The organism is Ruegeria faecimaris, from assembly GCF_900182615.1.
Taxonomy (GTDB): domain Bacteria; phylum Pseudomonadota; class Alphaproteobacteria; order Rhodobacterales; family Rhodobacteraceae; genus Ruegeria; species Ruegeria faecimaris.
Map to the genome: position 1 here is coordinate 969,206 of NZ_FXTE01000001.1, position 54,903 is coordinate 1,024,108.

The window sequence follows — 54,903 nt, forward strand, 5'->3', positions numbered from 1 at the left end:
CGCGCAGACCACGGTCAGGAACACGTAGATCAGGGAAATCTGGCCTGCGATTTCTTGCGCCCGCGGCAGGATCTTACCCATGGTTTCGAAACCTTCCGAACGGAAGATCTGCATTCCTCCGACCCGAAGCTCGGGCAGAAAAACCATTGCAACAACGATGATCCCGATACCGCCCAGCCATTGCAGCACACCGCGCCACAAAAGCAACCCCTGCGGCAGCCCGTCGAGCCCGGAAATCACGGTCGATCCCGTGGTCGTAAGGCCAGACATGGCCTCGAAATAGGCATCTACAAAGCGCAACTCGGTTTCCCCGAACAGGAAAGGAATTGCCCCAAATAAAGGCAAAGCCACCCAAACGCCGGTCGTGAGCAGAAAGGTCTGACGGATCGTCAACCCTTCGCCAACGCCATTTGAGCAGCTCATAGAAAGGACAGCGCCGGTCAGAATGGTGATAACGCTGCTTTCAAGGAATACATGCCATTCGCCGCGGCCCTCGATAAGGTCCGCAAGCATGGGCAACATCATGGTCGCCCCAAGAATGGCGACCAACAGGCCAATCACATATCCTACCGGGCGCATGTCCGTCATGAGGCGCAGCGTTGGCGCGCCTGCACGACTGTGTCAAGCGGATGTCCCGATTACTTTTCGGTTTTGCCGCTCGAGACGGGCATCACGGGCGGTTTCGAAGGCGCGCGTGACCGGCGTGCAGCTGCCGCCTGTCCCGCCTGAGCCTTCGACGCGGCCGGATTTGCAGGTGCAGGTTTGGCGGTTGCAACCCGATCTGCCTTCACCTGGGACGCTGCCGGTTTAACAGCTGCGGTTTTTGCAACAGCAGCGTCGATCGCAGCGGCGGGAGCAGCAGTTTTTGCCACTGCAGGTCTGACTGCAGCAGGTTTAGCGGCTTCTACTTTGGGCGTTTCAGATTTGGCAGTTACGGTTTTGGTAACAGCAGGCTTTGCCGTAGCGGCTTTGGGGGCAGCGGGCCTAGCTGCGACTTTTGGGGCTGCGGCTTTTGCCACTGCAGGTTTTGCCGCGGACTTGGTCTGTGCCTTTTTCGCACCCCCCGACGCTCTGGCTTTTGTCACAGGTTTCGCCAGGGCGGGCTTGGGCGATTCGGCCTTTGCCTTGACTTCTGCCTTTTTCTGGACGGCCACTTTGACCTTTGCCGCAGGTTGCGGATCAGCATTGACCACAGGCATCGCCTGAGATTTGAACTCAGGTGCCTTCACGTCAGCAACAGTCTTTTCGGAGGCGACACGCAGGGCCTGAACCTGGGCGAAGGGCAGTTCAATCGCAGAGTTGGTCAGAATTTGCATGATTTTCAAATGGTTGGTCATTGCCTCACCGGCAAATCGAATTGCTGCTGCCTGAAATTCAAATGGCTGGGTAAACGGGTTCATGAGGTTGTTCTCCTGTGAAAGTGATGCAACCCGCGAATGAGTAAAGAACCCTGCCCGCCCTGACTAAACGGGCGGATTACGTTGCCTTGCAGTCCTTGGCGTCGCACGTGCCGGCTTCCTGATTGAGTGAAATGATCACCAGAACAGTGACCACGAGATGGCTGCATTCAAGGATAGTTTACAGCAAGAACTTCGCGCTTGCAGCATTTATCGCTGCAATGCGGCGAAATTTCACCGCACCGGTACTTAATCAAGGTTTTACAAAAGTTTAGCGCCTATCCGACGTGAAACAATGTCGTAAACAGCCTCGGATCCAGGCTGGAGGACACAAAGGTCGGGCCCTCAGTCAGAACAGAAACGGCATCATGGCTGTGCAGGCTTTCTTGATGGCTGGCGATCACGCGGAAATCGCCGATATGATGGTCGGCCAAAAGTTCGGCACAAAACAGGCGTGCCGCGTCTTCGACAAAAATCGGGTTTGCGGCGTTCAGCTCGGCAAATGCCTGCTCATCTTCACGTTTGACCATGACCTGCGTCTCGGTCGGCACCGCCCTGCGACACAGCGCAATCAGATCTTCGAACCAGAGGCAATCGGCATCGCAATCGACCGCAACCGATATCCGCGCAACCGAGCGCTGCGAATGCGGCGTCGCCAGTTGCCCTCGTGTAGACCGCGCATGCTCGCTGAGCTCCAGAGAACATGGGCACGTCGAGGAATACACATAATCCAGATGCATGATCTTTTGACGCACGCCATTCTGTTCGACCAGTTCCAGCGCGATATCGTAATATTGATAGCCTTCCAGACCCGAACGCAGGCTTTGTGTCCTGTCCGGGTAAGAGAACCGCATCTGGATACGTGCGTCAAAGCTGTCCAGATCGGTCATATAGTCGTTCAGCGCAGCCTCGATCACCTCAAAGCTGAACGTGCGCTCAGCATGTTTGTAGAACGAACGCATGATACGGGACATGTTGATGCCCTTCTTTTCCGCATCAAGGCTGACAGTGCCAGTCACTGAGGTCTCCAGCGTCAGGTCGTCGCCCTGCTTGCGGTGAAACCGGATCGGCAAGCGGAAATTCGATATACCAACATGTTGAATCTGTTGCTTCGCCCCACGGATCAGGCTGGAAGGTCCATTCTGAAGGTCAGGCAACGAGGCGCGGTAGGCCTCATCCACAGCAAACCCCTCGGGGTAATGCCGCGACAGGGATGGGTAGTTGACCGGCAGGAGCCCCGGCACAAGCCGCGCGACAGCAGGATCAAGTTGACCGATTTCAGCCTCGGTCGCGTTCTCGGCCCATTTCCGCAGGGTTTTCAACGCTGCCGCGGCCTCATCATTGTTGGGGGCGTCATCAATGTCACGGGGATACACGTTCATCGATCAGGGCTCCTCGGGTTGGTCGCCGGACTATATATATGTTCGACGCGATTTCCAGTCTAATGGTATACGCGCCGAAACACAGCCCGGATCGAAACTTCGTGATGGGCGCATCATGCGCACAAGTCACAAACCGCTTTCGAACTATGCCTAACAGTCCAGATGACGCCCCTATTGCTGAGAAACGTCCAATGCGCGCTTGATATCGGCAAGAAGATCATCGGCGTCTTCCAAACCGACCGAGAACCGGATGAGGCCCGGAGCAATGCCCAGCTCAACTTTTTGGTCGTCACTCAATCTTTGATGTGTGGTGGTTGCCGGGTGGGTGGCAATCGACTTGGCATCGCCCAGATTGTTCGAAATCACCGGAATCGTCAGGGCGTTAAGGAAGGAAAATGCCGCCTCTTTTCCGCCCTTGATATCCAACGAAAGCACTGTCCCGCCTTTGCCGCCAAGCTGCGTTTGTATCAGATCATTCTGCGCATGAGATTTCAGACCGGGGTAAAGCGTCCGCTCCAACGCCGGATGGCCCTCTAGCGCCTCGGCAATCCTCTGGGCGGTTTCGGCCTGTGCGTTGACCCGCAAGGCCATGGTCTCAAGCCCTTTCAACATGATCCACGCGTTGAAGGGGCTAAGCGCGCCTCCGGTGTGTTTCATATAGGGCTCGACCGTACCACGGACGAACTCTTTGGTGCCGATGATGACACCACCCAGGGCGCGGCCCTGCCCATCAATATGCTTGGTCGCCGAGTAGACAACCACGTCGGCCCCCTGAGCGATCGCGCGTGAGAAAACTGGGGTCGAGAACACATTGTCCACGATGACCGTAGCACCAACCGCATGGGCCAGAAGGGAAACGGCTGAGATGTCGATGACCTCAAGCGTCGGGTTGGACATGGATTCGAAGAAAACCGCTTTGGTGTCCGGGCGGATCGCAGCCTCCCATGCGTCAAGATCGGTACCGTCCACAAAGGTCACTTCAACCCCGAACCGGGTCAGCACGTTTTCCAGAATATACAGGCACGACCCGAACAGAGCCTTGGCAGAAACAACGTGGTCACCGGCTTGCAACATCGAAGTCAGTGCCGCATTCACCGCAGCCATTCCAGAGGCGGTGGCAAAAGCGTCTTCGCCCCCTTCCAGAGCCGCGATACGCTGTTCAAACATCGAAACTGTCGGGTTGCCATAACGAGCGTAAATGAACTCATCAGGGCCGGTTTCGATGAACCGCGCCTCGGCCTGCTCGGCCGTATCATAGACAAATCCCTGGGTCAGAAAGATCGCCTCGCTCACTTCGTTGTATTGGCTGCGGCGGGTGCCGCCATGGACGGCTTGTGTGCGCTTGTTCCAGCTCTCGCTCATGTCATTCCTTTCAGCCCCTTGAGGGACGTAAACAAAAAACCCCAGACGCGGCCAAGCGAAAGGGGTCTTTCATCCTGACCTTTTAGCGGTGTTGTTTAACGTGGCCCGCAATCCGGTAACAAATCGCCACTTGATGAGGATGCATTTACGCCCCGTCCCAGATCACGTCAAGACCGGCTGCACCAAGGTCACGCTTTCGTAACACACCTGCGCGCCCTCTTGCCGAACGCGCTGAAACCTCCATGATCGCGTCCAGTTTGAGGAGATGACATGATCGATCTATATTTCTGGCCCACGCCCAACGGCTGGAAAGTGTCCATCGCTTTGGAAGAGATGGAGCTGCCCTATAAAACCCACCTGATCAACATCGGCCAAGGCGACCAGTTCGACCCCGAGTTCCTTAAGATCGCCCCCAATAACCGGATGCCCGCGATCGTCGATCCGAACGGACCCGGAGGGACGCCGGTATCTGTATTCGAAAGCGGCGCGATCCTGATGTATCTCGCCCGAAAAACCGGACGCTTCTATGGTGAAACTGAACGTGACCGGATCGCTGTCGAAGAATGGCTGATGTGGCAGATGGGCGGCATCGGCCCGATGGCGGGACAAGCACACCATTTCCTGAAATACGCACCTCAGCTGGACCCGCCGCAAGACCTGCCCTACCCCAAGGATCGCTACCGTGCCGAAGTCGGACGTCTTTACGGCGTTCTGGATCGCAGGCTGGCCGAGAACGAATATGTGGCCGGCAATTTCTATTCCATCGCCGACATGTCGATCTGGGGCTGGGCGAGCTTGTGGGAAGGGCAACAACAGGTGTTGGAAAACAAGCCTCACTTTACCCGCTGGTTGGAAACCGTAAGCTCTCGCCGCGGTGTGCATGCGGGCCGCGCCTTGCATGCCGAGTTGCGCGGAGATCACCGTGACAGGCAATCGCAGGGCGTTTTGTTTAAACGATAAGCGAGGGTATTGTTTACACGGTATGTCGCATTTTCTGGATGCCAGAATCAGGAGTGAATTTTGACCGTCCTAGTACAACCGGCCTCCAAATCTGTTCCACCCGAGGCTCTCGCCGATCTTCTATGGAGCACAGATCCAAAACTAAACGGTTACATATTTGGAAAAATGGATGTCTTGCTTAAGATCATCGGAACAGAATGGCCCGCGCAACTAGGTTTGTATTCGTTCAAACATGCCTTCACGGCCATGCACCGTGGCAAAGTCGCCGGCCTCCTTATTGGGCAAACAGAAGAAGAATATGCTGCGAATTTCGATTTTTCCGTCGATCATCAAGCTAATGCTCTTGGCGAAGATGAAGCCCGTCATCTAAAATCTGCCTTGCATTGGATGGATCGGTTGTTTCCCGCCCCGCGTCAAAACTCTTACTACATTCTCGAATTCGCTGTGAACCCAGACATGCAGGGTACAGGCATTGCCAGCCAACTCTTTGCAATAGCAACGAAACGGGCTTTGGCGGGTGGGTGCAATCAAATATGCCTTGATGTAGCTGCCAACAATGAAGCCGTTAGTTTTTATGAACATATTGGATTTAGCGTCGAAATTGAATCGCGCGTGCCCGTTTTGGACGACGAGCATGGAATAGGAATGCACCTGCACATGGTTCTAGAGATCGGTCAAAGCGACTGACATCGGTGCAGGCTCGATTGCAATATTGTCGATAAGAATATTCAGCCGCGACCGTTCATGTCGCAATTCCCACTGGAAACAGGCAACGCCCTTCACTAAGGAAGAAATCGACAATCGAAAAAGGAAGACGCACGCAATGGCAAAGATCACCTATGTCGAGCATGGCGGTACTGAGCACACTGTCGAGGTCGCCAACGGACTAACCGTCATGGAAGGAGCCCGTGACAACAACATTCCCGGCATCGAAGCGGATTGCGGCGGCGCCTGTGCCTGTTCGACCTGCCATGTCTATATCCACCCCGACTGGGTTGAGAAAATTCCCGGCAAGGATGACATGGAAGAAGACATGCTGGACTTTGCCTATGAGCCCGACCCTGCCCGTTCGCGCCTGACCTGCCAGATCAAAGTCACAGACGAGATGGATGGCCTGATCGTTCAGATGCCGGAAAAACAGATCTGATGCCCTGCAAAGCGCCGCGCCTACCCTACCGAACTTGGCAGGGTCAGGCCCGCGGCGCAGCGCTGACGTTGTGCTTCTGGCTGACGGGCCATGCCCCGTTGGCACTGGCGGAGACCGTCTCAGCCGCTCGTTTCACCGAGCCGACAACACGTTACGCCCACGGAGTTCTGGGTGATAACATCGAATATGGCGCGTTAGAGCTGACTACCCAAAGCGGAAACGTGACCATCCGTCTTCCATCTGATCGCGTATTTGAAGATCTCGCTCCACGGCTTGTGGACGTGGATCAGGACGGGACCCCCGAGGTCATTGTCATTGAATCTCAGGGTCAAACGGGCGCTCAGTTGGCCATCTATGATGCCAGAGGCGATAAAATCGCCGCAACTCCGCATATCGGTACCCGCTTTCGATGGCTTGCTCCGGTCGGGGCGGCGGATCTGGATGGGGATGGCAATATCGAAATCGCCTATGTCGACCGCCCTCATCTGGCCAAGACATTGCTCATTTGGCGCTTTGTCGACGGCGAATTAATCCAGATTGCCGCTCTACCAGGGCTGACAAATCATCGGATCGGCGAAGGTTTCATCACAGGGGGTCTGCGCGACTGTGGCAATGGCCCGGAACTGGTTGTCGCGTCTGCGGACTGGCGCGAAATTGTCAGCATCCGCTTTGACAATGGCTGGGTGCAGCATCTGGTCGCCCCCTTTAGCCCGAAAGCAATGACCTCTGCGCTTAACTGCGTACCCTCGCCCTGACTGCAGCCCGCGTCAGAGGGCTGCCCGGCCCAAGCCCATTGACGCTGCATCTCTGATGCAGTGGCTGGGCGCGGGAGCCCTCGCGATTACAGCGCCCGCCATCCGATATCCCGGCGAAAGAACCCCTCTGGCCAGTTGATCCCGTCGATCAGCTCATAGGCGCGGTCACGCGCTTCCTGCAGGTTCTGGCCGCGTGCGGTGACATTCAATACCCGGCCACCACTAGAGACGATCTGACCGTCGGATTCTTTGGTTCCTGCGTGAAACACCATATTACCGCTATCTTCAGATACGTCATCCAGCCCTTTGATCACGCTGCCTTTTTGGTAGGCGCCCGGATAACCATTTGCGGCCATGACTACCGTCAAGGCGTGATCATCCGCCCAGTTTACACGCGCCTCGGCCAACCGGCCTTCTGCTGCGGCGTGCATCAGGTCCATCGCCTGCGCGCCCAGGCGCATCATCAGCACCTGACATTCCGGGTCGCCGAAACGCACGTTATATTCAACCAACCGTGGCTGGCCGTCTTTGATCATCAAACCAACATAAAGAACGCCCTGAAACGGCGTTCCGCGCCGCTTCATCTCTGCCATGGTGGGGCGCACAATCTCGTTCATCGCGCGCTCTTCGATTACAGCGCTTAACACAGGAGCCGGAGAATACGCGCCCATGCCGCCGGTGTTCAGACCGGTATCGCCCTCGCCTACCCGTTTATGGTCTTGCGCCGTGCCAATGGACAGGATGCTTTCCCCGTCGCACAGCACGAACAGAGATGCCTCTTCACCTTCCATGAACTCTTCGACCACAACTTCGGCACCGGCACCACCAAAGGCTCCGCCAAACATGTCATCGATCGCATCCAAGGCCGTCGCTTCGTCCATCGCAACGATCACACCCTTGCCCGCGGCCAAGCCATCAGCCTTGACGACGATAGGTGCGCCCTGCTTTTTGATATAGGCTTTGGCTGGCTCGGCCTCGATAAACCGGGCGTATCCTGCGGTTGGAGCATTGGCGGCGTCGCAGATCTCTTTAGTAAAGCTCTTGGACGCCTCGAGACGTGCAGCCGCGGCCGAGGGGCCAAAAACCAGGACACCAGCCTCGCGCAAACGATCCGCAACGCCCGCAGCCAATGGCGCCTCGGGGCCGACGATCACAAAGTCGATCGCGTTCTCATCTGCAAATCTGACCACCTCACCGCCATTTTCGATGTCCAGTGCCGCACATTCGGCGATCTGGGCAATGCCAGCATTGCCCGGAGCAACGATCAGGCGGTCACATTTCGGGTTTTGCATCACCGCCCAGGCCAGGCTGTGTTCGCGCCCACCACTGCCGAGAATGAGGATGTTCATGACTGCTCTCCGATCTGCTTGGCCTCGCCTTCCGCGCGTTCTAAGCTGGCCGAGCATTTGACACAAGGCGCTGAAATGTCCGACCTGCTTGACGACCCCATTCCCGGCCAAAATACCCCAGAATACACTGTTTCCGACATCTCGGGCGAGGTGAAGCGGACGCTGGAAGGCAGTTTCGGCCGAATCCGTGTTCGGGGTGAGGTCGGTCGCGTGTTCAAAGCCAGATCTGGTCATCTGTACTATGACATCAAGGACGACAAGAACGTACTGGCCTGCACCACTTGGAAAGGCCAGGTTGCTGCCCTGTCCGTGGTTCCCGAGGAAGGTCTGGAAGTGGTCGTCACAGGCCGTCTGACCGCTTTTGGAGCGCAGTCCAAATACAATCTGAACGTGGATGAGGTTTCGGTGGCCGGACAGGGTGCCCTGATGGCCCTGCTTGAAAAGCGAAAGAAACAGTTGGAATCCGAGGGCCTGTTCGCACCCGAGCGTAAAAAGCCTCTGCCCTATCTTCCTCAGATCATCGGCGTGGTGACTTCACCCTCGGGCGCGGTGATCCGCGATATCCTGCACCGGTTGCGTGACCGGTTTCCGCGCAAAGTGCTGATCTGGCCTGTCGCCGTGCAAGGTTCGAATTGCGCGCCTGAGGTGGCGAACGCGATTACTGGTTTCAATCAACTGACCCCTGGCGGTGCGCTGCCACGCCCGGACCTGATCATCGTCGCCCGTGGTGGCGGGTCAATCGAGGACCTCTGGGGGTTCAACGAAGAGATCGTGGCCCGTGCTACGGCGGCATCAGAGATCCCGGTGATCTCGGCCGTTGGGCACGAGACCGACACGACCCTGATTGATTTTGTGTCGGACCGCAGGGCCCCAACCCCCACAGCCGCAGCCGAACTTGCGGTGCCTGTCCGCATGGAACTTCTGGCCTGGACCGGAGAGCAAAGCGCCCGCCTGTCCCGTGCAGCCACGGACGCTGTGCAAAGACGGTCGCAACGGTTGCGGGATTTATCCCGCGCATTACCACGCCCGGATAGCTTGTTGAACAACCCGCGACAACGCCTTGATTTAATTGCGGACCGACTGACACCAGCACTTGAGCGCGGCGTACAAAACCGCCGCCTTCAAGTTGTGAAACTGTCCGCCCATCTGCGCCCGTCCATATTACGCTCACTGGTCGGAACCCGACAGGAAACACTGCGCAGCCTTTCGTCGCGCCTGTCTGTCCGGCCGATCCAGCGCGAAATCGACAGCCAACGGCAAAACATCAACCGCCTAGCCGAACGCTTGAGTACAGCGCAAACCGCGCGTCTGGACCGGATGCGTCAATCCCTGGAAACCGCAGACCGGCTGCGGGAAACGCTCAGCTACAAGGCAACGCTGCAACGTGGATATGCGGTCGTACGCGCCGAAGGACAGGTACTGACAACCCGTAAACAGGCGGCAAAACACCAATCCTTTGACATTGAATTTGCAGATGGCGAATTGAAGACCGGCCCGTCTACCCCGTCACCGTCAACTTCGAAAAAGCCGCCGAAAAAGGATGCGCCGGATCAGGGGTCGTTGTTCTGACCCCTGCACAGGCTAGACACCGACTTCGGGACCGTAACAGACCATCTCGGCGTCTGTGTCTTCGTTCTCATATAGTTCGGTCATCTCAGGATTTCCCTCGAACTGAGCGATTAGACCGCCGCCAGATTCGGTGAATACCCAACATTGCGGGTCATGCCGGTCTTCATAGACGAAACAGATCTGTCCTTCTTGCTCGTACCAGAGCCCTTCTTTGCAGTTCCCGTCCAGAAAAGACCAAATCACGCGGCGATCCGGCAGATAACGCTCGACCCCATAAATCCTGCCTTCAAAGCCATAGAACAGGGTTTTTCCCAGCGTATAGCGGTCAAATTCGGCGCCGGACAGGGATGTGTCGGCACAAACCGCCGGGGCAGCCATCGACAACAGAATCGCAATTCGTTTCAGCATGGGTTCATTCTGTCAGATGGCAGGCCGCTAGGCCAATTCCCTTTTCATTCCAACCGGGTGCCTTCACGTCACCGATTGAGTTTTGCGGTTATGCGCTGCGAAAGTGTTCAGTACATGCTGCGGAGATAACTCTATGACCAATGCCCTCTTTCTGATTGCGACAGCTTGCGCTCTGGCTTACCTGCCATTGACCTCGCGTGGCGCTGGCGCTGTTCGGTCAATCCTAAAGACCCTATCCGTCGCAGTTCTGGCGGTCATTGCCGCCCAAAGTGGCGCTCCATTTCTGTTGATCCTTGCGCTGGCATTCTGTGCGCTGGGGGACGCCCTTCTGTCCCGGGAAAGTGATGCCACCTTCATGGCCGGGATCGGTGCCTTTGCAACTGGTCATCTGGCCTATATCGGGCTGTTCTTGTCCCATCCGGCCAGCAACGCCGCGCTTATTCTGGAGAAGCCCGGATATTTCTGGTCTTTGATCCTCCTCGGTATTGTCGTAGTCACCCTATTACCGCCGCGTGCCGGAGACCTGAAATGGCCCGTTCTCGGGTATATTCCGATCATTCTGGGTATGGGTATCACGGTCCTGGCCCTGCCCGAAACAGGCGCGCTGCGTTGGGCTTTACCTGCGGCTTTGTCCTTTATCGCGTCCGACCTGATCCTGGCGACTGAGAAGTTTCTTCTGCCAGCGGACCATCCCAGCCGCCGTTTCACCTCCTATCTGGTTTGGGTATTGTATTGGGGGGCGCAAGCCGGTCTTCTGATCGCCTTCCTCTGACCCTTTGCAACTGCTGCAATTCCGCATTAGGTGAGAGGAACACCTGCGGAGACCAAAAATGGCGCTATTCTCAAAGCTCAAGGACAAGCTGTTCAAATCCTCATCCCGCCTTGAACAAGGGTTGGATGCCATCGTTGAAGATGGGGGCGAGGAAACAACTGCACCGGATCCAATCCCGCCAGCGCCAGCGCCGCATTCCGAACCGGCACCCGAAGTCGCGCAACCGGACATGGCACCGGAACAGGCAGTTGCCAAACCGGTGTCCACTACAGCCGAGTCTGCGCCGTCCAAATCCATGCTCGGGCGGCTTTTCGGGCGCGCCGAAACCGAGACAACAGTTCGCCGCACGCTGGATGACGACATGCTGGAACAGCTTGAAGAGCTGTTGATTGCATCCGACATGGGTGTGGACACAGCGCTGCGCGTCACCGCCAATATGGCCGAGGGCCGTTATGGCCGCAAACTTTCGACACAAGAGATCAAGCAGCTTCTGGCGCAGGAAGTCGCCCGGGTTATGGAACCCGTTGCAAAGCCCATGCCGCTCTATTCCAAACGCCCACAGGTGGTACTGGTCGTTGGCGTCAACGGATCGGGCAAGACCACCACGATCGGCAAACTAGCAAGCCAGTTCAGGGCGGCCGGCAAGAACGTAGTGATCGCAGCTGGAGACACCTTCCGCGCAGCCGCCGTAGAACAGCTGCAGGTCTGGGGCGACCGCGCAGGCGTTCCGGTCCTGACAGCCCCCGAAGGCTCAGACCCCGCCTCCCTGGCCTTCGATGCGTTGACCCGCGCACAAGAGGATGGCGCCGATCTGTTGATGATCGACACCGCCGGTCGTCTGCAAAATCGTGCCGACCTGATGGAGGAATTGGCCAAGATCGTCCGGGTGATCCGCAAAGTCGACGAAACCGCACCGCACAATACCCTTTTGGTTCTGGACGCCACCACCGGTCAGAATGCACTCAGTCAGGTCGATACCTTTCAGAAACTGGCCGATGTCTCCGGCCTGGTGATGACCAAGCTGGACGGCACCGCAAAAGGCGGCGTGCTGGTGGCTCTGGCTGACAAGTTCGGCCTGCCCATTCACGCAATCGGCGTCGGAGAGCAGATCGACGATCTTTCCCCCTTCGATCCCGAAGAATTCGCAGCCGCCCTAACAGGCCTGGAAAAAGGCTAATCCCTACTTCATCTGGCTAAAAATATCTTCGGGGGTGTGGGGGGCAGACAGCCCCCCACCCTCTCCACCCGCGAAAGGTCGATGTCTTGAGCGACTGGCTCATCTCTCTGGAAGGCACGCCCAAGGGCCATGACCTTGCCCTTGGGCTCGCGCTGATGGCCGCCTTCTTGCACGCGGTGTTCGGAGCATTACAAAAGGGCCGCCACGACCCGTGGCTGTCCCGCGGGGCTATAGACGCCAGCTACTGTCTTCTGGCTGCACCTTTCGCGTTTTTTGTAGTGCCCTGGCCCGAGCCCTATATGTGGCCAATCTTCGCCACCGTCTGGCTGATCCACATCGCTTACAAGATACTGCAGGCAATGGCCTATACCAAAGGCTCTTATACAGTGGTCTATCCTGTTGTGCGCGGCACCGGACCCCTGTTCACAGTATTCGGTGCCTACCTGTTGTTTGGCGAGACCTTCTCTGCCACGCAATGGTTTGGTGTCGCGGTCTTGCTGGCCGGGATATTCGGGCTTGCGGCCTATAATCTGCGGTTTCTCGAAACCAACCGCGAAACGCTTGGGATCGCCCTAGCCTTGGCCCTCGCAACCGGCCTGTTTGTGGCGTTATATACCACCTATGACGCCTATGGCATTCGTGCGACGGCCGATCCGTTCACCTTTCTGGCCTGGTTTTTCATGATCGACGGGGCCGCCATGCCGATCTATGCGTTTTTTCGCTGGCGCGCGATGGCCCATCGCCCGGCCTTGGGACCCTTGGCGCTGCGCGGCATCGCCGGCGGGATCATCGCCCCTCTATCTTTCGGAGCCATCATGCTGGCCACGCGGTTGGACAAGGTCGGCGAAGCCGCCGTTCTGCGGGAAACCTCCACCGTCTTTGCCGCCCTGATCGGCTGGCTGGTTCTGAAAGAAACCGTCGGCCCAAGGCGGATCGCGCTGATGGCATTGATTGCACTCGGCGCCGTAATAGTTGAAATGGGCGGGTAAGCAGCAGGACAAAAGACATGACAGGCAAGACCGACATAAATCCATTTCTGAAACAGGTGCTGGAACTGGGTCCTCCGCTGGCCTTTTTCTTCATCTACCTGCGCTTGCGCGATGACAGCTTTATGATCGGCGGCATCGAGTATTCCGGCTTTATCATTGCCACGATCATTTTTGTGCCGCTGATGCTGGGGGCAATGGGCATCTTGTGGTACCTGACCGGCAAGCTAAGCCGGATGCAGATATTTACAGCTTTCATGGTCATTTTCTTCGGCGGCCTGACCGCCTGGTTCAATGACGAGCGGTTCTTCAAGATGAAAACCACGCTTGTTTATGGCCTGTTTGCTCTGATCCTGGGGATCGGGCTGCTGCAAAAGAAATCCTATCTTGCCTATGTTCTGGACGAGATGCTGCCCATGAAACACGAAGGCTGGATGATCCTGACCCGTCGTCTGTGTGCGTGTTTTGCTGTTCTGGCCGTCGCAAATGAATTCGTGTGGCGCACGATGTCGACCGACCTGTGGGTCAAGATTGAGACCTTCGGATTCCCCATTGCCCTTATGGCGTTCCTCATGCTGCAGTTCAGCCTGTTGCAAAGCTATATGGATGATCCCGATCATCAATGACGGCTAAATCCTCAACCGCCCTTCGGATGACTTTTCCGTGAAGCGCGGGAGGCCATAAAACCTAACAAAATCCTTGGCTAAACGCTTGGGCTATGAAAAGTTGTGTCACCACTCACCTTTTCCCGCCGGAGCACCACACCAAATGACGGCTTTCCCAAATAGTGGCTTTCTATCCGAAGCTTCAGACCGGCTGAGATCAATGCTCTCGGCACAGGCGACAGAGATTTCTCTCGAACCTGGTGATATCCTTTTCGAACAAGGGGATGAAGGGGATGCCCTCTATGCCATTCTTGCCGGCACGCTAGAGGTGTCCTTCTTGGCGATGAGCGGTCGAAAACTCTCGTTGACATTGATGAAGCCTGGCGAGGTCTTTGGTGAAATCGGCTTGTTCGACAATGGCCCCCGCACCGCAACCGTGGCCGCGGCCGAGGCCTCTCGGGTGCTGCGTGTGCGTAGGTCCGATGTCATGAACCAGATCCGCCAACATCCTGACCTTGCAGTGGATATGATCCGACTGGCCGGTTTGCGCATGCGGTGGATGGGGTCGCAACTGAATGAACAGGTCTTTTTGCCGATGCCTATCCGGCTTGCGCGCAAACTGCTGCATCTGTCCAACCTTCAAGACGATCCAACCACTCGCATTACCCTGTCCCAAAGCGAGCTGGCCGAATTCGTTGGTGCCACGCGCGAAGCTGTCTCAAAGACAATTTCAACCTGGAAACGCGACAAGGTTGTCGAAGCTTCGCGGGGCGGCCTGATGATCCATGATTTTGAGGCACTGCGGGAACTGGCGGATTCCGACCTCATTTGACCTGTTGTGACCTGCTTCACATACGACGGATCGCATTAAGATTACGTTAGGAACTGTTACCGTAGGAGGTCAGAGAATCATCCCCGATATCTGTCCACTGACCTCTCCCTGTACCAGAGCCATACGCCTTCCCCGGCGTGTGGCTCATCTTTTTTCAGCACAGAAAAAAGGCCAGAGCAGGTGCCCTGGCGTTTCTGTTTGTTCAACCTAAGAGATCACTCTTCAAGGCTCAGCGCCACAAAGCGTGGATCTCCACCGCGCCGCACCAAAAGCAGCAGTGACTTCCGCCCGGCCGTGCGGGCTTCTTCCATCCGGTCCTCCAGATCAGAAATCGCAGTGACCTTCTGCTGGCCAGCCTCGGTGATCAGATCACCGGCGCGCAAACCCTTGGCATAGGCTTCTGACGCCTCGTCCACTTCGGTCACAACCAGCCCCTCGGTATCCGGCTCCAGCCCCAGATCAGCACGCAGGGCTTCAGTCACGGGCGATATCGTCAGCCCCAGAATATCGGCATTTTCCTCAACCGGGGCTTCTTCGGCCTCACCCTCTTCGCTTTCGGCCCGCTCGGCATCTTCGCGGCGGCCCAGAGTCACAAGCACTGTCTGCGTGCTGCCATCCCGATGCACCACCACACGGACCGACTTGCCAACCGTTGTCTCACCAACCTGACGTACCAATCCACGGGTGTCATCGACCTCGACACCATCAAAGCTGAGGATCACATCGCCCGCCAACAGGCCTGCCTCTTTGGCCGGGCCCTCGGGTACATCGCTGATCAGCGCGCCACCCGGCTTGTCCAGGCCCATCGCCTCGGCCATATCCTCGGTCACATCCTGAATGCGGACACCCAGCCAACCGCGGCGGGTCTCGCCGAACTCGCGCAGTTGGTCGACAACCTTGACCACCACATTCGAGGCCATCGAGAAGCCAATCCCGATCGAACCGCCATTCGGCGACAGGATCGCCGTATTCACGCCGATCACCTCGCCATCCATATTGAACAGCGGCCCGCCCGAGTTCCCCCGGTTAATCGCAGCATCGGTCTGGATATAGTCGTCATAAGATCCGCTGAGCGCGCGGTTCCGCGCCGAGACGATCCCCGCCGAAACCGAAAACCCTTGCCCCAGCGGGTTGCCCATCGCAATCACCCAGTCGCCAACGCGCGCAATGTCACTATCGCCGAACTTGACATATTTCAGCGGCCCGGTGGCTTCGACCTTCAAAAGCGCGATATCGGTTTTTTCATCTGTACCGATCACTTTCGCAGGCAGTTCTTTCTTCGGTTGACCGTCGCCCGGGAAGAATTCGACCAGTATCTCATCAGCCTCGGCAATAACGTGGTTGTTAGTAACGATGAAACCATCCTCGGATATCACAAACCCCGAGCCCAGCGAATTGCTGCGGCGGGGGCGGTTATCTTCATCCCCGTTACGGTCTTGAAACTCGCGAAAGAAATCTTCGAACGGAGAGCCCTCGGGAACGATCCCCTGCGGGCCGGTCTGTCCCTCGATCAGTGTCGAAGTGGTGATGTTGACCACCGCTGGGCTGATCTTATCGGCCAGCGGAGCCAGGCTTTCGCCCCGCGCCTGGGCGGCCACTGACTGCGCCAATACAAGCAGCATCCCGGCAAAGGCCAGCCACATCAACCGCATGAAACCAACAACGTCGTCCCGCCGGACGGATATAATGCGCGCTTGTGACTGCACGTGGGAACTCCTTGTCGTCAACACTATCTGGATCGCCCGCAGGCGGCCCTTCTTGATATCCAATGTAGCTGGTTTGTCCTTGCCCGCAACTGAGGATCGCGGGGAAATCACCATGAAGTGTAGCCGTTGTTCAAAACCCGACCTGATATGCACCCCATAGCAACACGAGACCTCCCACCATACATAACAATCCTGCAAGTCGACGTGCCTGCTCTGGCATCGACCGCAGCGCCTCTAGCATACGTTCAATAAGCGAAGGGGCCAGCGCATAGGCCAGCCCCTCGACAATCAACACCAGCCCAAAGGCCAGAAGGATCATACCCATTATTCAGACGCCTGCCCCGCCGATTGGCCCCGGCCGGTGGGTGATTTGAGATAGTTGAAGAACTCGGAATCCGGGCTCAATACCATCGAGCTGTTACCGCCCTGCAATGCATTCTGGTAGGCGGTCAGCGAACGATAGAATTCAAAGAATTCCGGGTCCGCACCGTAAGCTTCGGCAAAGATCGCATTGCGTTCGGCGTCAGCCTCACCGCGAATGATCTCAGCCTCACGCCGCGCATCCGACACCAGTTCGACAACGGTCCTGTCGGCCTGGGCACGTACGCGCTGTGCCGCCTCATTACCACGGGCACGTTCGTCCGTTGCTTCGCGCTCCCGCTCGGCCTTCATCCGGTCAAACGTCGCTTCGAGGTTGGCCTGCGGCAGATCGGTCGCTTTCAGGCGCACGTCAATGACGGTCACACCCAGCGCACGTGCCTCGGCAATCGCACTATTGCGGATACGCAGCATCAGCGCAGCCCGGTCCGAGCTCAGGATGTCACGAGACGAAACTGAACCCAGAACTTCGCGGGTTTCAGCGCGCAAGATGCGGTCCAGACGATCCTCGGCAACCGGGATACCACCGACACCAACCGCCTGGCGGAACTGGTTCAGATCGGAAATCCGGTAGCGGGCGAAGGCATCGACGACCAGACGCCGATCATCCAACGGCGTCACTTCAAGCGGTTGAACGTCGATGGACAGGATACGGTCGTCATAACGGACAACTTCCTGAATAAGTGGAATTTTGAACGCCAGACCGGGATCTTCTTTCACCGCGACCACACGGCCGAATTGCAGAACCAGCGCACGCTCGCGTTCATCAACGATAAAGATCGAAGACAGCCCAGCGACGCCAAGGATCACCACAAGGATGAGGATAATGGGTGACTTACGCATCAGTTGCTCTCCCCGGATTGATTGCGGCGCAGTTCGTTCAGCGGCAGATACGGCACAATGCCCTGTCCCTGACCGGCCGAGTTTTCGTCCAGTATGATCTTGTCGACATCACCCAGAATCTGCTCCATCCGCTCCAGATACAAACGTTTGCGCGTTACATCCGGCGCTTTGGAGTATTCTTCCAGAACCGCGCTAAAGCGGCTGGCTTCACCTTGTGCGCTGTTGATCTGCTGGGCGCGATATCCTTCGGCCTCTTCCACAACTTGCGCGGCTTCACCACGTGCTTCGGCCAGTACCTTATTGGCATAGGCGTCGGCGACGTTCTGCAGACGGTCACGTTCTTGTGCGGCGGCCTGAACATCGCGGAAGGCCGCGATTACGTCCTGTGGCGGGTCGGCTTTGTCAAAGTTGACACGCACAATGTTCACGCCGGAATCATAGCTGTCCATCGTCGACTGAATCAATTCCTGCAAGCGATCAGCAATCACACCCCGATCTCGGTTCAGGATCGGTGCCAGCTCGCTTTGTGCAATGATCTCGCGCATGGCCGATTCCGACACGGCGCGGATCGTCTGGCGCGGGTCGCGCAAATTGAACAGATACTTGGCCGGGTCATTGATGTTCCAGACCACCTGATAGTCGATATCGACAACATTTTCGTCGCCGGTCAGCATCAAGCCATCATCGCTACCACGGGCTCCGCCCATGTCTTCGTTCTGCTCGCGGGTCACAGGAATGACCTCGGCAGTTACAAATGGCCAAGGCGCAAAGTTCAGACCGGGATTTCCAACGTTTGAAAATTCACCCAAAAACAGCTCTACTGACTGTTCTTCCGGCTTTACCGTATAAAAGCTGGCCGCCCCCCAAAGGACTGCACCCACCACCAACCCAATGGCAACGGTCCCTTTGGTAAAGATGGGACCACCACCGCCGCCACTGCCCGAACCATTGGTGCCACGACCACCGCCGCCGCCCATCAGGACGCGCAACTGTTCCTGGCCTTTTTTCATCAGCTCGTCGATCTCGGGAATCTGCGGGCCTTCATTTTCGGGAGGCTTGCGCCCGTCCCCGTTGTCACCCCGATTTCCTCCGCCGCCAGAAGAGCCTCCGCCCCCCCAGGGGCCGCCGCTGTTGCCCGCCATTTTTATCTATTCCCTTGTGTTGAACCGTGTGATCACGGGTTCCCTTGTAACTTGTGTGCGCGCGGTTGCAAATCAAGCCGTACGCACAGGATGACGCATTGTTACCAGTTCTTCCGCCATGACCGGATGAACTGCAACGGTGCGGTCGAAATCTTCCTTGGTTGCACCCATTTTGACGGCAATGCCAGCCAGTTGAATCATCTCGCCGGCGCCCGGTGCCACAATGTGACAGCCCAGTACCTTACGCGTGGCCTGAGAGACGATCAGTTTCATCAAAACCCGCTGCGTGCCACCTGCGAATGCCTTTTGCATCGGCTTGAACGAGGTTGCATAGATCTCGACCGGCTCTTGGGCTGCAGCGTCTTCTTCACTCAACCCGACCGTGCCGAATTCCGGCTGCGTGAAAATCGCAGTTGGAATCAGGTCGTGATCCACAGGTGTCGGGTTGCCTTTGAATACGGTTTCGACAAAAGCCATCCCCTCGCGGATCGCAACCGGAGTCAGGTTTACCCGATCCGTCACGTCGCCAATCGCATAGATCGAGGGCACGCCGGTCTGGCTGTAATCATCCACGATGATCTCACCCTTGCGGCCGCGTTCAACACCGATCCCCTCAAGCCCCAGATTGTCGGCATTGGGCGCGCGACCAGTGGCATACATGACCACGTCAAACAGCTGTTCCGTGCCATTGGTGGCCTTTACGCGAATCTTGTCACCGTCTTTGGCCATCTCAAGCACATTGGTGCCCAGATGCAGATCAATCCCGTTCTGGCACATCTCTTCGCTGATCAGACCGCGCGCTTCTTCGTCAAAACCCCGAAGGATTTGCGCACCGCGGTAGAACTGGGTGGTTTTCACGCCCATGCCGTTCATGATTCCTGCAAACTCGCTGGCGATATAACCGCCACCAACGATCAGGATGCTTTCGGGCAGTTTTTCCAGATGGAAAATCTCGTTCGAGGTGATCGCCAGGTCCGAGCCCGGAAACTCGGGCACAACAGGGCGTCCGCCTGTGGCGACCAGAATATGCTTGGCCGTCATGCGGGTGCCATCGGCCAGCTCGACGGTATGTGCTTCCACCACGTGTGCACGCTGATCAAAGCTTTCGACGCCGTTGTTTTTCAGGATGTTGCGATAGATGCCTTCCAGCCGGTCCAGCTCGGCATGGAGTTTGCCGCGGAAGATATCCCAGTCAAATGCACCGGGTTTGACGTCCCAGCCATAGGCCTGCGCATCTTCGACCATGCCAGAGAATTCGCTGGCAAAAACCATCAGCTTTTTGGGGACACATCCGCGGATCACGCAGGTCCCGCCATAGCGATCCTCTTCCGCCAACGCCACTTTGGCCCCGTTTTCGCCAGCCGCCACACGCGCCGCCCGGACCCCGCCCGAGCCGCCTCCGATGACGAAAAGATCATAGTCAAAGCTCATTTACAGTGCCTCTTTCAGTTTTCTGACAACGCTATCGAGCCATCATCAATGATGTACCCGGTCACTCATGACGGCCCAGACTGGACCACTGGGACAGTTGATCTTGCCAAGACGCATACAGATTTGGTCGATAATGCTCAATCGTCTCTACGAAACACTCAGATATGGGTTTCGGCATGGATTGCAACGGAAGGGGTAAACACTCATGCCCGCCATCTGACTTGTTGAAGCTAACAAAAAAAATAGAGCGTCGTTTTTGCTCGGTTTCGTCCAACGCATCAATGTAGCGTACATCAGGCCAAACAATGTCTTGGATCGTTCCTCTACGCGTGCGGAGCTTCAATCCACCAGAGTCCACTAGGGCCACAAGCGACGGCACCTTGAGTGAACCTAGATAGTTCATGAACAACACGACGGAAGTAAGGACAACGAGCACCACTGTGAAAAGCGTGCCACCTGTCCACCCCGCGGAAACAAAACCCCACGCCGCCACCACAGCCGCAACCCCGATCTTTATCAGGTTGCGTTTTAGCGTCCTGGCTCGCGCAGCCAAATCTGCTTCGGTTTCGCGGTATTCAGCAACCGGAGAGGTGCTCATTCCTTAATCCGCCAAATCCGTGAACAGGTTGTCTTTGCCGCCATCGAACAACTCGTCCAGTTCCACCGTTCCCTCGTTGATGTCGCGCAGTTCGACCCGGCCATCTCCATAACCGATCACGACCTTATCGCAAATGTCGATGAACAACCCGTTCTCGACCACGCCGGGTACCTGGTTCAGCACCAGCGCCATCTGCCTTGGGTTTCCGATCCGTTGCAAATGCAGGTCCAGCACGTGATTGCCTTCATCCGTGACAAACGGCGCTTCTCCGTTCATGCGAAGCGCCGAGCGGGTACCGAGAACATCCATGGTATCCAGCACCTCTTCGATCAGGGTGCGTGTGGTCTGCCAGCCAAAGGGGATCACCTCGACCGGCAATGGGAAGGCACCCAGAGTCTCGACCTCTTTGCCGGCATCGGCGATGACCACCATCTGGTCGCTGGCCGTGGCTACGATCTTTTCCTGCAGGTGCGCGCCGCCGCCGCCCTTGATCAGATTAAGCTCTCTGTCGAATTCGTCAGCACCGTCGATGGTTATGTCCAGCCATCCCGCCTGATCCAGGGAAACAACCTCAATGCCCAGTTCACGGGCCAGTTGGGCCGTCCGGGTCGATGTCGGAACACCCTTGATCGCCAGACCTTCTTCTCTGACCCGTTCCCCCAACCGACGCACCATCCATGCAGCGGTCGATCCGGTTCCCAGGCCGACTCGCATCCCATTCTGCACCATGTCAGCCGCACGGCGTGCTGCGACGTATTTTGCAGTGTCGATGAGCGACAGATCACCGGCCATTTCAGCATCCCCCTAATTTGCTGCGGAACTTATACGGAATGCCTACGACAACTGCGAGAGAGAATTGTCCGGATCGGTAGACCAACATGTCGCGAAACTACGCGTTTCCTATGGGAAACGTCGCAATCAGGTCTGTTGAAAACATACGTGAGGTATACATAGTTCGCATGAACACGCCTTACCGCCTGCACTATGCTCCGGACAATGCTTCGCTGGTCATCCGGCTGGCGCTGGAAGAGATGTGCCTGCCCTATGAAACCGTTCTGGTAGACCGCCGCCAAAGCGCACAGGACAGCCCGGAATATCGCGCGCTGAACCCCAATGGGCTGATCCCGGTATTGGAAACACCACAGGGGCCGATCTTCGAAACCGCTGCTATCTTGTTGTGGCTGGCGGATACGCATGGCCGGCTGGCCCCTACCCCCATGGACAGCAACCGCGCCGCGTTTCTGAAGTGGCTGTTCTTTGCCTCCAATACGCTGCACGCTGATCTGCGTATTCTGTTTTATGCCGAAAAATATATAGACGCAGCGCAGGTCAATCCTTTGCGCGCCGGTATCCGCCCTCGTTTGCGCCAGCACTTGCGCCTGCTTGACGATGTTGCGAAAAGCGCGCCTTCCTGGCTGAGCCCGGACATACCATCGGTCCTGAGTTATTATCTGGCCTGTCAGATGCGCTGGATGGCGCTCTATCCTGCGAAGGCTGATCGCAGCTGGTTTCAGATCGCTGACACGCCGCATCTGCAGCGAATGCTGATGCAGTTGGAGACGCGCCCCGCCACACGTGCCGCAATCGCGGCCGAGGGTTTAGGGGTTACACCCTTTACCTCACCAACCTATGCTAACCCACCGGAAGGCTTTGCTACCTGATATGTTTCTGTCTGTCTTCGATATGTTCAAAGTGGGCATTGGCCCGTCCTCGTCCCATACGATGGGACCAATGGTTGCTGCCGCGCGGTTTCTGGACATGATGCGCGCCTCTCCGTTCGAATTTTCAGGGCTGCGCGGGTCGTTGCACGGGTCGCTGGCCTTTACCGGTGTCGGCCACGCAACCGATCGCGCCACGATCCTGGGCCTGGCCGGATTTGTGCCCGACACATATGATCACGAACGGGCCGAGGCCGCACTGGCTGGCATAAGTGAGACCCACAGCGTGACCCCCGAAGGATTGCCCACGCTGCAGTTTGATCCCAAGGCCGATCTGGTTTTCGACTATGAAAACAATCTGCCGGGCCATGCTAACGGTATGGTCCTGATGGCCACGGACGCACAGGGCGACGTGATCCTGCGGCAGGTCTATTACTCGATCGGTGGCGGCTTTGTTCTGACCGAGGAAGAACTGGCCCAGGGCAAGGCAACCGATGAAGGCGCACCGGTGCCCTTTCCTTTCAAATCGGCGGTCGAGATGTTGGACATGGCCAAAACCAGCGGCAAAAGCATCGCCGAGATGAAGCGCGCCAACGAGATCGCGCGCGGCTGTGCAGACAGTTTTGCCAAAGGCACCGCGCGCCTCTGGCAGGTCATGAACGACTGTATCGAGCGCGGTCTGACCACCGACGGAATTCTGCCAGGCGGTTTGAACGTGCGCCGTCGCGCCAAAGGCATCTATGACGCGTTGATGGCCGAGCGTGGCATGAACCTGAACGCGCCCCACACGATCAACGACTGGATGAGCGTTTACGCCATGGCCGTAAACGAAGAAAACGCAGCTGGCGGTCAAGTGGTGACCGCCCCCACCAATGGTGCTGCCGGGGTTCTTCCAGCGGTAATGCGCTATTATCTGGACCATGTACCCGGTGCTTCAGAGAACCACATCGAGGATTTCATGCTGACTGCAGCCGCTATTGGAGGGCTGGTCAAATACAACGCCTCGATCTCGGGCGCCGAGGCCGGGTGTCAGGCTGAAGTCGGCAGCGCCGCAGCCATGGCTGCAGCCGGGCTGTGCGCGGTTATGGGCGGCACCCCGGAACAGGTGGAAAATGCCGCCGAGATCGCTCTCGAGCATCATCTGGGCATGACCTGTGATCCTGTCGCCGGACTGGTTCAGGTACCCTGTATCGAACGCAACGGGCTGGGTGCGATCAAGGCGGTATCAGCGGCCTCCTTGGCCCTGCGCGGAGATGGTCACCATTTCGTACCACTGGACGCCGTCATCGAAACCATGCGTCAGACAGGGCATGACATGCACGAAAAATACAAGGAAACGTCATTGGGCGGTTTGGCGGTGAACGTGCCGAATTGCTGAAACAAAGCGGGGAAGCATGATGGATGGCCATTGTCTTTGCGGTAAAGTTTCATTTCAGGTGGACCCGCCTGTTCTGTCCTGTGTAACCTGCCACTGCGACAGTTGCCGCAGACAATGCGCGGCCCCGATGACGGCCTATTTCGGGATCCGCGATGGACAGTTGAAATGGACGGGCCAGGCACCAAAGACATTCGCATCCTCACCCGGCGTAGAACGCAGCTTTTGTCCTGATTGCGGCTCGCCGATCTCATTCCGGTCTGCGTCCATGTCCGGCATAATGCACCTCTACGTGGCCCTTCTGAAGGACCCCAACCAGTTGCAGCCAACACTGCATGTCGCGCATGAGGAAAAGCTGGACTGGTTGCAAATGGATGACGGGCTGCCGATCTGTATCGGCCCGGACTACACCAAGATGCAGCCTTTGCCTGAAACCTAGCTTTCGCTTTCCCCTGTTCAGCCAAAGCGCTAGCGTCGCTGCATGACACAGGATCGTCCCGTTTTTGGCATCGTGCTGATGCTTGGCTTTTGCGCGCTTGCACCCTTGGGGGATGCGGTCGCCAAATTACTGGGTGAAACCGTGCCGCTTGGAATGCTGGTCTTTGTCCGGTTTGCCATTCAAGCCATGTTGTTGGTTCCGCTGGTCGCCTGGACTGGCAGGCCCTGGCGCATGCAGGGGCGTATATTTCGCCTGGCTGTCATAAGAACCCTGCTGCACATCGTCGGCATCGCCGCGATGTTCTCTGCCCTGCAATACCTGCCGCTGGCCGACGCTGTGGCCATCGCCTTTGTTATGCCGTTTATCATGTTGCTTCTTGGCAAACTGGTACTAAAGGAAGAAGTCGGCAAGCGACGCCTGATTGCGTGCCTTGTGGGCTTTGGTGGTACATTGCTTGTCATTCAACCCAGCTTTGCCGAGGTCGGATATGCGGCTTTGCTTCCACTTGTCGTCGCGGTGGTGTTTGCCCTGTTCATGCTCGTGACCCGGCAAATTACAAAAGCTACAGATCCCATTGCTCTGCAGGCCGTGTCGGGCGTCATAGCTTCTGTCATCCTACTGCCTGCCCTGTTGGTGGGAACACCCGCCGGAATCTGGGAGCTGTCCCTGATTGCTCCGAATTTGGGCGATGTCTGGCTTTTGCTTGCAATCGGGCTTCTCGGCACGGTCGCACATCTGTTCATGACCTGGTCGCTGCGATATGCACCCTCTGCAACATTGGCCCCGATGCAGTATCTCGAAATCCCAGTCGCTACGGTGTTTGGCTGGCTGATCTTTCACGACCTGCCCGACGGTGTCGCCGCTTTGGGCATCTGCATCACCATCGCTGCCGGCCTCTATGTCATTCTGCGTGAGCGGGCCAGCGCCCGGACGGCCCCGACAGAAGCGCCTGCATGACCTGATCCAGCATCGCCCTGGGAAACATTACCAAAAGGCCCGGCCCATCCATGCGCAATTCTACCGAGCCCAATGCGCGGTTGGACGTTCCGACAGCGCCGTTCGGCTCCATCACCAAACCGTCGATTGGCCATTCAAGGCCGCGGCTTTGCCCTGATACACGCTGTAATGGAAACAATGAAACGACATCTCGAGGCGCCATAGAAACCGAGATTTGAGGGGGTGCGTGAAAGATAATCTCACTTTCGCCAATCAGAATACAGGGCTGATCTTGCCTGCGAACCAAGACGTTGAGTGCTGCTAACTGGTGATCCAGACGCCCCCCGAGAAAACCGACCCCAATCACCAACGGCGCCTCGACACTGCGCAGGGCCTTGTCGAAATCCGTGCTGTTTTGTTCGCTAATTGGAAACAGTCGATCCAGCGGAATCTGATCTTTGTGATCCGAATCGAGCGAATCAAAATCACCGATAACAGCGTCTGGAGTACGCCCAATTTCCAACAAACTTGCCGCCCCACCATCCGCGGCGACGGCCAACTTTGTGCGAATCAACGCCAAATCCAAATCTTCAGGGCCAATTTGACCGCTTCCAACCAGCGTGATTGACTCTTTCGAACGTACAATTCGCGTCTTTTTCATGAGATTGATCATTTTTTCCGGGTTTTGACACATTGAGACCACAAAATGATAGGTTCATGGACGAAGTTCTGAGCCAATAGCTCTGCCCACGACCGGGCTGATGGCTCGTGTAGTTTGTAGAGGACGTACGTCTGATGGTACAGAATAACAAGGTTTTGACAGTTTCCTACGGAACCTTCTCGTGCACTTTGGAAGGATTTGACGATTCTTTTGAAACGATGAAGTCGATTGCCGAATACTTCCGCGACCTTGCAGCGGATGACAGGTATTTTGGGTCCGAACCCCCGCAACCAGACGCCGAAATGCTGACCCGCATCGCTCAGCGAGATGCGACGCGTAAAGTCGAAGCCAGCCAGAACGAAAACGGATTGCTTCTGCGGGCGCAAGACCGTGCCGCTTCGCCGTCCCTTTCTACCGCGCCCATGGCCCCGCCCAGTACCCCGAGTGCTCCGGCCTATACCCCTGCCCCCTCACAGTCCGCGCCCATCGCAGAGGCCGAGCCGGTAGAGGGTCGACCCGAACCCGCCGCCGATAGTATCGCCGCAAAGCTGCAACGGATCCGGGCGGTGGTCTCTCATAGCGAAGAAAACTCGGTGATCTACGCAGAGGATGAAGATTCCCCCCTGATGAAATCCGAAACCGGCCCAACTGATGCCGTATCGGCTGCCTTTCAGGCCGGAACTCTGACCCCCACAGATCTGGCCGAATCCCCCGCGGCCGATGCTGAGGTTGAAGCGGCTCAGGAATTTGAGCCCGAACCTCAGATGGACATGCCCCCACCCGCCGCGGAAGAGGCAGAGATCGAAGGCCCGGCCCAAGAGACCCCCGCCGTGCCAGAAATTGATGTCACACCTACTGCCGACGACGTGACCACTGTCGAGGCAGAAGAGGTTTTGATTTCGGATCTGAGTGCCGAGACGGACGAAGCCGAGAGCGACGAAATCGACAATATCCTGACAGAAGACATTTCGGCGGACGCAGACGAACCTGAAGAGGTTGCCGGCTATTTGACCGAAGAAGACGAGGAAACTCTGCTTGACGAAATCGCCAGCGTCGAAGCCGTGTTATCCGCCCGTGCGTCCGAGCCTCTGCCTGAGGAACCGAACCTGGACGAGGACGTTTCTCGCCTGATGGAAAAGGCGGTCGAACAGATGGACGATCCCGCGACTGCCACTCAGCGCGAGACATATTCTCGTCTGCGCAATGCAGTGGCCGCAACCAATGCTGATCGCGCAGATGCGCTGAACCGTAATCAGGCTCAGCAGATCAGCCCGCGCCGCCCCGAAAGCAATGTTACAACTGCCCGTCCCAAGGCAGAGCCTGCCGCTCCCCTCAAGCTGGTTGCTGAACAGCGCATCGACAATAAAGACGAGGATGAAATGGGGCCGATTTCTCCGCGCCGTGTAAAATCCAAACCGCTGGGTCTTCCGATCGAGGAAAGCGGCTTTGCGCACTATGCGCAGGAACAGGGCGCACAATCTCTGCCGGACCTGCTGGAAGCTGCGGCATCTTATCTGTCGTTCATCGAAGGCCAGGAACAATTCTCGCGCCCGCAACTGATGAACAAGATCCGTTCTCTCAAGCAGGACGATTTTAATCGCGAGGAAAGCCTGCGCTCATTCGGGCAACTGCTGCGCGATGGGAAGATTGAGAAAGCCGGCGGAGGTCGGTTTGCGGCTTCGGACGAGATCGGGTTCCGCCCTGACGGAGATGAACGCGCCGCAGGCTGAATTCAAACCGAAAATAAAAAAAGGGCCGGAGACTAACTCCGGCCCTTTTTCATTGGGCGATCTTTTGTGGGCAGGCGTATGAACCCGCCGCGGGATGAGCCCCGAATAGGCCGCTCAGTCAGAGGATCCGTTTGGATCTTCTTTTCCGACACCTTTGAAGATGAATTTGAAAGGCAGAGCCCACAAAATGCCGAGCGCTACGTATACCAGAAGTTCCAACCAAATTGGTGGCCGGTCCAACCAGTTTATCACCGTCACCACCGCAACGATATAAGCCGGCAGGCCAATCAGCAGCAGCACCATCGACCAACGACGACGCGCTTTATAGCTCAGGCCATTTTTCTGTTCGCCCGCCATCAGTCAGCAAACGGGTCTGTCACCAAAATGGTGTCATCCCGCTCTGGGCTAGTGGACAGCAATGCAACCGGACATTCGATCAACTCTTCGACCCGACGCACATATTTGATGGCATTTGCAGGCAAGTCCGCCCAACTGCGCGCGCCTTCCGTGGATTCGCTCCAACCAGGCACCTCTTCGTAGATCGGAGTACATCGTGCCTGCTGATCGGCTGCAGTGGGAAGATAATCCAGACGTTTACCGTCAAGGTCATAGGCAACACAGATTTTCAGCGTCTCGAATCCGTCCAGCACGTCCAACTTGGTTAGCGAAATACCGTTTACGCCACTAGTGGCACAGGTTTGGCGCACTAGACAGGCATCAAACCAGCCGCAACGCCGCTTGCGCCCAGTGGTCGTACCAAACTCGTGCCCACGCTCACCCAGACGCTGGCCATCCGCATCATCCAATTCGGTTGGAAACGGCCCCTCACCCACACGGGTCGTGTAAGCCTTTACGATGCCAAGGACAAAATCAATCGAGCCGGGCCCGATGCCGACGCCGGTCGCCGCCTGACCGGCGATCACGTTGGACGAGGTCACAAACGGATAGGTTCCAAAGTCGATGTCCAGAAGGGCACCCTGCGCGCCTTCAAACAGAATACGCTTACCAGCCTTGCGCTTTTCGTTCAGTACTTTCCAAACGGGTGCTGCGAAAGGCAGAATCTCGGACGCAATTTCCCTTAGCTGAGCAATCAGTGCATCGCGGTCCACGGGTTCGATCCCCAATCCCTTGCGCAGCGGGTCATGGTGCTGCAGCGCGCGATCTACGCGTGCCTCAAGGGTCGCCTCGTCTGCTAGGTCAGCAACCCGCACAGAACGCCGCCCAACCTTATCTTCATATGCGGGGCCTATTCCCCGACCCGTGGTCCCGATCTTGGTTCCTTTGCTTGCCGCCTCTTCGCGTGCGCGGTCCAGTTCACCGTGGATGGGCAGGATCAGCGGGGTGTTCTCTGCGATCATCAGCGTTTCGGGCGATATCTCGACCCCCTGCGCCTGGATCGTTGCGATCTCTTTCAGCAGGTGCCAGGGGTCAAGAACAACGCCATTGCCAATGACACTCAGCTTGCCGCCACGTACCACACCGGATGGCAGAGCGTGCAACTTATAGACGGCACCGTCGATTACCAACGTATGACCGGCATTATGCCCGCCTTGAAAACGCGCGATCACATCGGCCCGTTCACTGAGCCAATCGACGATCTTGCCTTTTCCTTCGTCACCCCACTGGGCGCCGACAACAACCACATTGGCCATATCTGGTCCTTTTGCGCTGAGATATCAAACCCGGCTCGTATAGCGATGTGTCAGCGACAGGGAAACCGATAATTCGCCGCAGATCATAACCACGCTGTGCGTGGTGCCTCCGGCGGAGGTATTTTTGGCCAGATGAAGAGAGGATCCCTTGCTTCATCTGGCTCAAAATACCTCGGGGGAGTCGCGGCTTGCCGCGGCGGGGGCAGCGCCCCTTTTCTAGCCATTCGACAAATGAACGGGTTCACCATGTGGAGTCGTCAAATAGGCTTTCTCCCAATCCAACGAGACTGCAGAGACATCACTTGGGTTCGCGTCACCCATTTCGGCTAAAAAGGCCTCGAGTGTTTCCAGCCAGGCATGGAAATAGTCGTTGCCACCATTCAGCTCTTTGCTCAGACCATTGCGTTTTAGCATCTTCGAAAACCGATTGGCCCATTCCGACCATTCGAATCGTCCCGCTTCATTCAACGCGACCGTGACCGCAAAAACCTGTGCATGCCAGGGCTCAGCGAATGCCGGCTCGGGTAATGGCTGTGCGTTACACTCACTCATCGGGCACCAGATAGCTTTGCCACAGATCTAATATGACCTCGTCATTTCGGTTCTCGGGATCGGCCCAAAGCTCCGAGGCCGGGAATGCAACCGCATATAATGGTTCAGGTGCCTCTCCCAGACCATGAGCATTGGAATCCGGCAAAACATGCGTCCCATGCAGGCGTAATATCCGACCGCAAGCGCCAGAAGCGTAAGATGGCAACCTGGTATGACCACCGTTTTTCAGGCGGTTGGCAGCCGGTCGTACTGTACGCACCTTTTGACCGGGATCAAACTGCACCGCGATATTCGAGGGTCGATCAGCCGGACCGCCTTTGGACAGTACGCCCTCAACCGCCCCGACTGTCAGCGCGCGGGAAGCCAAAGGATGTGAAGCATCCGTTCCTTGGCCCAAAAGGTCTTCCAAAGTCAGGACCCCCTGCTCTACCAACAGATCTGCAAGTGCTGACACCCATTTTTCGTAGTAAGAGAATCGTGCATAGTCTTTGGGCGACAGTCGTTCGCGTGCATGGCGCGAGATGTCGATATTCCATTGTCCCAGAAACCCGGCAGCCAATGTCAGTGCCAATGCGCGCCCGTGCCATTCTTCTGGGAAAATCACTGCATCTTGGGATTCGGGGATCACCGGACCGTCGCCGAACCGTCCTCCCATATCGTGAACGCGGGTCATGACGGCACCTTTGGCAGGCCGGTTCCGATCATACTGTCACGGGTCACAAGCGCGGTCAGGTCGTCTTCGGTCATCCCATCGGTGCCATCGGGGCGCATGGGTAGAACAAGATAGCGTATCTCGGCCGTTGAATCCCAAACCCGCACGGCTGTTTCATCCGCCAGAGAAACTCCGAACTCTGACAAAATTTTACGCGGCTCACGCACGGCCCGCGCACGATAGGCATCCGATTTATACCACCCCGGTGGAATCCCCAACAAAGGCCATGGGTAGCAACTGCACAGCGTGCAAACGACCATGTTGTGGAGATCAGGGGTATTTTCGACAACAACGATATGTTCACCTTGCCGACCGTAAAAACCAAGCTTTGTCACCTCGGGCGTTGCATCCTTAAGCAGTGCTGCCTTAAAGGCCGGGTCAGTCCAGGCTTTGGCAACAACCCGGGCACCGTTCTGCGGGCCAATCTTGTTTTGGTAAGTGTCGATGATCTCATCCAAAGCGGCCGGGTCGATCAGCCCCTTGCGGGTCAGAATCGTTTCCAGCGCCTTGACGCGAAGGGCGGGTTCAGGCGGCAATAAGGCGTGCGGATGGTCGGGATCGTCATGTGGCATGGGTCGCAGCCTGCTTTACCATCCCCTTGCCTGTCCAGTCTCTTTGCTGTGATCCCGAAGATCACTTGGCGTGATGGTAACTCGTGACTTGCCCCCGGAACCAAACTTGCATAAGTACCTCGCGATACACGCCACGCTGTACAGGACCACCATGGAAAACGTCGTTCTCATTATCCATCTTCTTCTGGCTTTGGGCCTGATCGCCGTCGTCCTGATGCAGCGGTCCGAAGGCGGCGGCCTTGGCATGGGTGGCGGCGGAGGCGGTGCCATGGCTGGCCGGTCGGCTGCAACAGCATTGGGCAAGGTGACCTGGATTTTAGCCGCGTGCTTTATCGTCACTTCGATCACACTGACCATTCTGGCGGCACAAAAATCCTCGGGCAGCTCTGTGCTCGACCGGATTGGGACACAGGCACCGGCCGCGACCGAAGAAAGCACACCGGCAATTCCGTCGGCGGATGACCTGTTGCCTCCGGCACAGGGTGACAACGCGCCTTTGATCCCGCAGGCCAACTGACACACAAAACCTAGAAACAGAAAAGAGAACTGCAACAGCATCTTGCGGTTCTCTTGCGCTATTGGCGCGAATCCTTTATACGTGAAGTCCCGTGATGCAGCGGTTTTTCTTGAACCGCCGGGCAGCTGATATTGACGTCTCACGGGGAGCAGCCGAAAAACATGGCGCGTTTTATTTTCATCACTGGTGGTGTGGTTTCATCCTTGGGCAAAGGATTGGCTTCGGCGGCTTTGGGCGCGTTGTTGCAGGCCCGCGGATATTCGGTGCGTCTGCGCAAGCTGGACCCCTATCTGAATGTCGATCCGGGCACCATGTCGCCTTTTGAGCATGGCGAAGTGTTCGTTACAGATGACGGGGCAGAAACCGATCTGGACCTTGGCCATTATGAACGTTTTACCGGCGTGGCTGCCCGCAAGACTGACTCGGTCAGCTCGGGCCGGATCTATTCCAACGTGCTGGAAAAAGAACGTCGCGGCGATTATCTGGGCAAAACCATTCAGGTGATCCCGCATGTCACCAATGAGATCAAGGATTTCATCGCCATTGGTGAAGATGAGGTTGATTTCATGCTGTGCGAAATCGGCGGCACCGTGGGCGATATCGAAGGCCTGCCTTTCTTTGAGGCCATCCGCCAATTCAGCCAGGACAAACCACGCGGCCAATGCCTGTTCATGCACTTGACGCTGCTGCCCTACATCAAAGCTTCGGGTGAATTGAAGACCAAACCAACCCAGCACTCGGTGAAAGAGCTGCGTTCGATCGGTCTCGCCCCCGACATTCTGGTCTGCCGGTCCGAAGGCCCGATCCCGACCAAGGAACGTGAAAAGCTGGCTTTGTTCTGTAACGTCCGCCCCGATAGCGTGATTGCTGCGCAGGACCTCAGCACCATCTACGATGCTCCGCTCGCCTATCACCGCGAGGGACTGGATCAGGCGGTTCTGGATGCCTTCCAGATCAGCCCTGCCCCCAAGCCCGATCTGACCAAATGGGAAGACGTCAGTGATCGCATCCACAATGCCGAGGGCGAAGTGAAGGTCGCCATCGTCGGTAAGTACACCCAGTTGGAAGACGCCTATAAGTCGATAGCCGAGGCGCTGACCCATGGCGGGATGGCCAACCGTGTCCGCGTCAAGGTCGAATGGGTCGATGCCGAGGTATTCGATACCGAAGAGGCCGCCCCGCATCTGGAAGGCTTCCACGCGATCCTCGTGCCCGGCGGATTCGGTGAGCGCGGTACCGAAGGCAAAATCAAGGCTGCGCAATACGCCCGCGAACATAAAGTGCCCTACCTGGGCATCTGCCTGGGAATGCAGATGGCCGTAATTGAGGCCGCGCGAAATGCCGCTGGCATCAAAGAGGCCGGGTCCGAGGAATTCGACCATGAATCCGGTAAAAAGCGGTTTGAACCGGTGGTCTATCACCTGAAAGAATGGGTGCAGGGCAATCACAAGGTCGAACGCAAAGTCGGTGATGACAAGGGCGGCACCATGCGCCTGGGCGCCTATGACGCGGTTCTGGCCGAAGGGTCAAAAGTGGCCGAAGTCTATGGCGGTACCGCCATCGAGGAGCGCCACCGCCACCGCTATGAAGTGGACATCAAATACCGCGACAAGCTGGAGAAAGCTGGTCTCAATTTCTCAGGCATGTCCCCCGACGGCCGGTTGCCAGAAATCGTCGAGTGGTCGGATCATCCGTGGTTCATTGGGGTCCAGTACCACCCCGAGCTGAAATCAAAGCCGTTCGACCCGCATCCTTTGTTCCGCGACTTTGTGCGCGCTGCCAAGGACACCTCGCGTCTGGTCTGACACCAGGCACGAAAGCAGATTGTATCGGTCAGCGCGAAAAGACTGTACGCGCTGACCCTTTGCACGGTTAACTGTCCGCAACTCAGAGATAGGAGACCGTCCATGACCGATCAGATCACCAATGCACTGACATTCGCGGCCCTGCACAAAAAGGGCGAACCGGTTATCCTGTACAATATCTGGGATGCTGGCAGTGCCGGTGCCGTGCGCGACGCTGGTGCCCAAGCCATTGCCACTGGAAGCGCTCCTGTTGCGATGGCACAAGGGTTCAGCGACGGCCAAAACATCCCGATGCAGGCCGCGCTGGACAATGCTCGCCGGATTGTCGAATCCGTTGATCTTCCGGTTACTCTGGATTTCGAAGGTGCGTATGCGGCTGATGCTCAGGGTATCTCTGCCAATGTCAGGCTGGCCCTTGAATCCGGCGTTGTCGGCTTCAACTTCGAAGACCAGATCATCGGATCAAATGAGTTGTACGATATTGAAACTCAGGCCGCCCGTGTCAGCGCGATGCGTGAAGGTTGCGATGCGGCGGGCGTTCCTGCGTTTATCAACGCGCGGACCGACATTTTCCTGAAGGCGCAGCCCGAAACCCATGATGATGCGATGCTGGAAGAGGCAATGGTCCGAGCACAAGCCTATTCAGATGCAGGGGCCAGCGGATTCTTCGCCCCCGGCCTACGGGATCAGGCCATGATTGCCCGGTTGGTAGAGTCAATCGACCTGCCGCTAAATATCATAGCATTACCCGGCACACCGGACACCGCCACTTTGGCTGGGCTGGGAGTCGCGCGTATAAGCTATGGCCCTGTACCCTATCGGAAAATGCTGGCCTGGCTGCAAGACGAAGCGCGAAAGGTACTCTGACCCAGCGCGCTATCCGGCTGTAGCAGGCGGTCTTTTGATCATTCTGAGCCTTGCGCGATAGTCCGTGCTTGGCGGGTTATCAAATATGGAATAATCTCTGACCATGTTGAAAAAACTCTTTCAGGCTTTCCGCCCGCCACAACACGACAATCTGCCCGACCCAGACGCTGAACTTGCACTCGGGGCGCTTATGGTGCGCGTTGCACAAGCGGACAGGGATTATAAGCTGGAAGAGATCAGCCTGATCGACCGTATCCTCGCCCGACTTTATCAACATAACGCGATCGAAGCCGCAAAGGTCCGCGCCACCTGCGAGAAACTGCACGCAGCCGCACCGGAAACGGACACGTTCGGTAAGCTGATCCGGGAAACCACAGACCTGCACGAGCGCTTGGCCGCTTTGGATGCCCTCTGGGAGGTGGTTCTGGCCGACGGGAATACAGATGAGGGCGAGATGAAAATCGTCGAAGAAGCCCGCATCGCCATGGGTCTGAGCTTTAACGACAGCAAGACCGCCAGAAAGCGTGTGCAAAGACGCTTGGAAGAGGCGTAAGGCCTCTCTATACCTGTCTCATGTTTAGTGATTTTCTGTCTCGACTGACCCAGCCTCAGCCCGCCCCTTTCACCGATGACGATGCTCGACTGGCCTTGACGGCCCTGCTGGTGCGCGTTGCCCGATCTGACAACGACTATGCCGACAGTGAAATGGCGCGAATCGACCGGATTTCGGTTGAACGCTATGACCTATCCCCGTTCGAAGCCGCCGGCCTGCGCGCCCGCGCCGAAGATCTCGAGGCCGAAGCACCGGACACCGTACGGTTCACTCGCGCAATCAAAGAGGCCGTTGCCTATGACGACCGCCTGGCAGTCGTTCAGGCCTTGTGGTCGGTCGCTCTGGCGGATGGGCACCGCACGGGTGAAGAGGATTCCTTACTGCGACTGGTCGTCAGCCTGCTGGGCATCAGTGATGTCGACTCTGCAATGGCCCGTCAAAAGGCTGCCAAATCTTGATAGCCATGCTGGGCATGTACGACATGCCTGCGCTGCGCCCTGCGAATGATCGGTTTTGGGCATCGATTCGGGATTACCTTGGCTATGGCCCCGCAAACCTAAACCGAGACCGGGATGTCTGGGATGTCTGGTTGGACCCGGATCTGGTTTTTGCCCAGACCTGCGGCATGCCCTTTCGCACCCGGCTGCATGGCAAGGTGCAGTTGGTTGGAACGCCGGATTACGCGTTGCCTGGCTGCCCACCTGGCCATTACCGGTCGGTTTTTGTAGCCCGCCGCCACGACCCCCGCGATCTTGATGAATTGGCCGATGGTGTTTTTGCCTATAATGAACCGCTGTCGCAATCCGGATGGGCCGCCCCAATGGTTCACCTTGAACGATACCACCGAACACCATCGTCGGTTCTGCAATCCGGTGGTCATGCGCTGTCTGCTCAAGCCATTTCCGAGGGCCGTGCCGATTATGCCGCGCTGGATGCGCTGACGTGGGAGATTCTGAAGGTCCATTCCGACCTTCCAGAAGCTCTGCGTGAGGTCGCCGAAACAACCCCAACCCCCGCGCTACCTTATATCACAGCGAAAGATCAGGATGCCGCTCAGATCGCACGCGCTGTTCGCAACGCGATTCAAACCATATCACCGCAAGATCGGAACCTTCTGCACCTGCATGACCTGATCTCTATTCCTGCCAAAGATTATCTGCGCGTCCCAAATCCGTCGAAATTGTAAACTGCGATGGATAATTCATGATCAAATTGACCAGAACGCTTCGTCAAATTGACGGAATCACCCGCTTACTCTGTCATTTGCGCATTGCATTGATCTGATTTTTAAGCCCTAGTACCGCACCAACACCAATAACACCTGGACCAACCGTGACAGATTCAACTCCCGTCATTGAGATCAAGAACCTACACAAGAGTTTCGGCAATCTGGAAGTGCTGAAGGGTGTGGATATCACTGCCAGACGGGGCGATGTTGTATCTTTGATTGGGTCCTCGGGGTCTGGGAAATCCACTCTATTGCGGTGCTGCAACCTGTTGGAAGACAGCCAGCAGGGCGAAATCCTTTTCAAGGGTGAACCTGTTCGTTGGTCCGGTAACAGCCACACGCGCCGGCCTGCAGATGCAAGACAGGTTCTGCGCATTCGCACAAACCTGTCGATGGTTTTCCAACAGTTCAACCTGTGGGCTCATTTGACCATCCTGCAGAACGTGATGGAAGCACCTGTAACGGTATTGGGCCGTGACAAAAAAGAAGTTGAAGACAGCGCACGCAGATACCTTGAAAAAGTTGGTATTGGCGACAAGTGCGACGCCTACCCCGCACAGTTGTCTGGTGGCCAGCAACAGCGTGCCGCGATCGCGCGGGGGCTGTGCATGGAGCCCGAGGCGCTTTTGTTTGACGAGCCCACGTCGGCGCTGGACCCCGAATTGGAACAAGAAGTGATCAAGGTGATCAAAGACCTGGCGGCAGAAGGCCGCACCATGATCATTGTGACCCACGACATGAAAATGGCCGCTGATATCTCTAGCCATGTCGTTTTCCTTCACCAGGGCCTCATCGAAGAAGAAGGCCTGCCTGAAGATCTCTTTACTACCCCTGAATCTCCACGGCTTCAGGGCTTTCTTTCCGCCACTCAGGCGGCATAACTTCAGATCAGAACCAAAACTGGGGAGTATCCAATGAAAAAACTGATCCTGACCACTGCGGCCCTTGCGCTGAGCGCGGGCATGGCCATGGCAGACACCATCCGGATGGGGACCGAGGGCGCCTATGCACCTTGGAACTTCGTCAATGACGCAGGTGAGATCGACGGCTTTGAGCGCGAGCTGGGCGACGAGCTGTGCAAACGCGCAGACCTGACCTGCGAGTGGGTCAAGAACGACTGGGATTCGATCATTCCGAACCTGGTCTCGGGCAACTACGACGTGATCATCGCTGGAATGTCGATCACCGACGAGCGTGACGAGGTCATCGACTTTACCCAGAACTACACACCACCGGATCCCTCCGCCTATGTAGCAATGTCGGATGACGTCGATGTTGCAGGTGGTGTGGTCGCCGCACAGACCGGCACCATTCAGGCTGGCTATATCGCCGAATCCGGCGCGACCCTGGTCGAGTTCGCCAGCCCCGAGGAAACCATCGCTGCCGTACGCAACGGTGAGGCCGATGCGGTTCTGGCCGACAAATCCTTCCTTGCCCCGATCGTCGACGAAGACGCAGATCTGCGCTTTGTGGCCGATGAGGTTCCGCTGGGTGGTGGCGTCGGCATTGGCGTCCGTGAATCCGACGGTGAGCTGAAAGAAAAGCTCAACGCAGCCATCCAATCCATGAAGGATGACGGCAGCCTGAACGAGCTGATCACCAAATGGGAAGTGTCTTCGACCTTCTAATTCTGATCCGGCGGCGTGCCCCAGTCTACGGGCGCGCCGCCCCAGCGCCTTTACCACCTGAAGAGGCCCGCCATTTTTTCGTTCTGCACTGATCCCGACACGCTGGGAACCTTCCGTTGGTTCTCGTGCTATCTGACCAATGGTGTGCATTGGTCCTTTTACCTGTCCTTCCTCAAGGTACTGGCCCTACTTGCCGTGACGGCGCCCGTAGCGCTGGGTTTCGGGTTCGTCGGCGCCATGGCTGCCCGTTCGCACGTTCTGCCGGTCAGTTGGCTGGGTAAGGGTTATATCGCCATCGTGCGCGGCGTGCCGGATATCGCCTTTTTCATGTTCTTCGTGATTGCTTTGGATCAGGCATTCGAATGGACGCGGCATCAAATTCTCTGCCCGGACTGGACGGATTCGATCCGACAGGGCAACGACTTTATCGTCTGCCAATCTGCCAAACTGCCACTGGGCACCTCGCCGGAATGGGTGCACGAAACCTATGGGTTCTTTCTGGCTGTCATCACTTTCTCTATTGTTTTCGGTGCTTTCGCCGCCAATGTTCTGTTCGGCGGCATGCGGGCCGTACCCTATACACAGCTGGAAACCGCCGAAGCCTATGGGATGTCCCGTCGCCAGACATTCTGGAAAATCCTTGTGCCTCAGATGTGGGTTTATGCCCTGCCCGGTCTCAGCAATCTCTGGATGGTTCTGATCAAGGCCACGCCGTTGCTGTTCCTTCTGGGCATCGAAGATATCGTGTACTGGGCCCGCGAACTGGGCAGCACCAAGACTCCGAAGTTTACGCAATACCCACACGGTGACTGGCGCATGTGGTATTTCCTGTTCCTGCTGGTTTTCTACCTTGGCTTCACCCGTATGTCCGAGATCGGGCTTGAACGCCTGATGCGCCGGCTCTCGCACGGACAGGCCACCGCCGCCGGAGAATTGCTGCGCAAGGAGACCACCGCATGAGCTGCTTGCAGACCATTCAGGACTACGGCCTGCGATCTCTTGGATATGGCGAGCGTCTGCTGCCAAAATCCGACTTTACCTTATGTGAGCACTTTACCCTGATTGGGTCTGGTATGATCTGGAATATCTATTTCGGAGTCATGGCGCTTGCGACCGGGTTTTTCCTTGCCACAGCACTGGCGCTTGGCAAAGCTTCACCCAGTTTTTGGCTGCGCAAACCTTCGGAATGGTTCATTTTCATCTTTCGTGGTTCGCCGCTGTTCATTCAGTTTTTCTTTGCCTATTTCTTCTTCCTGTCGCTGAAGAAATCCTATCCGATGTTCGATTCTCTGACGTCGGCCTGGATTGGGGCGCTGATCGTTCTGTTTCTGAACACTGCCGCCTATTCAGCCGAAATTTTCTTTGGCGCGCTCCGATCCATTCCCAAGGGCGATACCGAGGCTGCAGATGCTTATGGCATGTCCGGCTGGTCTCGCTTCCGGCGGATCGTCTGGCCCACCATGCTGCGGCTTGCCTGGCCCGCCTACACGAATGAGGCGATCTTTCTGTTCCATGCCACCACGCTGGTGTTCTTCTCGGCCTTCCCCGCCTGGCAGCAACGAGGCGATGCGCTGTATTACGCAAGCTATTTCGCGGACAAGACGTTCAACCCCTTTGTCGCCTATCCAATCCTTGCCTTCTATTTCATCTTACTGACGCTTGTGATCGTTGGGGGGTTCGGCCTGGTGAACAAGCATCTGAACCGTCATTTACCTGCGGAACGAAAAACAAAAATGCGCTTTCGCCTGAATCTGGCACGCTAAGACCCAACCGGGGTTGCAGCCGCTGCAATCCCCGGAAAAGACAATTTCTCAAATAAAAGTCGGTACCGTTTTGAGTAAAGGCAGCCCTTCGATTTGCGCGACAGCCTAGGGGCGGAACTAGCTTGGGAATTTTCCGGCAATCGGGGAGATGGTACCGCCTCCCTGGCTTGAACAGGGGACCTCTGGATCCACAATCCAGCGCTCTAACCAACTGAGCTAAGGCGGCACTTGTGAAGGGCGATGTACCGAACGCGTTCACGGAATGCAAGAGGATTAAAGCTGAATTTTCCAGCTTTGTTCGACCAGATCAACCCCGAAGGAATGGACCGGTTTGCTATCCATCAACTGCCACCCAGTGGACCCATAAAGCGCACAGGCAGCCTTGTGGCTTTCATGCGTCCACAGCCTCATTTCAGTGTAACCGGCGCCGCGAGCAAAGCCCATGCAGCTCTCCAGCATCCGCTTTCCCAGACCCATCCCGCGCGCTTCGGGCAACAGTAAGAACAACCGCAGTTTTGCGGTCGTTTCACTTAGGGCAACGCAGAAAATACTGCCCAAAGGTTTGCCGTCACATTCCGCAATCCAGCCACGCTCGCGCTTGGCATCATGGTTAGTGATAAAATCATCGAGGATTTCTTTCACCAACACGACAAAAGAGTCGTCAAAACCCTCGTCTCGTGAATACAAAAAATCATGCACAGCCACCAACCACGGCGCGTCCAAAGCTTCAAAGGGTCTGATCTGAATAGAGTGCATCCCCTATTTGAACGCAAAGGTAACTTGATTCTCAAGCCTTTGCGCGCTAGCACGAACTCTCATCCCCGGAGGCACACATGAGCATCAATACCGAAAGTGACATTCAGGCGAATTTGCAGATCGGACCAACAGATCAGGGGATGGTGCGCCTATTCATAGAAGCAGAAAACCTTGAGATTCCAATGGATTTCGATCCAGAAGAAGCCGAAGAGATTGCCGACGAGCTCCGCGCCGCCGCGCATGCCGCACGGGCGGTCAAAAGCTGAGCTATCAGAATCTGGGATCTCTCAAGGACTGCAAGCGCCGGGCTGCATCTGTGGCAAATTTCTGGATCATCTTCTTCCGCCGGGCCGGAGCTATCTTGTCCTCTGGTGCCATACGCACGATCTCGGCGTCATAAGCATCGGCAATGATCAACCCGGTCTCGGCAGGCAACAGCTCGGTCGGAAACTCCGTATCCACTGCCCAGAAGAATCGATCACACCACTCCAAATAGCCCTGCCATTTGGAATCCGACTGGAAATCAGCGCGGCTTGATTTACATTCGATCACCCAAAGCTCACCCTTAGGACCCAGCCCCATCACATCAACCCGCAGTCCGCGTATAGGCACGAATTCCTCAACGGATACAAAGCCATGCGCCGTCAGGTGACGGGCGACGCCACGTGCAAGTCTTTGTCCGGGTTGCAGGTCCAATGTCATATCCCAAATGTGAACAATTAGTGAACAAATGTAAAGTGAGCCCATACGGCTTGACATAGTACCATTTGGTATTGCATTAATGTGAAACCAAATGGTATCTCTTTAGGTTGCATATGGAAAACCAAACTCAAAACGCGTTCCGCGCTCTGGCTGACCCGACCCGCAGGGACATTGTGCAGATGTTAGCACTGCAGGACATGACGATCGCTCAGTTGACTGATCGCTTCAACATGACCCGCGCGGCGGTCAAGAAACACCTGACCGTGCTGTCGGATGGCGGCCTGATTGCCGTCGAAGCCCGTGGCCGGGAACGCATAAACCGACTTGAACCAAAAGGCATGGCCCCTGTTCTGGATTGGCTCAGCTACTTTGATCAATTCTGGGATGAACGCCTTAACTCTCTTAAAGAAGCTGTTGAAAGGAAATCAAAATGACTGATGCCGTTCTAAGGAAATCCATCTTCCTGAGGGCCGAGCCCGAGACTGTCTGGGCCTATCTGACCAAACCCGAGAGGCTGGCGGAATGGTTTCACAAACCCGAACGCCCCCTGGCGCAGGGCCAAAAGCTTGAGATGTTCGGAACAACCAGTGGCGACCTGCTGATCTGGGGAGAGGTCCGCGAGGCGCGCCCTCCGTCTTATCTGGAATACTCGTTCACGGTTAAGCCGATGGGCGACGCGGTAAGCATCGTGAAATGGACGCTGGAACCGGTTGCGGGCGGTACACGCCTGGACCTGCTGCACGAAGGTCTGCCGCAAGGTGCCGATGCCTTTGGCCTGATCCTGGCGCTGGACAATGGCTGGGACGAGCATTTTGGCAAGATGCGCGCGTCCTTGCACGAAACTGTTGACGCCTGACCCCTTGTACGAACCCGCCGGACGCCCTACTTAGGCCCGTGGCGGGTTCTGCCCTTCTTGTGACTGGTAGCATTCTGGTGGCCTTAAGCAATTCCGAGGGGGCTGGCTCTGTTCAGGTCCTGGCCTGATTACCTGGCGCCCACCTGTACATACAGGTCCTCGGGAATCAAACCGCACGGTTGACTGGTGGTCCCGCCACACTCGATCCAAACTCCGGCAGGAAATAGCCGGATTTACGAGCTCTGGGTTCTGACCTGCGGGCCAGATCGCGCTAATCAAACCTGGATCAGACAGGCATCAAGAAATGCTTTTACGGGTTCGGGTTGCCGAATGGCACGGGGCTGCACAATCACAACATTAAAATACCCGATATCCTGTGCCAGCGGACGCGCGACGACCGCATCGCCTTCTATCGTGCGGCTCGCCTCTGGCGGAAAACCAACCAGCGTGAACCCAAGCCCTTTGCCAACATAGGCATGCACCAACTCTCGTGATTGCGAGGTCAGCGGCACTTCTGGATCAAGCCCGGCGGCCTGCAACAGGTCAAGATAGCTTGGACCCGGACCGGAACGCGACACTGCAATGTAGGGCAAGCCTGTCAGCTGCTCAAGCTGTACGCTGTCGGCATGCGCCATAGGGTGGGAGGCCGGAAGTAAAACCAGAGGCGCCAGTTCTTTGAGTACTTCAACGTGATGACGTTGGGGATCAAACCCTTGATCAAACACCACAAGCGCGTCCAACTCGCCCGCATCCAGCGCAGCAACGAGGTTCGGGAAATCATCCTCAACAACCTCGATGCGGATACCGGGATGGCTTTGGCGAAAAGCCAGAACAGCTGGTAGAATGATCTTCTGCGCAATTGCATAGTGTGTCCCGATCACAATAGACCCTGTTTTACCCTCAGCCATCACAGCGGCCCGATTGCCGAGCGCGCCTGCTTGCATCAGCAACGCTTCGGAATCCGTCAAAAAGGCTGCGCCAACGCGGGTCAACCTCATCCCGCGTGCGGGAAAGCGATCAAACAACGTCAAACCAGTGACATCTTCGAGTTTGTCGATTGCCGATGAAATAGCGGCGGCCGAAACATTCAGGTTCCTGGCTGCCTGCGCGATACCGCCACATCGCGCCGTCTCGGCGAAGAACGACAACTGGCGCAAAGTGAAACGTATCATCAATAAAATCTTCTCTTTACAAATTTTAAATCAGTTTTTTCGACCTTTAGCAATGCGCTACCCTGCGTTTGAAACTCAGGGAGAAAGCAGATGGACATCAGACCACTTACCGGCGGTGTGGGCGCAGAGATCATCGGCGCCGATATCCGAGACGGCAGCCTGTTCGACGCCATTCATACGGCCTTTGCTCAGCACTCTGTCATCGTACTCAGAGCGCAGGATGTCGGCCCGGATGAGCATCTGGCGTTTGCCCAACGCTTTGGCGCGATCAACATCAACCGCTTCTTCAGGCCGGTCGATGGGCATCCAGAAATCGCTATGGTGCTGAAGGAAAAGGATCAGAAAGAGGCCATCGGAGAGGGCTGGCATACCGATCATTCCTATGACCAAATCCCGGCGATGGGGTCTATCCTGCATGCTTTGGAAACCCCGCCCTTTGGAGGCGACACGCTGTTCGTCTCGATGGGTGCGGCTTATGAGGCGCTGTCACCTACCATGCGGAGCTTTCTGGATGGGCTCTGGGCGGTTCATTCCTCTCGGCACGTTTTTGGAACAAGCACACAGGACAGTGAAGCGGCGCAAAGTGGTCGGCTAAGCAATGCACAGGCAGCCACCCAAGACGCGCGACATCCTGTGATCATAAAACACCCCCTCAGCGGGCGGCGCGGTATTTATGTGAATCCAGTGTTCACAACCCATATCGAAGGCCTGAGCGCCGATGAATCAGCAGCCATCCTTGCAATGCTATATGACCATTGCCAGCAACCCGAGTTCCAATGCCGCATTCGTTGGCAAACAGGCGACATGACCATCTGGGACAACCGGGCCACATGGCACAAAGCGGTCAATGACTATCATGGATTTCGACGATTGATGCACAGGGTTACCGTGGAGGGTGTCGCCTTGTCTGCCGAATGACCCGAACCCTGTCAGACAAAAGTCACAACGCAGTCAGACTAAAACTGACGCCCTGACCTACCAATTACGGCGGGCAAGCTCTGCGTCCACCTCAACCGGCGTGTCACCTGTCTTAACGCCCAGTACGTGCCTCTTGTTTGATCAAGGCAGGCTTTAGCCTGACAGAAACCGGCGTTCCACCGCGCGGACCGCCGGGTTTTTCGGCCATGCTCATAATGGCATAGGCAAACTGTACACCGGCAAAGACGATCCCGTTCATGAACCAGATCATCGCCAGAGCAACCAGGCCGATATCAGAACCAGTAATCAGATGACGCAGGTTGGCGACATTCAGGGCCAGAAGCACCCCGACAAAAATTGCCGAGATGGCAAAGCCCCAGGCCACTTGCGTGATATACAAACGGATCAGTTTGGGCATGGCGGACCTCATTGCGCTATAATATTCAGTTTAACGCATATTTGATCCGTGTAAACGCGTCAGAACGCCTCGGGCTTGGCCTCGTGCGCCATGTGATCCAGCACTGCGTTGACAAATTTGGTCTCTTTACCTTCGGGGAAGAAGGCCCGCGCCACATCGACGAATTCAGTGATGACCACCTTGGGCGGTGTGTCGTTCTGTGTCAGCTCTGCTCCGGCGGCCCGGAAGGCCGCACGCAGGGTCGGGTCGATCCGGGCAATCGGCCATTTGGCAACCAAAGCACGATCGGTCATCTGATCGATCGGCGCCTGATAATTGACCGCATCTTCAACCAGCTTGCGGAACAGGCGAATATCGCCGTCCAGCATTTCCTCGCCCTCATAGACGGCGCCAAAGCGGTGATCCAGAAACTCGGTCACAACCTGATCGGTTGTCTGACCCGATTGCTCCATCTGGAACAGCGCCTGCACGGCATAGAGCCGAGCGGCGGATTTCATCAGGCGTTTCTGGTTGGCCGGTTTTGGCGCGTCTGTCTTGGTCATGCTGTCGTGGATCCGTTGCTGTCGCCCGCCACAAGGATGGACTCGGACGGCGGCTTGAACCCGACGCCCTTTTTGGAAGAGCCCCACTTACGGCTGAGCGCGATCAGATGCAAGGCCGCAACGGCAGCTCCGCCCCCTTTATTCATTTTTTCCGGATTGGCGCGCACTTCGGCCTGATCGTCATTCTCGACTGTCAGGATACCGTTGCCGATGCACAGCCCCTGCAGACCCATCAGTTGGATGGCACGGCTGGAGTCGTTGCAGACGGTTTCGTAATGCGTGGTCTCTCCGCGAATGACACAGCCCAGCGCGACATAGCCGTCAAAATTGCACTGACGGTCCGCCATGGCGATAGCCGTCGGGATTTCCAAGGCGCCGGGCACTTCGACCACATCACAGGTGCCGCCTGCCCCTTCGATCTCGGCCTTTGCGCCAGCCACCAGATTGTCAGCGATGGCGCGATAGAACGGGGCCACAACGATCAACAGCTTGACGGGTTTGTCGAAACTCGGTGTCGGCAACACGCCGTGTTTGTCTTGTTCAGCCACAATCAGTCCTCCCTGAGGATTGAACGGGTCCCGACAATGGACAGGCCAAATGCGTCGAGCCCGAGATAAACGGTTTCCGGCGAGTCGGTCAGCAGCACAAGTTCCTGGATCCCCATCTTGGACAGGATCTGCGCCCCCAGACCGGTTTGTTTGATGGTGCGTGGGCCCTCATCTTCAGCCGCATAGAGCGAGTTGCGCGGTTGGCGGAACAGACAGACCACACCGCGCCCTTCATCCGCAATCTTTTCCATCGCGCGCGGCAGCTCACGTGAGGATTTCGGGCCAAGACCCAGAATGTCGGGCGCCTCGTGCAGCGCATGGGTCCGGGTCAAAACCGGCTCAGGCGTGGTGATGTCACCCTTGACCATCACGACATGTTCGATGCCATGGGTCTGATCGGTGAAAATCCGCATTTCCCAGTCGCCGCCATATTCGGATTTGACGGTTTCCCGAGATGTCTCAACCACGAGATTGTCATTGCGCGACCGGTAGGCGATCAAGTCGCTGATCGTGCCGATCTTCAACCCGTGTTCCTTGGCGAATTCGACCAGGTCAGGCAGCCGCGCCATGGTTCCGTCAGGGTTCATGATCTCGCAGATCACGCCCGAAGGGTTCAACCCGGCCAGGCGTGAGATATCAACGGCGGCCTCGGTATGGCCCGCGCGCACCAGCACCCCGCCCCGCTTGGCCCGCAAGGGGAAGACGTGACCCGGCGTGGCGATATGGACCATCGTGTTTTGCTCGTTGATCGCAGTCGCCACGGTCAGCGCCCGGTCACCAGCGGAAATGCCAGTCGACACTCCCTCGCGCGCTTCAATCGACACGGTGAACGCGGTCTCATGACGTGACGAGTTGTTCACCGCCATCATCGGCAGACCCAACGTGTCAATCCGTTCCGCCGTCATCGGCAGGCAGATCAGGCCACGACCATGGGTGGCCATGAAATTAATTGCCTCAGCATCAGCGAACTCGGCGGCAATCACCAGATCGCCCTCATTCTCGCGATCTTCGTGATCAACCAGGATATACATCCGGCCTCTGCGCGCCTCGTCGATGATCTCTTTGATCGGGCTGATTGCCGCGCGCAGCTGGGCCTCGACCGGTCCGGGAGTTTCAAAGCTCATGGGGCAGCCTTTCACATGCCAAGTTTGACCGGGTGGATAGACCACCGCGCGGTCAAAGACCAGACCGCATGCGGCACCGTTCCGGTCAGACGCGACGTTGAATTGTGGACTAGGACATTTCAGCGAGGCGCGCGACATAGCGAGCCAGCGTGTCGATCTCAAGATTGACCCGGTCGCCGATGCCGACATCCCCCCAGGTCGTCACCTCTTTGGTGTGCGGAATGAAGTTGATACCAAAATCGCACCCGTCCACATCGTTTACGGTCAAAGAAGTACCGTTCAGCGCAACTGATCCCTTGGGCGCAATGAAGCGAGCCAGATCTTTGGGTGCGCGCAAGGTTACCCGCGTGCTGTCGCCCTCGTCCAGAACGGCGACCACTTCTGCGACGCCATCAACATGACCAGACACGATATGACCGCCCAACTCATCTCCGACCTTCAGCGCGCGTTCCAGATTGACGCGTTTGCCGACGGTCCAGCGATCCAGGTTTGTTTTCGAAACGGTTTCCGCGCTGATTTGCACATCATACCAGTCTTCGCCCAGTGCGATGACTGTCAGGCAAACGCCGTCGCTGGCAATGGATGCACCAATATCAATCCCCGGGGTATTGTAGGCGGTTTTGATCCGCGCCCGCAGATCGCCTTGCTGCTCCAGTTCGGTGATGGTGCCGATATCTGTGACGATCCCCGTAAACATTGCGTTAACCCTCTGTTTCTAACCTGATGCCAGCGCTCACCGTCGAGGTAAGCGTAAGCGCGCCTACGGGCAAGCCCCAGGTTGCCGCAAATACGACAAACAGGCATAATTCCTCATCTAACGACAAGAGCAGCAGAAATGTTACCACTCAACGGCGCTGCGCAAAAACGCGTATTTCTTTTCCTGCAAGGACCGCACGGGCCGTTTTTTGGCGCGCTTGGTAAGATCCTGCGCGCAGCGGGTTCCGAGGTGTGGCGCGTGGGTTTCAACGCCGGGGATCAGGCTTTCTGGTCTGATAAGGCCAGCTTTATTCCCTATGCTGGCAAACCCGAGAACTGGCCGGCAAAATTTGTTGACCTGGTTGTCGGCCGCGAGGTGACAGACATTGTCCTGTATGGCGATACGCGTCCAATCCACGCCCAAGCCATCCGCATCGCCCGCGCCCACGGGATCACTGTTCATGTTTTCGAAGAAGGGTATCTGAGGCCCTGGTGGGTCACCTACGAACGCACAGGTACGAATGGCAATTCGCATCTGATGAATCTGGAAGTTACCCAGATGCAGCGAGCGCTGGAGCGTACTGATGCGCCGATGCCGCCCCCTCCGACGCATTGGGGTGATATGCGACAGCATATTTTCTATGGCGCGCTGTATCATTGGTTCGTTCTGTTCCTGAACGGCAAGTATCGCAATTTTCGAACCCACCGTGACCTACCGGTTTCGAAAGAGTTCAGGCTGTATTTCAAACGGCTGGCAATGATGCCGTTCCACAGAATCCGGAGGCGAATGGCGACGGAGCGGGTCCGGCGGGGCGGGTTTCCCTATCACTTGGCATTGCTGCAACTGGGACATGACAGTTCGGTTCAGTCACACTCGGACTTTGACTGCATGTCCGAGTTTCTTGAGCAGGTACTGCACGGTTTTGCAAATGGCGCACCAACGCACCATCATCTGGTCATCAAAGAACACCCGCTGGAAAATCATCGGGAACCATTGCGCCAGGTGGCACGCAAACTGGCCAAAACACTGGGTATCGCTGATCGGGTCCATTATGTACCCGGGGGCAAACTGGCCACATTGCTCAACGAAGCGAGCTCGGCCGTGACGATCAATTCAACTGCGGGTCAGCAGGTATTGTGGCGCGGCATTCCTCTGCGCGCCTTTGGCAAATCGGTCTATGACAAGCCCGAATTTGTTTCCAACCAACCGATCACTGATTTCTTTTCCAATCCAGATATCCCCGATACCGAAGCCTATCAAAGCTATAGGCGTTTTCTGCTAGATACCAGTCAGGTCCCCGGCGGGTTTTATTCACGCCGTGGGCGGCGGCAGTTGCTTAGGCGCGCCGTGGATATGATGCTAAGGGCGAAAGATCCCTACCAATCCGTGCTGACCGACAAAGAGGCGCGGACGCCACAGTTGAGGATCGTTGAGTAAATCACCCCTCTTGATGCTGGCGATTGCAGTTGGAAACAAGTACGCTGCTGGAAACAAAAGACCAAAACCAAGACGTTCGAGGATATTCGGCAGTGCAGCGCTTTCCAATCCGATGGGGACGGGGTGTAACCCTTGTGGCCGCTCTTGGCCTGCTGGCCGCGTGCCAACTACCTAAAACCGGCCCAAACAAATCCGAAATCCTTGCCGGTTCGACCACAAAAGGTGGAAACGCCTATGTTGTTGAGGTCGACGACCGGGTGGCGCAGGTCACGTCGGCAGTGCCTCAATACGGGTTCTCGCAAACCTTCCGTAGCGCTCAGAACCTGACCGCCGACACGGTTCGTCCGGGTGATGTACTGGGCCTGACAATCTGGGAAAACGTAGATGACGGGCTGTTATCCGGAGAGACCGGCGCCTCAACATCCCTGGAAGAGGTACAGGTCGACAGCGAGGGCTTCATCTTTGTTCCCTATGCCGGGCGCCTGCGCGCAGCCGGAAACACGCCGGAACAGCTTCGCATGTTGATCACGGAAAAGCTCCAGGATCAGACCCCTGATCCTCAGGTCGAAGTGCGCCGTATCGCCGGGGACGGATCAACCGTTTCGCTGTCGGGCACCCTGTCCGCACCCGGGATCTATCCGATCGAACGACCAACCCGCACACTGGCCGGAATGCTGACACGGGCTGGCGGCGTGATCGAAGGGTCCGATATCGCCCTGGTGACACTGATCCGAGGCAATCAAAAAGGGACGGTCTGGTACAATGACTTGTTCCGCAACCCGGAATTTGACGTTGCCCTGCGGGGTGGCGACCGCATTCTAGTCGAAGCCGACAACCGGTCCTATGTCGCCTTGGGGGCGACGGGCGGTCAGTCGCGCGTGGCATTCGACAGTCAGGATCTGTCCGCGCTGGAAGCGCTGGCACAGGTTGGTGGCTTACAGCCCCTGTCTTCGGACCCGACCGGCATTTTCGTTCTACGAAAGGAACGACAGGACATTGTCCGGTCAGTCATGGGAAAACCGGACCTGCAGGGAGAGCAGCGCATGATCTACGTGCTGAACCTGACAGCACCCAATGGCCTTTTCATCGCCCGTGACTTTGTCATCCGCGATGATGACACAATTTACGTCACCGAAGCACCTTACGCGCAATGGAGCAAATCCATCTCGTTGATCGCCGGTGGCCTGACCCCGCTTGCCAATGTCACGACACTGACAGGCGGATGATGCCCTCCGTTCCTCAAGGAACGCATGCCAAGGCCGAACGCAGTCGTCTTTTGGTCTATAATGGCGGATTTCTGACAGCCGCGCGCGTGCGGAGAATTCTGTCACTGGCCGGATATGATATCGGCATCGGCACGCCCAAGGGGTCGGATCTGGTGGGTATCTGGGGCAATAGCCCGACGGCACATCGTGGACTGCGTATAGCGACCAAATACAATACTCCGATCTTGCGCGTAGAGGATGCATTCCTGCGATCTCTGCACTCAGGACGCAATGGCGATGCTCCGCTGGGTCTGCTGCTTGATCGCAGCGGTGTGCATTTTGATCCAACACAGCCTTCGGATCTGGAAACACTTCTTGCGACCGACCCGTTGGATAATACGGCCCTGCTGAACCGGGCACGTGGCGGGATGGCGCGGCTGCGCGAACTGCATCTGAGTAAGTATTCCGCCTATGATCCCGCGACCCCTGCGCCGGACCCAGGGTATGTCCTGGTTGTCGATCAAGCACGCGACGATGCTTCTGTAAGGGCAAGCGGCGGCGATGAGGCCCGGTTCCGCGAGATGCTGGTTATGGCGCAAGAGGAGAACCCCGGCGCGACCGTTCTGATCAAAACCCACCCCGACACGATCGCAGGGCACCGGCCCGGATATTACTCTGCCGATGATCTGACCGACCGCGTATCCTTTCAGCACAGCGCCATCAGCCCCTGGACCTTGTTAGAGGGTGCTGTGGGCGTCTACACCCTGTCCTCGCAACTTGGGTTCGAGGCCATATTGGCCGGTCACAAACCCCGCGTCTTCGGCCAACCGTTTTACGCCGGATGGGGTCTTACCCAAGACGAAGCCCATTTCCCAAGACGCCAACGAAACCTGACGCGCGCGCAACTCTTCGCCGCCACCATGGTTCTTTATCCCAAGTGGTACGATCCCTATCGGGATCAGCTGTGCGAATTCGAATCCGTGCTGGACACGCTTGAAGGTCTGACCCGCGCCTGGCGACAAGATCACAAGGGCTGGACGGCATCCGGGATGCGGCTTTGGAAACGCAGGCACCTGCAGCACATGTTTGGGCGCGAGAAAAAGGTAAAATTCACACCTGACGTTCCCGAAAACCCAGATCGTCCCCACATGGTTTGGGCGCGGCACGGCCGTGATATGGAAAACGTCAAACGGGTCGAGGATGGCTTTGTTCGGTCCTGTGGGTTGGGGGCCAGCCTTGTGCCGCCTCTGTCGCTGTCGCTGGATGACCTTGGGATCTATTACGACCCGACCAAACCCAGCAGGCTGGAAGAGATGATCGCCAAGCGGGAGACCCTGCGGCCGGATCAGGAATTGCGGGCCGAGCGGTTGGTGACACAGATTATCGCCGGAGCGGTCAGCAAATATAACACCGGCGGCCCGGTTCCGGACTTGCAAAAAGGTCACCGCATTCTGGTGCCCGGACAGGTCGAGGACGATGCCTCGATCCTGTTTGGAACCAGCACCGTTCGCACCAACACCGAACTTCTGCGCACCGCCCGCGAGATGAACCCGACCGCCGTTCTGATCTATAAACCGCACCCCGATGTCGAAGCTGGCCTGCGTGAAGGTGAGGCCGAAGCTGAGGGGCTAGCAGACCTGATCGTCACGAACACCGATCCCGCCGCATTGTTGGGTGAGGTTCAGGAGGTCTGGACCATGACCTCTCTGCTAGGGTTCGAGGCGCTGATGCGCGGATTGCCGGTCACAACGCTCGGTGCACCCTTTTATGCTGGTTGGGGTTTGACGCAGGATTTGGGGTCCGTCCCCGCCCGTCGTGGTGCACGGCCCTCCCTGCTGGGATTGATCCATGCCGCACTGATCGATTACCCGAGGTATCTGGACCCTGTCACCGGCATGCCCTGCCCTCCGGAAGTGGTATTGGAAAGGCTGACAGATGGCTACCAGAGCCGATCTGGACCCGGCCTTAGACTGCTCTCGAAACTACAGGGCGTTTTCGCAACACAGGCGCATCTCTGGCGCCGTTAGCGCAATGCCCGCGCCCAGCGATGCATCACGTCCTGACCGATGATGCGGGTCTCCAGCAGTTCAAACCGTGGGGCCTCATCCAGACGATCCATACCAAGCCCCCCGATGGCAGGCAAACCTTCGGCACCAATCGCAAGCCCGGCACTGAAGCCGATCAACTCATCAACCAGTTCATCCGCCAAAAGCGACGCGGCAAGGGACGATCCGCCCTCGCAAAAGACGCGGGTCAAACCCTCCTGCCCCAACTGCAGCAACAGGTCAGCGGCATCAATGTGATGATCGCGTAACGCGCAGGGGATAAGCCTTGCGCCCAGTCCTTCCCACGCTTTTGCACGTTCGGCATCCGGTGACGGACCATGGCACAACCACACCGGAATTTTCGAGGCGGTGCGTGCCAGTTGACCCATCAACGGGATATCCAGATGGCGCGAAACGACGACGCGCACAGGCTGACGTTCAATCCCAAGATCCCGAACTGTCAGAGAGGGGTCGTCTACGCGCGCCGTACCTGCCCCAACCATAACAGCATCATGCGTTGCCCGCATGGCATGAACAGCCCGCCGCGAGGTCTGACCCGTAATCCACTGACTATGGCCGCTTTCGGTCGCAATGCGCCCGTCAAAACTGCTGGCCAGTTTAAGCGTGACAAATGGCCGGCCCTGTTCGGTCTTTAGAAAGAAACCGGCGTGGTCGCGGGCCGCCTGATCCGCAAGAACACCGGTTGTCACGTCAATCCCAGCCTCGCGCAGCATGGCAAAGCCCTGCCCGGCAACACGCGGATCACTGTCTTCGATGGCTGAAACAACACGCGCCACACCGGCCTCAATCAAGGCCTGAGCGCAAGGCGGGGTCTGTCCGTGATGGGCGCAGGGTTCAAGCGAGACATAAGCAGTCGCGCCACGCGCCTGCGATCCCGCCTGTCTTAACGCTTCGGTTTCCGCATGTGGCCGACCACCAGGTTGCGTCCAACCACGCCCAACAATCCGCCCGTCCTGTACGAGTACGCAGCCAACGGATGGGTTGGGCCAGCACGTCCCCTGTCCGCGCCGCCCCAAGGCAAGGGCCAGCGCCATATATCGCTTATCTGTTTCGCTCACTCGTCCGTCGAAGGCTGCGGCGGGCGCAGTTCGTGGACAAACTCCTCGAAATCATCGGCCGCCTGGAAATTCTTATACACGCTTGCAAACCGAACATAGGCAACGGTGTCGATCCGCGCCAGAGCTTCCATAACAATTTCACCGATCTTGCTGGACGGAATGTCGGTATCGCCCATGCTTTCCAGCCGTCGCACAATACCCGAGATCATCTGATCAATGCGTTCCGGATCAATCGGGCGTTTCTGCATCGAGATACGGATCGACCGTTCCAGCTTGTCTCGATCGAAATCCTCGCGTTTTCCATTGGTTTTGATCACAACCAGATCGCGTAACTGAACGCGTTCATAGGTGGTGAACCGTCCGCCGCAAGCCGGGCAGAAACGGCGCCTGCGGATCGCGACATGATCCTCTGCCGGGCGTGAATCTTTGACCTGAGTGTCGATATTTCCGCAAAACGGGCAGCGCATCCGCCGTCTCCTCGTCTCTTGTTCCGCCTCTTTTAGTAAGCGCTGTGGCCCACTTATCCACAACTATAGGGCAGCCTCTAGGATTTGGGTAGTCGGAAATTTTTACCGCTAAATAAAGGGGTCACGCGAAATGCGCAGCGACGCGTCGGTTGTGTGATTGGGTCCGGTGTTCAAACAGATAAACGCCCTGCCATGTCCCCAGCATGGGCACCCCTGCGGCGACAGGAATGCCCAAGGACACAGGCAGCAACGCAGCTTTGATATGTGCTGGCATATCGTCTGGCCCCTCATAGGTGTGCCTTAAATACGCCATCGACGGATCATCCGCCGGTGGCACTAGACGTTCGAAAAAGGCCTGCAAATCCGTCCGCACCTCGGGGTCCGCATTTTCCTGAATGGCCAGAGAACACGAGGTATGGCGCACAAACAGGGTCAACAATCCGTCGCGACCGCTTGGGGCAAGCCAGTCTCGTATACCCGAGGTGAACTCATACAGCCCCGGCCCCTGCGTTGAAATGATAAACTCGGTCTGCAAAACGCGGGTCTTACCTTCTTCAGTCAAAAATTGGCTGCCGGAAACACAGGCCATTCGCGTTCTGGACGGACCTGCTCTGCCCCGGCTGGAAACCAATGGAAACAAAGCTTGTGCTCTGCTCGACATTTGCTGGAGGGGTCAACGAGAATTGGACCGCCGTGCGGCGACCGGTGGCTTCGCTTGGGCCATATCCACGCACAACATAGATATTCTGCTGCCACCCTGCCCCTAAGCTGCGACGAGCAAAATCTGCAGCAGCGCACCAATAGCCATCCACATCCCTGCGCGCGCGCGGGATCACCTCAAACACTTTGTCGTTTACTGCAACAGTCTGAAAACCGTTTGGTGCTGCTGTCACCGCCCCCGGTTCAAACAACGTGGCGGCGGCCAGAACCGCAGATGTGATCACTTTTTTCATAATGCTACTCTCTCATGTTTCTTGATAAATATTAAAGTAGATTGCAGGCGGCCATGGCAAAGCCACCTCACGTTCAATTCAGGCATTGTTCCTATTTACGTGAACCGGCATCAGCCAGCCCCGATATCGGATCAGTTGACCCAACATCGGCATTTCTGCGGAAACATCGAACCGAAACCGGCCTTGATCATCCTGCCATTCCACCGTCGCCGAACGCGGTAAAAGAAAGTTTGGGCATGGCACCCCCAATAGAGTGAGGCGCAGGATGTTCAAATGCAGCTTTTGACCTCGAACCTGTGGGCGCATCCAGATGGTCAGCCCTCCGATCCTCTCTTTCACGCACCGCCTGTCTGCGTCGTAGACCAGATGAGACAGCGTCTCATGCCCGCCAAAATCCCTGAACCATTCCCATTCCTGGCCATTGAGTTTGGTTCGAATGCGGACCGTCTGAGTATCTGCAGCGGGGGGAAACCCACCCAACCACAATGACAAAGAGGTCAACCACCCGGTTCCTCTTTGGATGCTGCATAGTCCTGT

64 protein-coding genes, 1 tRNA gene and 1 riboswitch (2 of these 66 only partly in view) are annotated in these 54,903 nt (G+C 57.0%); of the genes, 32 read left to right on the forward strand and 33 right to left on the reverse strand.

The features are described 5' to 3' along the window. The 4 genes from FN806_RS04755 to metZ all read right to left on the reverse strand — a co-directional run. Positions 1 to 588, reverse strand: the start of a protein-coding gene (locus FN806_RS04755) for a TrkH family potassium uptake protein (RefSeq protein WP_142634535.1). It extends 861 nt beyond the left edge of the window; the window shows 588 of its 1,449 coding nt (coding positions 1–588); it begins with the start codon at positions 586 to 588; its stop codon lies beyond the left edge, outside the window. Positions 589 to 638: 50 nt separating this feature from the next. Then, positions 639 to 1,400 (reverse strand): hypothetical protein, encoded by a 762-nt coding sequence (locus FN806_RS04760; RefSeq protein ID WP_142634537.1) that lies wholly within the window; start codon positions 1,398 to 1,400, stop codon positions 639 to 641. A gap of 275 nt (positions 1,401 to 1,675) precedes the next feature. Next, the gene (gene folE2 / locus FN806_RS04765; RefSeq protein WP_142634540.1) at positions 1,676 to 2,779 is read right to left on the reverse strand and encodes a GTP cyclohydrolase FolE2; all 1,104 of its coding nucleotides are present in this window, start codon (positions 2,777 to 2,779) and stop codon (positions 1,676 to 1,678) included. A 171-nt stretch (positions 2,780 to 2,950) separates the two neighbouring features. After that, complete coding sequence (gene metZ, locus FN806_RS04770) at positions 2,951 to 4,141, reverse strand: O-succinylhomoserine sulfhydrylase (RefSeq protein WP_142634542.1); 1,191 nt, start codon at positions 4,139 to 4,141, stop codon at positions 2,951 to 2,953. A 62-nt stretch (positions 4,142 to 4,203) separates the two neighbouring features. Then, positions 4,204 to 4,281, reverse strand: a riboswitch (SAM riboswitch). A 130-nt stretch (positions 4,282 to 4,411) separates the two neighbouring features. Here metZ and FN806_RS04775 point away from each other — a divergent pair. From FN806_RS04775 to FN806_RS04790, 4 genes are all read left to right on the forward strand, one after another. Further along, on the forward strand, positions 4,412 to 5,101 hold the full coding sequence (locus FN806_RS04775) for a glutathione S-transferase N-terminal domain-containing protein (RefSeq protein ID WP_142634544.1): 690 nt from the start codon (positions 4,412 to 4,414) through the stop codon (positions 5,099 to 5,101). A 60-nt stretch (positions 5,102 to 5,161) separates the two neighbouring features. Beyond that, positions 5,162 to 5,788: a GNAT family N-acetyltransferase gene (locus FN806_RS04780; protein ID WP_142634546.1), complete on the forward strand. Its 627-nt coding sequence runs from the start codon at positions 5,162 to 5,164 to the stop codon at positions 5,786 to 5,788. A gap of 136 nt (positions 5,789 to 5,924) precedes the next feature. Then, entirely contained in the window at positions 5,925 to 6,248 is a 324-nt protein-coding gene (locus FN806_RS04785) for a 2Fe-2S iron-sulfur cluster-binding protein (protein ID WP_142634548.1), read from the forward strand. Next, positions 6,248 to 7,003 (forward strand): FG-GAP repeat domain-containing protein, encoded by a 756-nt coding sequence (locus tag FN806_RS04790; protein WP_142634550.1) that lies wholly within the window; start codon positions 6,248 to 6,250, stop codon positions 7,001 to 7,003. Before FN806_RS04785 ends, FN806_RS04790 begins: the two co-directional genes overlap by 1 nt. An 86-nt stretch (positions 7,004 to 7,089) precedes the next feature. On the opposite strand, the gene purD is transcribed toward FN806_RS04790, so the two are convergent. Beyond that, on the reverse strand, positions 7,090 to 8,352 hold the full coding sequence (gene purD / locus FN806_RS04795) for a phosphoribosylamine--glycine ligase (protein ID WP_142634552.1): 1,263 nt from the start codon (positions 8,350 to 8,352) through the stop codon (positions 7,090 to 7,092). A 75-nt stretch (positions 8,353 to 8,427) separates the two neighbouring features. Here purD and xseA point away from each other — a divergent pair, with 75 nt between their 5' ends. Further along, a complete protein-coding gene (gene xseA, locus FN806_RS04800; RefSeq protein ID WP_142634554.1) occupies positions 8,428 to 9,921 on the forward strand; it encodes an exodeoxyribonuclease VII large subunit in 1,494 nt (497 codons plus the stop codon). A 12-nt stretch (positions 9,922 to 9,933) separates the two neighbouring features. Here xseA and FN806_RS04805 read toward each other — a convergent pair whose 3' ends face one another. Further along, positions 9,934 to 10,329: a hypothetical protein gene (locus tag FN806_RS04805; protein WP_185956619.1), complete on the reverse strand. Its 396-nt coding sequence runs from the start codon at positions 10,327 to 10,329 to the stop codon at positions 9,934 to 9,936. A 133-nt stretch (positions 10,330 to 10,462) separates the two neighbouring features. Between FN806_RS04805 and FN806_RS04810 the strand changes: the two genes are divergently transcribed. The 5 genes from FN806_RS04810 (at position 10,463) to FN806_RS04830 (ending at position 14,701) form a co-directional block, all read left to right on the forward strand. Continuing rightward, the gene (locus FN806_RS04810; RefSeq protein WP_142634556.1) at positions 10,463 to 11,101 is read left to right on the forward strand and encodes a lysoplasmalogenase family protein; all 639 of its coding nucleotides are present in this window, start codon (positions 10,463 to 10,465) and stop codon (positions 11,099 to 11,101) included. Between the two features lie 58 nt (positions 11,102 to 11,159). Beyond that, on the forward strand, positions 11,160 to 12,278 hold the full coding sequence (gene ftsY / locus FN806_RS04815) for a signal recognition particle-docking protein FtsY (protein WP_142634558.1): 1,119 nt from the start codon (positions 11,160 to 11,162) through the stop codon (positions 12,276 to 12,278). A gap of 86 nt (positions 12,279 to 12,364) precedes the next feature. Beyond that, entirely contained in the window at positions 12,365 to 13,267 is a 903-nt protein-coding gene (locus FN806_RS04820; protein ID WP_142634560.1) for an EamA family transporter, read from the forward strand. 17 nt (positions 13,268 to 13,284) lie between these two features. Then, positions 13,285 to 13,890: an inner membrane-spanning protein YciB gene (locus FN806_RS04825; RefSeq protein WP_142634562.1), complete on the forward strand. Its 606-nt coding sequence runs from the start codon at positions 13,285 to 13,287 to the stop codon at positions 13,888 to 13,890. A 142-nt stretch (positions 13,891 to 14,032) separates the two neighbouring features. Then, complete coding sequence (locus tag FN806_RS04830; RefSeq protein ID WP_142634564.1) at positions 14,033 to 14,701, forward strand: Crp/Fnr family transcriptional regulator; 669 nt, start codon at positions 14,033 to 14,035, stop codon at positions 14,699 to 14,701. A gap of 215 nt (positions 14,702 to 14,916) precedes the next feature. Here the strand turns inward: FN806_RS04830 and FN806_RS04835 are convergent, their stop codons facing one another. The 7 genes from FN806_RS04835 to rpiA form a co-directional block, all read right to left on the reverse strand. After that, positions 14,917 to 16,353: a Do family serine endopeptidase gene (locus tag FN806_RS04835; protein ID WP_246097166.1), complete on the reverse strand. Its 1,437-nt coding sequence runs from the start codon at positions 16,351 to 16,353 to the stop codon at positions 14,917 to 14,919. 184 nt (positions 16,354 to 16,537) lie between these two features. Beyond that, positions 16,538 to 16,732, reverse strand: a complete 195-nt coding sequence (locus tag FN806_RS04840; protein WP_142634568.1) for a DUF2065 domain-containing protein — start codon at positions 16,730 to 16,732, stop codon at positions 16,538 to 16,540. After that, positions 16,732 to 17,628: a protease modulator HflC gene (gene hflC / locus FN806_RS04845; protein ID WP_142634570.1), complete on the reverse strand. Its 897-nt coding sequence runs from the start codon at positions 17,626 to 17,628 to the stop codon at positions 16,732 to 16,734. The genes FN806_RS04840 and hflC overlap by 1 nt, the downstream gene beginning before the upstream one ends. Beyond that, complete coding sequence (gene hflK, locus FN806_RS04850; RefSeq protein WP_142634572.1) at positions 17,628 to 18,770, reverse strand: FtsH protease activity modulator HflK; 1,143 nt, start codon at positions 18,768 to 18,770, stop codon at positions 17,628 to 17,630. The genes hflC and hflK overlap by 1 nt, the downstream gene beginning before the upstream one ends. A gap of 72 nt (positions 18,771 to 18,842) precedes the next feature. Continuing rightward, positions 18,843 to 20,201, reverse strand: a complete 1,359-nt coding sequence (gene gor, locus FN806_RS04855) for a glutathione-disulfide reductase (protein ID WP_142634574.1) — start codon at positions 20,199 to 20,201, stop codon at positions 18,843 to 18,845. Positions 20,202 to 20,262: 61 nt separating this feature from the next. Continuing rightward, complete coding sequence (locus tag FN806_RS04860; RefSeq protein WP_142634576.1) at positions 20,263 to 20,799, reverse strand: hypothetical protein; 537 nt, start codon at positions 20,797 to 20,799, stop codon at positions 20,263 to 20,265. A gap of 3 nt (positions 20,800 to 20,802) precedes the next feature. After that, positions 20,803 to 21,591: a ribose-5-phosphate isomerase RpiA gene (gene rpiA / locus FN806_RS04865; RefSeq protein ID WP_142634578.1), complete on the reverse strand. Its 789-nt coding sequence runs from the start codon at positions 21,589 to 21,591 to the stop codon at positions 20,803 to 20,805. A 167-nt stretch (positions 21,592 to 21,758) separates the two neighbouring features. On the opposite strand from rpiA, the gene FN806_RS04870 reads away from it, so the two are divergent. From FN806_RS04870 to FN806_RS04885, 4 genes are read left to right on the forward strand one after another with little or no spacing between them, the layout of a single operon-like run. Beyond that, entirely contained in the window at positions 21,759 to 22,460 is a 702-nt protein-coding gene (locus FN806_RS04870) for a glutathione S-transferase family protein (protein ID WP_142634580.1), read from the forward strand. Position 22,461: 1 nt separating this feature from the next. Further along, positions 22,462 to 23,835 (forward strand): L-serine ammonia-lyase, encoded by a 1,374-nt coding sequence (locus FN806_RS04875; protein WP_142634582.1) that lies wholly within the window; start codon positions 22,462 to 22,464, stop codon positions 23,833 to 23,835. Between the two features lie 19 nt (positions 23,836 to 23,854). Beyond that, positions 23,855 to 24,271, forward strand: a complete 417-nt coding sequence (locus FN806_RS04880) for a GFA family protein (RefSeq protein WP_142635156.1) — start codon at positions 23,855 to 23,857, stop codon at positions 24,269 to 24,271. 42 nt (positions 24,272 to 24,313) lie between these two features. Next, positions 24,314 to 25,228, forward strand: a complete 915-nt coding sequence (locus FN806_RS04885) for a DMT family transporter (protein WP_142634584.1) — start codon at positions 24,314 to 24,316, stop codon at positions 25,226 to 25,228. On the opposite strand, the gene FN806_RS04890 is transcribed toward FN806_RS04885, so the two are convergent. Next, positions 25,173 to 25,868: a thiamine diphosphokinase gene (locus FN806_RS04890; protein ID WP_185956620.1), complete on the reverse strand. Its 696-nt coding sequence runs from the start codon at positions 25,866 to 25,868 to the stop codon at positions 25,173 to 25,175. The genes FN806_RS04885 and FN806_RS04890 overlap by 56 nt on opposite strands. Before the next feature lie 134 nt (positions 25,869 to 26,002). Here FN806_RS04890 and FN806_RS04895 point away from each other — a divergent pair, with 134 nt between their 5' ends. Next, positions 26,003 to 27,598, forward strand: coding sequence for a hypothetical protein (locus FN806_RS04895; RefSeq protein ID WP_142634588.1), 1,596 nt, complete (start codon positions 26,003 to 26,005; stop codon positions 27,596 to 27,598). A gap of 114 nt (positions 27,599 to 27,712) precedes the next feature. Here the strand turns inward: FN806_RS04895 and FN806_RS04900 are convergent, their stop codons facing one another. The 5 genes from FN806_RS04900 to nthA form a co-directional block, all read right to left on the reverse strand. Beyond that, on the reverse strand, positions 27,713 to 27,955 hold the full coding sequence (locus tag FN806_RS04900; RefSeq protein WP_142634590.1) for a DUF2842 domain-containing protein: 243 nt from the start codon (positions 27,953 to 27,955) through the stop codon (positions 27,713 to 27,715). After that, a complete protein-coding gene (locus FN806_RS04905) occupies positions 27,955 to 29,250 on the reverse strand; it encodes an adenylosuccinate synthase (RefSeq protein WP_142634592.1) in 1,296 nt (431 codons plus the stop codon). Before FN806_RS04905 ends, FN806_RS04900 begins: the two co-directional genes overlap by 1 nt. 216 nt (positions 29,251 to 29,466) lie before the next feature. After that, entirely contained in the window at positions 29,467 to 29,802 is a 336-nt protein-coding gene (locus FN806_RS04910) for a nitrile hydratase accessory protein (protein WP_142634594.1), read from the reverse strand. After that, complete coding sequence (gene nthB, locus FN806_RS04915) at positions 29,795 to 30,475, reverse strand: nitrile hydratase subunit beta (RefSeq protein ID WP_142634596.1); 681 nt, start codon at positions 30,473 to 30,475, stop codon at positions 29,795 to 29,797. Before nthB ends, FN806_RS04910 begins: the two co-directional genes overlap by 8 nt. Further along, complete coding sequence (gene nthA, locus FN806_RS04920) at positions 30,472 to 31,086, reverse strand: nitrile hydratase subunit alpha (protein WP_142634598.1); 615 nt, start codon at positions 31,084 to 31,086, stop codon at positions 30,472 to 30,474. Before nthA ends, nthB begins: the two co-directional genes overlap by 4 nt. Positions 31,087 to 31,237: 151 nt before the next feature. Here nthA and secG point away from each other — a divergent pair, with 151 nt between their 5' ends. The 10 genes from secG (at position 31,238) to FN806_RS04970 (ending at position 39,447) form a co-directional block, all read left to right on the forward strand. Further along, a complete protein-coding gene (gene secG / locus FN806_RS04925; RefSeq protein ID WP_142634600.1) occupies positions 31,238 to 31,603 on the forward strand; it encodes a preprotein translocase subunit SecG in 366 nt (121 codons plus the stop codon). A gap of 161 nt (positions 31,604 to 31,764) precedes the next feature. Further along, positions 31,765 to 33,408, forward strand: coding sequence for a CTP synthase (locus FN806_RS04930; RefSeq protein ID WP_142634602.1), 1,644 nt, complete (start codon positions 31,765 to 31,767; stop codon positions 33,406 to 33,408). 102 nt (positions 33,409 to 33,510) lie between these two features. Further along, positions 33,511 to 34,275, forward strand: a complete 765-nt coding sequence (locus tag FN806_RS04935; protein WP_142634604.1) for an isocitrate lyase/PEP mutase family protein — start codon at positions 33,511 to 33,513, stop codon at positions 34,273 to 34,275. 103 nt (positions 34,276 to 34,378) lie between these two features. Beyond that, positions 34,379 to 34,828, forward strand: coding sequence for a tellurite resistance TerB family protein (locus FN806_RS04940; RefSeq protein WP_142634606.1), 450 nt, complete (start codon positions 34,379 to 34,381; stop codon positions 34,826 to 34,828). Positions 34,829 to 34,848: 20 nt separating this feature from the next. Continuing rightward, the gene (locus tag FN806_RS04945; RefSeq protein ID WP_142634608.1) at positions 34,849 to 35,286 is read left to right on the forward strand and encodes a tellurite resistance TerB family protein; all 438 of its coding nucleotides are present in this window, start codon (positions 34,849 to 34,851) and stop codon (positions 35,284 to 35,286) included. A 5-nt stretch (positions 35,287 to 35,291) separates the two neighbouring features. Continuing rightward, entirely contained in the window at positions 35,292 to 36,014 is a 723-nt protein-coding gene (locus FN806_RS04950) for a phosphate/phosphite/phosphonate ABC transporter substrate-binding protein (RefSeq protein WP_246097143.1), read from the forward strand. Positions 36,015 to 36,160: 146 nt separating this feature from the next. Then, on the forward strand, positions 36,161 to 36,937 hold the full coding sequence (locus FN806_RS04955; protein WP_142634612.1) for an ABC transporter ATP-binding protein: 777 nt from the start codon (positions 36,161 to 36,163) through the stop codon (positions 36,935 to 36,937). A gap of 33 nt (positions 36,938 to 36,970) precedes the next feature. Further along, positions 36,971 to 37,684 (forward strand): transporter substrate-binding domain-containing protein, encoded by a 714-nt coding sequence (locus FN806_RS04960; protein WP_142634614.1) that lies wholly within the window; start codon positions 36,971 to 36,973, stop codon positions 37,682 to 37,684. Positions 37,685 to 37,756: 72 nt separating this feature from the next. Next, complete coding sequence (locus FN806_RS04965) at positions 37,757 to 38,644, forward strand: ABC transporter permease (RefSeq protein ID WP_142635158.1); 888 nt, start codon at positions 37,757 to 37,759, stop codon at positions 38,642 to 38,644. Then, positions 38,641 to 39,447: an ABC transporter permease gene (locus tag FN806_RS04970; RefSeq protein ID WP_142634616.1), complete on the forward strand. Its 807-nt coding sequence runs from the start codon at positions 38,641 to 38,643 to the stop codon at positions 39,445 to 39,447. Before FN806_RS04965 ends, FN806_RS04970 begins: the two co-directional genes overlap by 4 nt. A gap of 149 nt (positions 39,448 to 39,596) precedes the next feature. On the opposite strand, the gene FN806_RS04975 is transcribed toward FN806_RS04970, so the two are convergent. Both FN806_RS04975 and FN806_RS04980 read right to left on the reverse strand, forming a co-directional pair. Next, positions 39,597 to 39,673: transfer RNA gene (locus FN806_RS04975), tRNA-His, on the reverse strand. 47 nt (positions 39,674 to 39,720) lie between these two features. Continuing rightward, positions 39,721 to 40,203, reverse strand: a complete 483-nt coding sequence (locus FN806_RS04980) for a GNAT family N-acetyltransferase (RefSeq protein WP_142634618.1) — start codon at positions 40,201 to 40,203, stop codon at positions 39,721 to 39,723. Between the two features lie 77 nt (positions 40,204 to 40,280). Here FN806_RS04980 and FN806_RS04985 point away from each other — a divergent pair, with 77 nt between their 5' ends. After that, positions 40,281 to 40,469: a DUF6324 family protein gene (locus FN806_RS04985; RefSeq protein ID WP_142634620.1), complete on the forward strand. Its 189-nt coding sequence runs from the start codon at positions 40,281 to 40,283 to the stop codon at positions 40,467 to 40,469. A 4-nt stretch (positions 40,470 to 40,473) separates the two neighbouring features. Here the strand turns inward: FN806_RS04985 and FN806_RS04990 are convergent, their stop codons facing one another. Further along, the gene (locus FN806_RS04990) at positions 40,474 to 40,905 is read right to left on the reverse strand and encodes an MmcB family DNA repair protein (RefSeq protein WP_142634622.1); all 432 of its coding nucleotides are present in this window, start codon (positions 40,903 to 40,905) and stop codon (positions 40,474 to 40,476) included. Positions 40,906 to 41,018: 113 nt separating this feature from the next. On the opposite strand from FN806_RS04990, the gene FN806_RS04995 reads away from it, so the two are divergent. After that, positions 41,019 to 41,339: an ArsR/SmtB family transcription factor gene (locus FN806_RS04995; protein ID WP_142634624.1), complete on the forward strand. Its 321-nt coding sequence runs from the start codon at positions 41,019 to 41,021 to the stop codon at positions 41,337 to 41,339. Next, complete coding sequence (locus FN806_RS05000; protein WP_142634626.1) at positions 41,336 to 41,761, forward strand: SRPBCC family protein; 426 nt, start codon at positions 41,336 to 41,338, stop codon at positions 41,759 to 41,761. The genes FN806_RS04995 and FN806_RS05000 overlap by 4 nt, the downstream gene beginning before the upstream one ends. Before the next feature lie 275 nt (positions 41,762 to 42,036). Here the strand turns inward: FN806_RS05000 and FN806_RS05005 are convergent, their stop codons facing one another. Further along, positions 42,037 to 42,933, reverse strand: coding sequence for a LysR family transcriptional regulator (locus FN806_RS05005; protein WP_142634628.1), 897 nt, complete (start codon positions 42,931 to 42,933; stop codon positions 42,037 to 42,039). 90 nt (positions 42,934 to 43,023) lie between these two features. Here FN806_RS05005 and FN806_RS05010 point away from each other — a divergent pair, with 90 nt between their 5' ends. Next, a complete protein-coding gene (locus FN806_RS05010; RefSeq protein WP_142634630.1) occupies positions 43,024 to 43,851 on the forward strand; it encodes a TauD/TfdA dioxygenase family protein in 828 nt (275 codons plus the stop codon). A 112-nt stretch (positions 43,852 to 43,963) separates the two neighbouring features. On the opposite strand, the gene FN806_RS05015 is transcribed toward FN806_RS05010, so the two are convergent. From FN806_RS05015 to FN806_RS05035, 5 genes are all read right to left on the reverse strand, one after another. Further along, positions 43,964 to 44,269: a hypothetical protein gene (locus FN806_RS05015; protein ID WP_142634632.1), complete on the reverse strand. Its 306-nt coding sequence runs from the start codon at positions 44,267 to 44,269 to the stop codon at positions 43,964 to 43,966. A gap of 59 nt (positions 44,270 to 44,328) precedes the next feature. Then, positions 44,329 to 44,811 (reverse strand): transcription antitermination factor NusB, encoded by a 483-nt coding sequence (gene nusB / locus FN806_RS05020; RefSeq protein ID WP_142634634.1) that lies wholly within the window; start codon positions 44,809 to 44,811, stop codon positions 44,329 to 44,331. Continuing rightward, on the reverse strand, positions 44,808 to 45,359 hold the full coding sequence (locus tag FN806_RS05025; protein WP_142634636.1) for a 6,7-dimethyl-8-ribityllumazine synthase: 552 nt from the start codon (positions 45,357 to 45,359) through the stop codon (positions 44,808 to 44,810). The genes nusB and FN806_RS05025 overlap by 4 nt, the downstream gene beginning before the upstream one ends. Positions 45,360 to 45,361: 2 nt before the next feature. Further along, complete coding sequence (gene ribB / locus FN806_RS05030) at positions 45,362 to 46,483, reverse strand: 3,4-dihydroxy-2-butanone-4-phosphate synthase (protein WP_142634638.1); 1,122 nt, start codon at positions 46,481 to 46,483, stop codon at positions 45,362 to 45,364. A 109-nt stretch (positions 46,484 to 46,592) separates the two neighbouring features. Next, positions 46,593 to 47,180, reverse strand: a complete 588-nt coding sequence (locus tag FN806_RS05035) for a riboflavin synthase (protein ID WP_142634640.1) — start codon at positions 47,178 to 47,180, stop codon at positions 46,593 to 46,595. A 138-nt stretch (positions 47,181 to 47,318) separates the two neighbouring features. Here FN806_RS05035 and FN806_RS05040 point away from each other — a divergent pair, with 138 nt between their 5' ends. The 3 genes from FN806_RS05040 to FN806_RS05050 all read left to right on the forward strand — a co-directional run bounded on the left by FN806_RS05040 (position 47,319) and on the right by FN806_RS05050 (position 51,849). Continuing rightward, positions 47,319 to 48,617, forward strand: a complete 1,299-nt coding sequence (locus tag FN806_RS05040; RefSeq protein WP_142634642.1) for a capsule biosynthesis protein — start codon at positions 47,319 to 47,321, stop codon at positions 48,615 to 48,617. Between the two features lie 92 nt (positions 48,618 to 48,709). After that, entirely contained in the window at positions 48,710 to 49,843 is a 1,134-nt protein-coding gene (locus tag FN806_RS05045; RefSeq protein WP_142634645.1) for a polysaccharide biosynthesis/export family protein, read from the forward strand. Next, a complete protein-coding gene (locus FN806_RS05050) occupies positions 49,843 to 51,849 on the forward strand; it encodes a capsular polysaccharide biosynthesis protein (RefSeq protein ID WP_425471965.1) in 2,007 nt (668 codons plus the stop codon). The genes FN806_RS05045 and FN806_RS05050 overlap by 1 nt, the downstream gene beginning before the upstream one ends. Here the strand turns inward: FN806_RS05050 and ribD are convergent. The 5 genes from ribD to FN806_RS05075 form a co-directional block, all read right to left on the reverse strand. Continuing rightward, positions 51,846 to 52,946 (reverse strand): bifunctional diaminohydroxyphosphoribosylaminopyrimidine deaminase/5-amino-6-(5-phosphoribosylamino)uracil reductase RibD, encoded by a 1,101-nt coding sequence (ribD, locus tag FN806_RS05055; protein WP_142634649.1) that lies wholly within the window; start codon positions 52,944 to 52,946, stop codon positions 51,846 to 51,848. The genes FN806_RS05050 and ribD overlap by 4 nt on opposite strands. Next, positions 52,943 to 53,413, reverse strand: coding sequence for a transcriptional regulator NrdR (gene nrdR / locus FN806_RS05060; RefSeq protein ID WP_142634651.1), 471 nt, complete (start codon positions 53,411 to 53,413; stop codon positions 52,943 to 52,945). Before nrdR ends, ribD begins: the two co-directional genes overlap by 4 nt. 121 nt (positions 53,414 to 53,534) lie before the next feature. Then, positions 53,535 to 53,948, reverse strand: coding sequence for a secondary thiamine-phosphate synthase enzyme YjbQ (locus FN806_RS05065; protein ID WP_142635160.1), 414 nt, complete (start codon positions 53,946 to 53,948; stop codon positions 53,535 to 53,537). A gap of 19 nt (positions 53,949 to 53,967) precedes the next feature. Further along, complete coding sequence (locus tag FN806_RS05070; protein ID WP_142634653.1) at positions 53,968 to 54,366, reverse strand: hypothetical protein; 399 nt, start codon at positions 54,364 to 54,366, stop codon at positions 53,968 to 53,970. A gap of 78 nt (positions 54,367 to 54,444) precedes the next feature. Then, a protein-coding gene (locus FN806_RS05075) for a DUF4166 domain-containing protein (RefSeq protein ID WP_342781991.1) crosses the window boundary here: on the reverse strand, positions 54,445 to 54,903 show its 3' portion. The gene runs 144 nt beyond the window's last position; only the last 459 of its 603 coding nucleotides appear in the window; its start codon lies beyond the right edge, outside the window — the gene reads right to left on this strand; its stop codon occupies positions 54,445 to 54,447.

Bases quoted from the DNA above. Each gene is read 5' to 3' on its own strand.
- FN806_RS05015 (WP_142634632.1), bottom strand. From the start codon at position 44,269: ATGCCCAAACTGATCCGTTTGTATATCACGCAAGTGGCCTGGGGCTTT.
- FN806_RS05010 (WP_142634630.1), top strand. From the start codon at position 43,024: ATGGACATCAGACCACTTACCGGCGGTGTGGGCGCAGAGATCATCGGC.
- FN806_RS04980 (WP_142634618.1), bottom strand. From the start codon at position 40,203: ATGCACTCTATTCAGATCAGACCCTTTGAAGCTTTGGACGCGCCGTGG.
- FN806_RS04910 (WP_142634594.1), bottom strand. From the start codon at position 29,802: ATGAGTGAGTGTAACGCACAGCCATTACCCGAGCCGGCATTCGCTGAG.
- FN806_RS04900 (WP_142634590.1), bottom strand. From the start codon at position 27,955: ATGGCGGGCGAACAGAAAAATGGCCTGAGCTATAAAGCGCGTCGTCGT.
- FN806_RS05070 (WP_142634653.1), bottom strand. From the start codon at position 54,366: ATGAAAAAAGTGATCACATCTGCGGTTCTGGCCGCCGCCACGTTGTTT.
- ftsY (WP_142634558.1), top strand. From the start codon at position 11,160: ATGGCGCTATTCTCAAAGCTCAAGGACAAGCTGTTCAAATCCTCATCC.
- FN806_RS05000 (WP_142634626.1), top strand. From the start codon at position 41,336: ATGACTGATGCCGTTCTAAGGAAATCCATCTTCCTGAGGGCCGAGCCC.
- hflK (WP_142634572.1), bottom strand. From the start codon at position 18,770: ATGGCGGGCAACAGCGGCGGCCCCTGGGGGGGCGGAGGCTCTTCTGGC.
- FN806_RS04970 (WP_142634616.1), top strand. From the start codon at position 38,641: ATGAGCTGCTTGCAGACCATTCAGGACTACGGCCTGCGATCTCTTGGA.
- FN806_RS04805 (WP_185956619.1), bottom strand. From the start codon at position 10,329: ATGCTGAAACGAATTGCGATTCTGTTGTCGATGGCTGCCCCGGCGGTT.
- FN806_RS04810 (WP_142634556.1), top strand. From the start codon at position 10,463: ATGACCAATGCCCTCTTTCTGATTGCGACAGCTTGCGCTCTGGCTTAC.
- FN806_RS04935 (WP_142634604.1), top strand. From the start codon at position 33,511: ATGACCGATCAGATCACCAATGCACTGACATTCGCGGCCCTGCACAAA.
- gor (WP_142634574.1), bottom strand. From the start codon at position 20,201: ATGAGCTTTGACTATGATCTTTTCGTCATCGGAGGCGGCTCGGGCGGG.
- FN806_RS04895 (WP_142634588.1), top strand. From the start codon at position 26,003: ATGGTACAGAATAACAAGGTTTTGACAGTTTCCTACGGAACCTTCTCG.
- FN806_RS04840 (WP_142634568.1), bottom strand. From the start codon at position 16,732: ATGGGTATGATCCTTCTGGCCTTTGGGCTGGTGTTGATTGTCGAGGGG.
- FN806_RS04950 (WP_246097143.1), top strand. From the start codon at position 35,292: ATGCTGGGCATGTACGACATGCCTGCGCTGCGCCCTGCGAATGATCGG.
- FN806_RS04880 (WP_142635156.1), top strand. From the start codon at position 23,855: ATGGATGGCCATTGTCTTTGCGGTAAAGTTTCATTTCAGGTGGACCCG.
- FN806_RS04890 (WP_185956620.1), bottom strand. From the start codon at position 25,868: ATGAAAAAGACGCGAATTGTACGTTCGAAAGAGTCAATCACGCTGGTT.
- FN806_RS04905 (WP_142634592.1), bottom strand. From the start codon at position 29,250: ATGGCCAATGTGGTTGTTGTCGGCGCCCAGTGGGGTGACGAAGGAAAA.
- hflC (WP_142634570.1), bottom strand. From the start codon at position 17,628: ATGCGTAAGTCACCCATTATCCTCATCCTTGTGGTGATCCTTGGCGTC.
- folE2 (WP_142634540.1), bottom strand. From the start codon at position 2,779: ATGAACGTGTATCCCCGTGACATTGATGACGCCCCCAACAATGATGAG.
- FN806_RS04885 (WP_142634584.1), top strand. From the start codon at position 24,314: ATGACACAGGATCGTCCCGTTTTTGGCATCGTGCTGATGCTTGGCTTT.
- FN806_RS04825 (WP_142634562.1), top strand. From the start codon at position 13,285: ATGACAGGCAAGACCGACATAAATCCATTTCTGAAACAGGTGCTGGAA.
- FN806_RS05040 (WP_142634642.1), top strand. From the start codon at position 47,319: ATGTTACCACTCAACGGCGCTGCGCAAAAACGCGTATTTCTTTTCCTG.
- FN806_RS04870 (WP_142634580.1), top strand. From the start codon at position 21,759: ATGAACACGCCTTACCGCCTGCACTATGCTCCGGACAATGCTTCGCTG.
- FN806_RS05035 (WP_142634640.1), bottom strand. From the start codon at position 47,180: ATGTTTACGGGGATCGTCACAGATATCGGCACCATCACCGAACTGGAG.
- FN806_RS04930 (WP_142634602.1), top strand. From the start codon at position 31,765: ATGGCGCGTTTTATTTTCATCACTGGTGGTGTGGTTTCATCCTTGGGC.
- nrdR (WP_142634651.1), bottom strand. From the start codon at position 53,413: ATGCGCTGCCCGTTTTGCGGAAATATCGACACTCAGGTCAAAGATTCA.
- FN806_RS05050 (WP_425471965.1), top strand. From the start codon at position 49,843: ATGCCCTCCGTTCCTCAAGGAACGCATGCCAAGGCCGAACGCAGTCGT.
- FN806_RS04875 (WP_142634582.1), top strand. From the start codon at position 22,462: ATGTTTCTGTCTGTCTTCGATATGTTCAAAGTGGGCATTGGCCCGTCC.
- nusB (WP_142634634.1), bottom strand. From the start codon at position 44,811: ATGACCAAGACAGACGCGCCAAAACCGGCCAACCAGAAACGCCTGATG.
- FN806_RS04945 (WP_142634608.1), top strand. From the start codon at position 34,849: ATGTTTAGTGATTTTCTGTCTCGACTGACCCAGCCTCAGCCCGCCCCT.
- FN806_RS04790 (WP_142634550.1), top strand. From the start codon at position 6,248: ATGCCCTGCAAAGCGCCGCGCCTACCCTACCGAACTTGGCAGGGTCAG.
- nthA (WP_142634598.1), bottom strand. From the start codon at position 31,086: ATGCCACATGACGATCCCGACCATCCGCACGCCTTATTGCCGCCTGAA.
- FN806_RS04835 (WP_246097166.1), bottom strand. From the start codon at position 16,353: ATGCGGTTGATGTGGCTGGCCTTTGCCGGGATGCTGCTTGTATTGGCG.
- FN806_RS04960 (WP_142634614.1), top strand. From the start codon at position 36,971: ATGAAAAAACTGATCCTGACCACTGCGGCCCTTGCGCTGAGCGCGGGC.
- FN806_RS04775 (WP_142634544.1), top strand. From the start codon at position 4,412: ATGATCGATCTATATTTCTGGCCCACGCCCAACGGCTGGAAAGTGTCC.
- FN806_RS04760 (WP_142634537.1), bottom strand. From the start codon at position 1,400: ATGAACCCGTTTACCCAGCCATTTGAATTTCAGGCAGCAGCAATTCGA.
- ribB (WP_142634638.1), bottom strand. From the start codon at position 46,483: ATGAGCTTTGAAACTCCCGGACCGGTCGAGGCCCAGCTGCGCGCGGCA.
- nthB (WP_142634596.1), bottom strand. From the start codon at position 30,475: ATGACCCGCGTTCACGATATGGGAGGACGGTTCGGCGACGGTCCGGTG.
- purD (WP_142634552.1), bottom strand. From the start codon at position 8,352: ATGAACATCCTCATTCTCGGCAGTGGTGGGCGCGAACACAGCCTGGCC.
- xseA (WP_142634554.1), top strand. From the start codon at position 8,428: ATGTCCGACCTGCTTGACGACCCCATTCCCGGCCAAAATACCCCAGAA.
- FN806_RS04860 (WP_142634576.1), bottom strand. From the start codon at position 20,799: ATGAGCACCTCTCCGGTTGCTGAATACCGCGAAACCGAAGCAGATTTG.
- FN806_RS04940 (WP_142634606.1), top strand. From the start codon at position 34,379: ATGTTGAAAAAACTCTTTCAGGCTTTCCGCCCGCCACAACACGACAAT.
- metZ (WP_142634542.1), bottom strand. From the start codon at position 4,141: ATGAGCGAGAGCTGGAACAAGCGCACACAAGCCGTCCATGGCGGCACC.
- FN806_RS04830 (WP_142634564.1), top strand. From the start codon at position 14,033: ATGACGGCTTTCCCAAATAGTGGCTTTCTATCCGAAGCTTCAGACCGG.
- FN806_RS04995 (WP_142634624.1), top strand. From the start codon at position 41,019: ATGGAAAACCAAACTCAAAACGCGTTCCGCGCTCTGGCTGACCCGACC.
- secG (WP_142634600.1), top strand. From the start codon at position 31,238: ATGGAAAACGTCGTTCTCATTATCCATCTTCTTCTGGCTTTGGGCCTG.
- FN806_RS05005 (WP_142634628.1), bottom strand. From the start codon at position 42,933: ATGATACGTTTCACTTTGCGCCAGTTGTCGTTCTTCGCCGAGACGGCG.
- rpiA (WP_142634578.1), bottom strand. From the start codon at position 21,591: ATGGCCGGTGATCTGTCGCTCATCGACACTGCAAAATACGTCGCAGCA.
- FN806_RS04990 (WP_142634622.1), bottom strand. From the start codon at position 40,905: ATGACATTGGACCTGCAACCCGGACAAAGACTTGCACGTGGCGTCGCC.
- FN806_RS04785 (WP_142634548.1), top strand. From the start codon at position 5,925: ATGGCAAAGATCACCTATGTCGAGCATGGCGGTACTGAGCACACTGTC.
- FN806_RS04985 (WP_142634620.1), top strand. From the start codon at position 40,281: ATGAGCATCAATACCGAAAGTGACATTCAGGCGAATTTGCAGATCGGA.